At 58.5% G+C, this 57,671-nt stretch carries 46 protein-coding genes, 2 tRNA genes and 1 pseudogene (2 of these 49 cut by a window edge); 27 read left to right on the top strand and 22 right to left on the bottom strand.

What is annotated here, in order from left to right:
* The 4 genes from ACR3EN_RS17300 to ACR3EN_RS17285 all read right to left on the bottom strand — a co-directional run.
* Positions 1–1,635, bottom strand: partial view of a type I secretion system permease/ATPase gene (locus ACR3EN_RS17300; protein WP_480820848.1) — the 5' portion only. 498 nt of this gene lie to the left of the window's left edge; the window shows 1,635 of its 2,133 coding nt (coding positions 1–1,635); the start codon lies at positions 1,633–1,635; its stop codon lies beyond the left edge, outside the window.
* Positions 1,632–2,819 (bottom strand): TolC family protein, encoded by a 1,188-nt coding sequence (locus ACR3EN_RS17295; protein WP_480820850.1) that lies wholly within the window; start codon positions 2,817–2,819, stop codon positions 1,632–1,634. Before ACR3EN_RS17295 ends, ACR3EN_RS17300 begins: the two co-directional genes overlap by 4 nt.
* A gap of 142 nt (positions 2,820–2,961) precedes the next feature.
* Positions 2,962–3,762, bottom strand: coding sequence for a SapC family protein (locus ACR3EN_RS17290; protein ID WP_480820852.1), 801 nt, complete (start codon positions 3,760–3,762; stop codon positions 2,962–2,964).
* A gap of 31 nt (positions 3,763–3,793) precedes the next feature.
* Positions 3,794–7,849 carry an adhesin gene (locus ACR3EN_RS17285; protein ID WP_480820854.1) on the bottom strand — a complete coding sequence of 1,352 codons (4,056 nt, stop codon included), beginning with the start codon at positions 7,847–7,849 and terminating at the stop codon, positions 3,794–3,796.
* Here ACR3EN_RS17285 and ACR3EN_RS17280 point away from each other — a divergent pair.
* A complete protein-coding gene (locus tag ACR3EN_RS17280) occupies positions 7,819–9,864 on the top strand; it encodes a dockerin type I domain-containing protein (protein WP_480820856.1) in 2,046 nt (681 codons plus the stop codon). The genes ACR3EN_RS17285 and ACR3EN_RS17280 overlap by 31 nt on opposite strands.
* 4 nt (positions 9,865–9,868) lie before the next feature.
* Here the strand turns inward: ACR3EN_RS17280 and ACR3EN_RS17275 are convergent, their stop codons facing one another.
* From ACR3EN_RS17275 to ACR3EN_RS17260, 4 genes are all read right to left on the bottom strand, one after another.
* On the bottom strand, positions 9,869–11,176 hold the full coding sequence (locus ACR3EN_RS17275) for an HlyD family type I secretion periplasmic adaptor subunit (RefSeq protein ID WP_480820858.1): 1,308 nt from the start codon (positions 11,174–11,176) through the stop codon (positions 9,869–9,871).
* Positions 11,176–12,915 carry a type I secretion system permease/ATPase gene (locus ACR3EN_RS17270; protein ID WP_480820860.1) on the bottom strand — a complete coding sequence of 580 codons (1,740 nt, stop codon included), beginning with the start codon at positions 12,913–12,915 and terminating at the stop codon, positions 11,176–11,178. Before ACR3EN_RS17270 ends, ACR3EN_RS17275 begins: the two co-directional genes overlap by 1 nt.
* Before the next feature lie 251 nt (positions 12,916–13,166).
* Positions 13,167–13,243: transfer RNA gene (locus ACR3EN_RS17265), tRNA-Pro, on the bottom strand.
* A gap of 113 nt (positions 13,244–13,356) precedes the next feature.
* Positions 13,357–14,472 (bottom strand): THUMP domain-containing class I SAM-dependent RNA methyltransferase, encoded by a 1,116-nt coding sequence (locus tag ACR3EN_RS17260; RefSeq protein WP_480820862.1) that lies wholly within the window; start codon positions 14,470–14,472, stop codon positions 13,357–13,359.
* A gap of 285 nt (positions 14,473–14,757) precedes the next feature.
* On the opposite strand from ACR3EN_RS17260, the gene ACR3EN_RS17255 reads away from it, so the two are divergent.
* The 6 genes from ACR3EN_RS17255 to nqrF are packed head-to-tail and all read left to right on the top strand — an operon-like array spanning position 14,758 to position 20,630.
* Positions 14,758–16,101 (top strand): Na(+)-translocating NADH-quinone reductase subunit A, encoded by a 1,344-nt coding sequence (locus ACR3EN_RS17255; RefSeq protein WP_480820866.1) that lies wholly within the window; start codon positions 14,758–14,760, stop codon positions 16,099–16,101.
* Between the two features lie 5 nt (positions 16,102–16,106).
* On the top strand, positions 16,107–17,315 hold the full coding sequence (locus ACR3EN_RS17250) for an NADH:ubiquinone reductase (Na(+)-transporting) subunit B (protein ID WP_480820868.1): 1,209 nt from the start codon (positions 16,107–16,109) through the stop codon (positions 17,313–17,315).
* Positions 17,308–18,135, top strand: a complete 828-nt coding sequence (locus tag ACR3EN_RS17245) for a Na(+)-translocating NADH-quinone reductase subunit C (RefSeq protein ID WP_480820870.1) — start codon at positions 17,308–17,310, stop codon at positions 18,133–18,135. Before ACR3EN_RS17250 ends, ACR3EN_RS17245 begins: the two co-directional genes overlap by 8 nt.
* A complete protein-coding gene (locus tag ACR3EN_RS17240; protein ID WP_170710614.1) occupies positions 18,135–18,788 on the top strand; it encodes an NADH:ubiquinone reductase (Na(+)-transporting) subunit D in 654 nt (217 codons plus the stop codon). Before ACR3EN_RS17245 ends, ACR3EN_RS17240 begins: the two co-directional genes overlap by 1 nt.
* Positions 18,788–19,396 carry an NADH:ubiquinone reductase (Na(+)-transporting) subunit E gene (gene nqrE, locus ACR3EN_RS17235; RefSeq protein ID WP_480520774.1) on the top strand — a complete coding sequence of 203 codons (609 nt, stop codon included), beginning with the start codon at positions 18,788–18,790 and terminating at the stop codon, positions 19,394–19,396. The genes ACR3EN_RS17240 and nqrE overlap by 1 nt, the downstream gene beginning before the upstream one ends.
* A gap of 10 nt (positions 19,397–19,406) precedes the next feature.
* Positions 19,407–20,630 carry an NADH:ubiquinone reductase (Na(+)-transporting) subunit F gene (nqrF, locus tag ACR3EN_RS17230; RefSeq protein WP_480820873.1) on the top strand — a complete coding sequence of 408 codons (1,224 nt, stop codon included), beginning with the start codon at positions 19,407–19,409 and terminating at the stop codon, positions 20,628–20,630.
* Positions 20,631–20,665: 35 nt separating this feature from the next.
* Here nqrF and tviB read toward each other — a convergent pair whose 3' ends face one another.
* Positions 20,666–21,949 (bottom strand): Vi polysaccharide biosynthesis UDP-N-acetylglucosamine C-6 dehydrogenase TviB, encoded by a 1,284-nt coding sequence (gene tviB / locus ACR3EN_RS17225; RefSeq protein WP_480820875.1) that lies wholly within the window; start codon positions 21,947–21,949, stop codon positions 20,666–20,668.
* A gap of 15 nt (positions 21,950–21,964) precedes the next feature.
* Complete coding sequence (locus ACR3EN_RS17220) at positions 21,965–22,978, bottom strand: GDP-mannose 4,6-dehydratase (RefSeq protein WP_480820877.1); 1,014 nt, start codon at positions 22,976–22,978, stop codon at positions 21,965–21,967.
* A gap of 151 nt (positions 22,979–23,129) precedes the next feature.
* Here ACR3EN_RS17220 and ACR3EN_RS17215 point away from each other — a divergent pair, with 151 nt between their 5' ends.
* On the top strand, positions 23,130–23,915 hold the full coding sequence (locus ACR3EN_RS17215; protein ID WP_480820879.1) for a metallophosphoesterase family protein: 786 nt from the start codon (positions 23,130–23,132) through the stop codon (positions 23,913–23,915).
* Here the strand turns inward: ACR3EN_RS17215 and ACR3EN_RS17210 are convergent.
* Positions 23,912–24,436, bottom strand: a complete 525-nt coding sequence (locus ACR3EN_RS17210; protein ID WP_480820881.1) for a CBS domain-containing protein — start codon at positions 24,434–24,436, stop codon at positions 23,912–23,914. The genes ACR3EN_RS17215 and ACR3EN_RS17210 overlap by 4 nt on opposite strands.
* Before the next feature lie 123 nt (positions 24,437–24,559).
* Between ACR3EN_RS17210 and ACR3EN_RS17205 the strand changes: the two genes are divergently transcribed.
* The 7 genes from ACR3EN_RS17205 to ACR3EN_RS17175 all read left to right on the top strand — a co-directional run bounded on the left by ACR3EN_RS17205 (position 24,560) and on the right by ACR3EN_RS17175 (position 31,844).
* The gene (locus ACR3EN_RS17205) at positions 24,560–24,745 is read left to right on the top strand and encodes a hypothetical protein (RefSeq protein WP_480820883.1); all 186 of its coding nucleotides are present in this window, start codon (positions 24,560–24,562) and stop codon (positions 24,743–24,745) included.
* Between the two features lie 65 nt (positions 24,746–24,810).
* A complete protein-coding gene (locus tag ACR3EN_RS17200; protein WP_480820885.1) occupies positions 24,811–25,836 on the top strand; it encodes an FAD:protein FMN transferase in 1,026 nt (341 codons plus the stop codon).
* A 15-nt stretch (positions 25,837–25,851) separates the two neighbouring features.
* Positions 25,852–26,082: a (Na+)-NQR maturation NqrM gene (gene nqrM, locus ACR3EN_RS17195; protein WP_480531099.1), complete on the top strand. Its 231-nt coding sequence runs from the start codon at positions 25,852–25,854 to the stop codon at positions 26,080–26,082.
* Positions 26,083–26,097: 15 nt separating this feature from the next.
* On the top strand, positions 26,098–27,768 hold the full coding sequence (locus tag ACR3EN_RS17190) for a sulfatase-like hydrolase/transferase (protein ID WP_480820887.1): 1,671 nt from the start codon (positions 26,098–26,100) through the stop codon (positions 27,766–27,768).
* An 84-nt stretch (positions 27,769–27,852) separates the two neighbouring features.
* Positions 27,853–29,370: a 2,3-bisphosphoglycerate-independent phosphoglycerate mutase gene (gene gpmI / locus ACR3EN_RS17185; RefSeq protein WP_480820889.1), complete on the top strand. Its 1,518-nt coding sequence runs from the start codon at positions 27,853–27,855 to the stop codon at positions 29,368–29,370.
* Positions 29,367–30,497: a murein hydrolase activator EnvC family protein gene (locus tag ACR3EN_RS17180; RefSeq protein WP_480820891.1), complete on the top strand. Its 1,131-nt coding sequence runs from the start codon at positions 29,367–29,369 to the stop codon at positions 30,495–30,497. The genes gpmI and ACR3EN_RS17180 overlap by 4 nt, the downstream gene beginning before the upstream one ends.
* Positions 30,498–30,503: 6 nt before the next feature.
* Positions 30,504–31,844, top strand: a complete 1,341-nt coding sequence (locus ACR3EN_RS17175; RefSeq protein WP_480820893.1) for a S41 family peptidase — start codon at positions 30,504–30,506, stop codon at positions 31,842–31,844.
* 32 nt (positions 31,845–31,876) lie between these two features.
* Here ACR3EN_RS17175 and ACR3EN_RS17170 read toward each other — a convergent pair.
* The 3 genes and pseudogenes from ACR3EN_RS17170 to ACR3EN_RS17160 all read right to left on the bottom strand — a co-directional run bounded on the left by ACR3EN_RS17170 (position 31,877) and on the right by ACR3EN_RS17160 (position 34,618).
* Positions 31,877–33,320: pseudogene (locus ACR3EN_RS17170) on the bottom strand (MFS transporter).
* Positions 33,321–33,481: 161 nt separating this feature from the next.
* Positions 33,482–33,847 (bottom strand): hypothetical protein, encoded by a 366-nt coding sequence (locus tag ACR3EN_RS17165; RefSeq protein WP_480820897.1) that lies wholly within the window; start codon positions 33,845–33,847, stop codon positions 33,482–33,484.
* 9 nt (positions 33,848–33,856) lie between these two features.
* Positions 33,857–34,618 (bottom strand): DUF6478 family protein, encoded by a 762-nt coding sequence (locus ACR3EN_RS17160; RefSeq protein ID WP_480820899.1) that lies wholly within the window; start codon positions 34,616–34,618, stop codon positions 33,857–33,859.
* A 238-nt stretch (positions 34,619–34,856) separates the two neighbouring features.
* On the opposite strand from ACR3EN_RS17160, the gene ACR3EN_RS17155 reads away from it, so the two are divergent.
* Genes ACR3EN_RS17155 through ACR3EN_RS17140 form a run of 4 tightly spaced genes read left to right on the top strand, consistent with a single transcriptional unit; the run spans position 34,857 to position 41,095 of the window.
* Complete coding sequence (locus tag ACR3EN_RS17155) at positions 34,857–37,949, top strand: ABC transporter transmembrane domain-containing protein (protein ID WP_480820901.1); 3,093 nt, start codon at positions 34,857–34,859, stop codon at positions 37,947–37,949.
* The gene (locus ACR3EN_RS17150; RefSeq protein WP_480843206.1) at positions 37,939–38,838 is read left to right on the top strand and encodes a CPBP family intramembrane glutamic endopeptidase; all 900 of its coding nucleotides are present in this window, start codon (positions 37,939–37,941) and stop codon (positions 38,836–38,838) included. The genes ACR3EN_RS17155 and ACR3EN_RS17150 overlap by 11 nt, the downstream gene beginning before the upstream one ends.
* A 59-nt stretch (positions 38,839–38,897) precedes the next feature.
* Complete coding sequence (gene accD, locus ACR3EN_RS17145) at positions 38,898–39,824, top strand: acetyl-CoA carboxylase, carboxyltransferase subunit beta (RefSeq protein ID WP_480820905.1); 927 nt, start codon at positions 38,898–38,900, stop codon at positions 39,822–39,824.
* A complete protein-coding gene (locus ACR3EN_RS17140; protein WP_480820907.1) occupies positions 39,821–41,095 on the top strand; it encodes a bifunctional folylpolyglutamate synthase/dihydrofolate synthase in 1,275 nt (424 codons plus the stop codon). Before accD ends, ACR3EN_RS17140 begins: the two co-directional genes overlap by 4 nt.
* 59 nt (positions 41,096–41,154) lie before the next feature.
* On the opposite strand, the gene zapE is transcribed toward ACR3EN_RS17140, so the two are convergent.
* Positions 41,155–42,213: a cell division protein ZapE gene (gene zapE / locus ACR3EN_RS17135; RefSeq protein WP_480870384.1), complete on the bottom strand. Its 1,059-nt coding sequence runs from the start codon at positions 42,211–42,213 to the stop codon at positions 41,155–41,157.
* Between the two features lie 146 nt (positions 42,214–42,359).
* Between zapE and ACR3EN_RS17130 the strand changes: the two genes are divergently transcribed.
* Positions 42,360–43,601, top strand: a complete 1,242-nt coding sequence (locus ACR3EN_RS17130) for an MFS transporter (protein ID WP_480820911.1) — start codon at positions 42,360–42,362, stop codon at positions 43,599–43,601.
* Here ACR3EN_RS17130 and ACR3EN_RS17125 read toward each other — a convergent pair whose 3' ends face one another.
* From ACR3EN_RS17125 to ACR3EN_RS17100, 6 genes are all read right to left on the bottom strand, one after another.
* The gene (locus tag ACR3EN_RS17125) at positions 43,602–44,510 is read right to left on the bottom strand and encodes an ornithine cyclodeaminase family protein (protein WP_480820913.1); all 909 of its coding nucleotides are present in this window, start codon (positions 44,508–44,510) and stop codon (positions 43,602–43,604) included.
* A complete protein-coding gene (locus ACR3EN_RS17120) occupies positions 44,507–45,127 on the bottom strand; it encodes an HAD family hydrolase (RefSeq protein WP_480820915.1) in 621 nt (206 codons plus the stop codon). The genes ACR3EN_RS17125 and ACR3EN_RS17120 overlap by 4 nt, the downstream gene beginning before the upstream one ends.
* A gap of 146 nt (positions 45,128–45,273) precedes the next feature.
* Positions 45,274–45,729 carry a YaiI/YqxD family protein gene (locus tag ACR3EN_RS17115; RefSeq protein WP_480820917.1) on the bottom strand — a complete coding sequence of 152 codons (456 nt, stop codon included), beginning with the start codon at positions 45,727–45,729 and terminating at the stop codon, positions 45,274–45,276.
* Positions 45,726–47,186 (bottom strand): Si-specific NAD(P)(+) transhydrogenase, encoded by a 1,461-nt coding sequence (gene sthA, locus ACR3EN_RS17110; protein WP_480820919.1) that lies wholly within the window; start codon positions 47,184–47,186, stop codon positions 45,726–45,728. The genes ACR3EN_RS17115 and sthA overlap by 4 nt, the downstream gene beginning before the upstream one ends.
* Positions 47,187–47,189: 3 nt before the next feature.
* Positions 47,190–48,023, bottom strand: a complete 834-nt coding sequence (gene fghA, locus ACR3EN_RS17105; protein WP_480820921.1) for an S-formylglutathione hydrolase — start codon at positions 48,021–48,023, stop codon at positions 47,190–47,192.
* Positions 48,024–48,126: 103 nt separating this feature from the next.
* Positions 48,127–49,056, bottom strand: coding sequence for an AEC family transporter (locus ACR3EN_RS17100; protein ID WP_480820923.1), 930 nt, complete (start codon positions 49,054–49,056; stop codon positions 48,127–48,129).
* Positions 49,057–49,205: 149 nt separating this feature from the next.
* Between ACR3EN_RS17100 and ACR3EN_RS17095 the strand changes: the two genes are divergently transcribed.
* On the top strand, positions 49,206–49,823 hold the full coding sequence (locus ACR3EN_RS17095; RefSeq protein WP_480820925.1) for a TetR/AcrR family transcriptional regulator: 618 nt from the start codon (positions 49,206–49,208) through the stop codon (positions 49,821–49,823).
* Positions 49,824–49,836: 13 nt separating this feature from the next.
* Here the strand turns inward: ACR3EN_RS17095 and ACR3EN_RS17090 are convergent.
* Positions 49,837–49,921, bottom strand: a tRNA-Leu gene (locus ACR3EN_RS17090).
* 538 nt (positions 49,922–50,459) lie between these two features.
* On the opposite strand from ACR3EN_RS17090, the gene ACR3EN_RS17085 reads away from it, so the two are divergent.
* From ACR3EN_RS17085 to ACR3EN_RS17060, 6 genes are all read left to right on the top strand, one after another.
* The gene (locus ACR3EN_RS17085; RefSeq protein ID WP_480820927.1) at positions 50,460–51,095 is read left to right on the top strand and encodes a hypothetical protein; all 636 of its coding nucleotides are present in this window, start codon (positions 50,460–50,462) and stop codon (positions 51,093–51,095) included.
* A gap of 2 nt (positions 51,096–51,097) precedes the next feature.
* Positions 51,098–53,098, top strand: coding sequence for a dynamin family protein (locus ACR3EN_RS17080; RefSeq protein ID WP_480870381.1), 2,001 nt, complete (start codon positions 51,098–51,100; stop codon positions 53,096–53,098).
* Positions 53,099–53,106: 8 nt separating this feature from the next.
* Positions 53,107–54,714, top strand: a complete 1,608-nt coding sequence (locus tag ACR3EN_RS17075) for a dynamin family protein (RefSeq protein WP_480820931.1) — start codon at positions 53,107–53,109, stop codon at positions 54,712–54,714.
* Positions 54,715–54,752: 38 nt separating this feature from the next.
* Positions 54,753–55,154: a hypothetical protein gene (locus ACR3EN_RS17070; protein ID WP_480820933.1), complete on the top strand. Its 402-nt coding sequence runs from the start codon at positions 54,753–54,755 to the stop codon at positions 55,152–55,154.
* Positions 55,155–55,177: 23 nt separating this feature from the next.
* A complete protein-coding gene (locus ACR3EN_RS17065; protein ID WP_480870377.1) occupies positions 55,178–56,026 on the top strand; it encodes a hypothetical protein in 849 nt (282 codons plus the stop codon).
* 70 nt (positions 56,027–56,096) lie between these two features.
* A protein-coding gene (locus ACR3EN_RS17060; protein WP_480820937.1) for a dynamin family protein crosses the window boundary here: on the top strand, positions 56,097–57,671 show its 5' portion. Its footprint extends 465 nt past the window's final position; 1,575 of the gene's 2,040 nt are visible here — the first part of the coding sequence; its start codon is at positions 56,097–56,099; its stop codon lies beyond the right edge, outside the window.

The raw sequence follows: 57,671 nt of genomic DNA, 5'->3' as shown, positions 1-57,671 counted from the left end.
CAGATCGCCGGGATCAATTTGACGGATATCCAACCCATCCAGCATCACTGAGCCTACCCGCGGCTGATAAAGGCCTAGCATCAATCGCGTAATCGTGCTTTTGCCCGAGCCGACCTGCCCGAGAATGGCGACCTTTTCACCCGCCTCGATCGTGAAAGATACGCCCTTCAACGCGTCTTCCGTTTGGTCGGGATATGCAAAATAGACATTATTGAAACGGATGTGGCCTTTGAACTTGGTCCGGCTGATCCAATTCCTGCCATCTGGCCGTTCGCTTTCAGACCGCATCAACGCATCAAGATTCCGGTATGCAGTACGGGCCTGATTTACCCGTGTCAGCGTTTGCGCGAGTTGTCCCAGCGGCGCGAGAGCACGCCCCGTCAACATGACGGATGCGACAAGTGCGCCCATACTTGTCTGACCATCAGCGATCAGGAACACACCAAAAAATACCACCAAAACTTGCGCCGCCTGTTGCGTGAACCCGGTCAGGTTCAGCGCGAATTGAGTGATCGCGCGACTCCGCGATCCATGGTTTGATTGTCGCTTCAGCGCATCTTGCCAGCGGGATTTCATCTGTCGCGATGCCGCAGTGGTTTTGATGGTTTCAAGACCGGTCAGAGCCTCGACAAGAACAGCTTGTTTCGATTGGCCATCAGAGAAACTCTGCCGCGTGAGCCTCGACAAAAAAGGCTGTATCGCCAACCCTGTCAGCAACACGATCGGGATAGCCAAAGCCGGGATCGCGGCTAACGGACCGCCGACTAAGTATATGGTGAAAATGAAAACCGCAATAAACGGCAGGTCGACGAGCGCCACCAAGGTTGCTGACGTAAAAAACTCCCGCAGCGTTTCGAACTCACGTACCGTGCTGCTGGTGGCGCCAGTTGATCCCGAGCGATCGGCCAACCGCATATTCATCAACTGGTCAAAAATCCTGCACCCCATAAGCAAGTCGGCCCGTTCCCCGGCGCGATCGATGAAGCCTGCGCGTAAGAGCTTCAACGCAAAGTCGAAAAACAATGCCAGCCCCACCCCGCAGGTCAACGCCACCAGCGAAGCCGTTGCCTCGCTTGGCAAGACCCGGTCATAGACGACCATGATGAACACAGATGTAGACAGCCCCAGAATGTTCGCAAGTGCCGCCGCCATCCCGACTTGTGCGTAAGTCCAGCGACTTGCAGAAAGGGCCGACCAGAACCAGTGTTTGCCTTCGATTGCATCGTCGGACGTCTGGCTGCCTGTGTGCTCACGACGCAAAAGAATTGCATAGCCCGAGTAGGTCTCGGCAACGGCGTGCTGGGCAACTTCGCCGACGCCATCGCCCAAGTCCGGGTCAAAAATCAGGATGCCTCCGCTATCCGAACGCCCATGATAGACCACCGTACGATTATCTTCGAGCAACAGTATGGCGGGGCAGAGGGTCGCGTCGAAACGGCGAAGCTGCATTTTTCCAAAACCGACCTGCAATCCCGCCTGGCGCGCGGCTAAGATGGCATCGGGAATTGTCAGGTAACCCTCAGTGCCGGATCGGATTGCGTCCAGATTTGCAGTCGTCATCGTGCATTCAAGCGTCGCGGCGACGTTCAGAAGGCAGGCTTCCAACCCTCGAAAAGGTCTTGTCTGATCGCTCATGGTAGCGCGCTCCGTCCTGCGAGGCCAAGATCGAGAAGATCCAGAATGTCTCCCGTAAGACTCAGCACTGCGTAGTTGGTCAGGAAAAAACTCTGCTCTGCGAAGATCAGCCGTTCCTGCGCATTCACATAATCGCGCTGTGCATCCAGAATTTCGATCAGGCTCCGACGCCCAATGGTGTACTGAGCGCGCGCAGCAGCGACGCTCTCAGCGCTGATTTGCGCGGCGAGCCGTGCCTCGCGTAACCGATCGGCACCGGCCTTTTGATCGGACCGAATGAAGGCCAACTCGCGCCCAACTTCGCGGATCAGGGTTTCTCGCTCCGCCTCGATCTGTGTGACTCTTCCCTGTGCCGCAGTGATGGCAGCGCGGCGTTGACCCGTACTGTCGAGCTCATAGTTGACCGAAACATCGAGGCCGAAATCGGTATCATCAAAATCATCATGATTGGCAAAGGCTGCAAGCCTGACATCCGGCTTGCGTCTTGCTTGAGCGGCCGCCCAGTCAGCGCGTGCAGCAACCAAAGCTGCGTCCACGCGCCGTACCGACGGGCTGTCCATTACAATCTGCGCATCGCTGAGGCCAAGCTGTGGGGCGGGTACGGCAGGCTCAAGCGTCCCGGCGGGCGCCCCAAAAACCTCGCGGAACCGAGCCTCTGCGCGGTCCGTTCTGGATTTGGCTTCGGCAAGCCGTGTGCGGGCGTCGGCCGCACGTGACCTCGCCATCAAGACATCCGCCTGCGATCCGACACCGGTTTGCAGGCGATCGAAAATCTGCTGCTCTACTTCTTCATGTACCTCCACGTTTTGCCGCGCGATCTCCTGGATTTTGCGTTGATCGGCCAGCGCAACATAGACTTCGATCGCGGCCATGGCGGTGGCAGACGTGGTTTGCAGTTGATCTCCCAAGCTTTCCAACACACGTGCCTGCGCGGCTGCCAAGGAATTGGTAGCAACACCTCCGTCGTAGATAAGTTGCGATACGCGAAGATAGGGAGTGAAGTCGTCGGTTCCACTACGATTGTGCTCGGTTCGCGCGTTCAATCCCAGGGACACCTGCGGCAGAAATTCCCCACGGGCGGCGTCCCTATCAGCTTCTGCGATACTTCGGAGCGATGCGCTTTGCGACTGTATGGGGTTGTTTTGTACAGCGCGGCGAACGCGTTTTCCGAAATCACTTTGCATCAGAACAGTCGACGGCGTCCGTGCGCCAGCGCCGACCGATCCGTCGCTGAATGATCTGGAAACCGGCGCCAAGTCAGGCGGCTGGGTGCAAGCCGCAGCGACGAATAGGAAAGCCATTAGGCTGATGTACCTGAAGCCGAACTTATCCCAACGCATATGTCACCTGATCGACCTGTTGCGAACACCTGAGTTGCTGTCCAATTGCAGAAATGAAGCCCCTCAATTCTCCAGAGGCTTCAAGGGTACGTACCTGTTGTTGGCGCTGGAGGCCTGACAACCAGTCACAGTGCGAAAGCGAAATCTGATGGGCATGGATCAGCTTCAGCGCACGATTGGGGATGGCTGCTTTGTGCGGCCCGTCAAAACAATCGCCGAGCTTATCCGGGTCGATCATCAGAAGGTTTGGTGGTGAAATGGAGTTATCTTCAATCGAAAACTCCGCAAACAGGCCGAGAGATTGCATCTGAGCGCATATCTCTCTGGTTTCATCCGCGGCGGCTTCACGTGCGCGGAGAAAAGCTAGCAAGTCATGCAATTCAGGCGACAGATCGGTGTGATTTATGAAGAAAGGTATGTCGTTGGGGTCACTTGTGACCGATCCAGAACCCTCATGCACCAAGAGACGATACTGTTTGTCGTTCACACGCTCAGCCTTGAAGGGAAAACCCCTAAGAGCCGAGGGAATGTAGCGCGCCAACCATCGCCCATCCGCGGCGACAAGGGGTGAACAAAGTTGTGTAGACATAGAAAGCAAAGCCACAGGTTCGACACCGCGCTCCGTTTGCTGAAACAGAATGGGGAATACGGCAGCCACTTCGGTTATCTCGCTGCATACGACTGCGCAGGCGGTCCATTTGGCTGCAAATTCATACGATGCGAAGCGTCGCCAATACCGATTGTGATGCCGTTTCGACGTGACGGGGACGAAGCCATTAGGTGTCATGATTTGCTCATCCGTATGGGTTGGGTAGCGATCAAGCGCTTGCGCCGGTTGGGTCGGTCAGCAGGATATTGTCTGCATCAAACCCGCTCAGGTCGGAGAGGCCCTCAAATTGTGCCAATGATTCAACGGTCGCATCGTTGGAAGCGGTGTAGTCGATTTTGACCAGAAGACTGTCAGCACCATCCGTTGCGAGCATATAGACTTCGTCGCCAGCCTGTGCTCCGAGCAGGGCTTCCGCCGCAGTCGCAATCGTGCCGGTGTCGAGATCCGAAAGCGTGGTCTGCAATCCGATAAATCCTGTGTTTTGCCCGATAACGTCGCCTTGGTTCAGGGCTTCGACACCCGTACCAGCCCCACGCAGATTTGCGGGGTTGAGCCCTGAGAACATGAATGCATCAGCGATTGCGGATGCGGACCCCAGGTTAAAACCGGTGATCGTATCAGTTCCATTGGCTGTTGGATCTGACTCAAAGATCACGACATCACGGCCCGCGCCTGACAGATCGATAGCGTCGTCCCCTGCGCCACCTCTTATGCTGTCATCAAGACTGCTATCGGTGAGCGTGTCTGCGCCATCAGTTCCAAGATGCAATTGGGACGGGCCGCCATCCGGCGTGACCAATGACAAGATGATCGGTTGCGACGGGTCCTGCACGGTCATCGTGAAAGTGATGATGGGCTGCGTCAGGTCACCAAAGCTGGTTGCTGCGCCGGCGAAACTGATTGCGGATGCGCTCTGAGGATTCGATAAGAAAAAGCTAAAATCATCATTCTCGACTTCCGAGTTGACGTCGTATGTGGCGACGGAAGGGTCAAAACCCAGTTCGGCGGTAAATCCCAGTCCGCCTGAAACGTCGCGATCGGGGTCAGCATACACCTCGAAAGTCAACGTCGATCCGCTGCGCCCCGCCGCGGATATCGTGTATGCGGCCGGCACATGTACGATGGCTTGTTCCGTCGCCGGCATTGGATTCTGCCCAGAACCCACCGAAGCCTGCGCTTCAAAATCCAGGCTTTCACCAGCCTCAGCTGCCAAAAACTCCGAGGCTGGGACGTTCAGCGACCAGCTGCCATCGGCAGTTACGGTTGCATTTCCGACCAATGCACCGTTCAGCGTGATATCTACAGCTTGGCCTGCGCTCAAACCAACGGAATGGCCGCTGACGGTGACCCCGCCACTCTGTAAATCAGTTAACGCGACAGCATCGTTGTTTCCAACACTTGAAATAGTCAGTATCGGGCGAAAATCAGTTGTTAGTGTTGTTGAATCTGCTGCAGCGTTACCGGCGGCATCCGCGACTGACGCGGTCACCGGGAAGTCCGTCACATCCGCCAAGGCTGCCAAGTCGGCAGTTGGTATAGTAGCCACCCAAGTACCATTGGCGACAGTGGCAGAATAGTTTTGACCATTCAGGCCGACGGTGACCATTAGACCGTCTTCTGCGTTGGTCGTGCCCGAGACCCGTAGGTCCGCGCCTTGCTCCACTATATCAAGAACGCTTCCAACGGGTAGCGCATCAATCGAGAGCGACGGCGCGCTCAGATCTGTATCAAAACTGGTGTTTGCATCAGCACTGTTGCCAGCCGCATCTGTGACAGTGGCATGAACCTGATAAGTCTCACCGTCCTCCAGACCGCTCAGGTCGTTCGCTGGGACAACAAAGCTCCAGGTGTTGCTATTCACGGTTGCGGTACCGCTGAACTCGACCGAACCATCCGGACGACGGATTTCGAGCGAAACCTGAGAGCCATCAACGGTATCCGAAGTGCCCGAAACCGTTAAGCCAGTCGCCTGTTCTGCAGTGTTCAGCACAGAGCCCGAGGAAAGCGCCGAGATAGAAAGTGAAGGTGCCGAAAAATCCGTGTCAAAACCATCAACCGCGGGAAGCGCGGTGTTGCCCGCCACGTCCGCGACTGTTGCCGTAACATTTATCGTCGCGCCATCCGACAGCGTGACCAGGTCTGCGGCTGGGATCGTAACGTTCCAAGCTCCACCCGATACCGTCGCCGAGTAGGGTTGCCCCTCAAATGTTAGTGTCACGACTTGGCCATCCTCGGCTGAGGTCGTGCCTGTGATTACAAGATCCGAGCCTCGCTCACTGGCATTCATCACGGCACCCGCGGAAAACGTATCGATGCTGATCGTGGGTGACACCGTATCCTTACTCAGCGCGACTTCGGCCTGTGGTGCGTTCAAGCCATCAGCGTCGCTGACATCGGCAGCGACTGCGAAGGTTCCGCCCTCTGACAAATCACCAAGATCGGCGCTGGGGATAGTTACGGACCACGTGCCGCCAGACACGGTTCCGGTATAAGTCTGCCCGTCCAACGTGACGGTGACTGTTTGACCATCCGGGACATTTCCGACAGTACCATTGACCACGAGATCACCACCCATCTCCGACGCGTTCAATACGCCTCCGACGGTTAGTGGATCGATGGCAATGGACGGCCCCGTGAGGTCAACCGGCACTGACGCCAAGACCTGAGATGCCGGATTTCCAGCGCTGTCGCTGACATCGGCCGAGATCGATACCGGTGTACCTGTCGTTAGGTCGCCCAGATCCGCGTTTGGAATTGTCACGCTCCAGAGGCCACCAGATACAGCGCCATAATAGCTTTCGCCATTGAAACTTACCGTCACAAGTTGACCGTCTTCAGCGTTTGACGCACCCGTTAGGATCAAATCGCTACTGACATCAATCAGATCAATCGAACCTCCTGCAACAGGATCCAGCGTCAGTGTAGGTGCATCGAAATCGGTGACAAAACTGCCGTTTGCCTCAGAAGCCGGATTTCCCGCGCGGTCAGAGACATTGGCCGTCACCGATATGGTCGATGCATCTGAAAGGCCGGCCAGATCAGCGGCCGGCACCGAAACGCTCCAACCGCCATTCGCGACCGTACCCAAATAGTCCTGACCATTCACCGAGACTGTTACAAGTTGCCCGTCTTCGGCGGTGGTGGCACCAGAGATGGCCAGGTCCGTCTCTTGTTCTGCCGCATTCAGAACCGCGCCATGTGAAAATGCATCAATCGACAGCGTTGGTGGCACGGTGTCCACGTCGAACCGTGCGGTGCCGCTCGACAACTCGGTTCCAGCAACGTCCAGGTGACGGACGGTTACATCCGTGACCCCTTGCGCCAAACCCTGTGCCTCTGCCTGGGTCAGCGACACGCTCCAACTGCCGTCTGCCGCGGGGATGGCTGTTTTGGTTAGCGAACCGATTATCACCTCTACGGACGCGGTGTCATCCGGAGTGGCGATCTTTGTACTGTTGTTGTTCAGTGCATTTGACTGCAATTCAGCGAGATTGAGGCTTGGGGGACGCGGGCTCGAAGGTGTGTCAGAATCATCATCCTCATCGTCGCCTCCGCCGCCGCCACCCCCTCCGGCAGCGGCAGCCGCACCGGCAAGACCGAGACCGCCCAACGCGAGGCCGGCCCCGCTGATCCCGCCGCCTGCTGCACCAACAGCTGCTATTTCGGCGGCAGCAAACTGCGCAATCTCCATAGCAGCTTGATCGTCGATCATGATCGAACCGTTCTCGAGCACCTGAACGTTCTGGGCATCTACGATAACGGTTCGCCCGTCCGTCATCTTCAGTTGCACATCGCCATTTGGCAGCAGTGCGACCGATCTGACACCTGCAATGGCCTCTGCGAACTGAAACGACGCGAGCATGTCATCTGTTGCTTCGGCGAGTGCGGGCAACGCCATCAGCGCCGTACCAAGCCCCCCTAGCACTCCGCGCCCGGCACTCCGCTTGAGCTTCTTCTCAATCCACGCCAGCGCCTTACTGCGACGCACCCGAGAGGTTTGGAAGTCGGTCGAATCGGTCTCTTTGGTCATCTTACCCTCACAATCGATGGTCCGGTTCTGTCGGGCGACAGATGGCAACCCGCCATGGTTCTTTGAATTCCGGATGACCCGGAAAACTTGCATAAAACTGAAACTGAAGTCCTTGTTTTCACCACATTCCTGTTCTGGTTTTGAACCGGTGCTTCGGGTCATTTTGATCGCAGTGCCAATGCTGGCATTGAGGGCAAATAACGATGATGCTTCAGTTCGACAGAGTGGTTGCAACGGGGACCGCAGCGCTCGATTCAGGTATCGGTGATCTGGCTTTAAAAACGTTTAACGGGGAAACGTATCTCTACAGCACGACCGGATTGCAGGGCGGTGTCGTCTCGTGGCGACTGACAGAAGGTGGTGCCCCGGTTCTACAGGATCAGCACTATTTTGAGCCCTCGATCGCGCAGCAGGTCGGACGCAGCGGCGTTATTGCGACCCTTGGTGCCGAGATACGGTTAGTGCTGGATGTGGACACCGCCGACGGCTTGGTTGGCTATGATCTGAACACTGACGGCACCATCGGGACATTGCAGGAAACAAACGGGCTTTCAGGTGGCGGCGGCATCTCTTCCATTGCGCAATCTGCAATCGGGGATAACCATTTTCTGACCGTTGCTCATACGGACACGGACATGCTGGGCACTTACCTGGTCGCCGCGGACGGTTCTTTAAGCTTAACGAACCTGACCGCAGGGCGCGCCGACGCGATGCAGGCAATCAATTCGGGCGGCAACCGATACGTACTTACAGCTGATACCGCAAGCAGCACGATCAGCAGCTTTGCGCTGGATAAGGACACCGGCGCTTTGACCCTGACCGATGGGGCGACCAACCTGCAAACGCTGGGGATCGGAGCACCGACCGATATCGAAACCGTAGCAGCGTATGGAAAATCTTGGGCGGTCGTCGCGGGCGCAGACAGCAATTCCCTGAGCGTCATGACGGTCACGAGCGATGGAGCGTTGCGCGCAACCGATCATGTTCTGGACACGCTGCACACGCGGTTCCAATCGGTGCAGGATATTTCGCTCATAGAGGTTGGCGGGCGGGTTTTTGTCATCGCCGGGGGTGCTGATGACGGTGTCACCCTGTTCACGATGACACCGGATGGACAGCTCATTCATATGGATAGCTTCGAAGATACAACGGCAAGCGGGCTGCAAAATGTCGAGAAGCTGAGCGTGGCACATATCGGCGATAAGTTGCAGATATTTGCCGCCTCACAACAGGATGCGGGTCTGACGCAACTTGGCGTTTCGGTTGCCGACCTCGGGGTCGTGGCAAAGGGCTTTGGTGTGGTCAGCGGCACGTCAGGCGACGACATGCTGAAAGGGGGTATTCTGGACAGCCAGCTGTTCGGCGGGGCAGGGGACGACATCCTGATTACGGGCACAAGCGCGACAACCATGACTGGCGGAGCGGGTGCTGACGTCTTTGTGCTGCGCGAAAGCAGTGGTGCCACCACAATTACGGACTTCGAGGCGGGAATTGATCGGCTTGACCTGTCCGACTTTCCATTTCTACGCACCCCCGCGCAGCTCGACTTTTCGACAACGGCACAGGGTGCACACATTGCTTACCGGGACGAAACCATCGAGGTCACCTCGGCGCAGGGCACACCGTTGAGCAGTGCAGATATCTTTGGGGTCGGGTTCGGCGGCGCAGATCACATCCCAACCGATCTTGGCGCGGGCCCTGACAATAACGCATCTGACGGCGTCACGGGACCGATCACGATTGGCACTGGCACCGCGAATACCGCTTTGAGTGATGCCGAAATCCGCTTTACACCAGATGGAGGGGCCACGATCGCAGCGCAGGCGGATGGTCTGGGATTGTTTGACCTAGACGTGCCAGATGGATCGTTTTCGGGTCATCTGGATATTGTAAAAACCTACTCAAACGCGAGCACCGAGGTCACCGCGCTGGATGCGCTTCAGGTCCTGCGCATCGCCGTCGGCCTGGATCCGACCTGGGGGGGCGCCACACCAGAAAACCTGATCGCGGCAGATATTACGCAAGACGGGGCTGTCACAGCGCTGGATGCGTTGGCGATCCTTCAAAACGCTGTGGGGCTGCCCACACCGCATGAGGCAAAATGGGTGTTTTTAGACGCAAATGCGGATATGTCCGGGATCACCCGAAATGCTGTCAGCTATGAAACTGGCGCAGACATCACGATTATTGACGGAGACTTCTCTGTCGACATGACATCCATTCTACTGGGCAACATCGAGCCTGCCTGACCCACTATTCTCTGAACGCACGATAGAAGTAATCCGCCAACGGTTTGACCAGATAGGATAGCGGTGTGCGCTCATCAGTTTTGATCATCGCCTCGACCGGCATGCCCGGAAGCAACTCCTGACCGTTCAGACGCTCAAGTTGTCCTTCATCGGGCTCGACCTCGGCACGATAGAACGTAAAGCCTGTGGTCTCGTCCGTGAACGTATCGGCCGAAACGTTGATGACATGCCCATCAAGCTCCGGCGTTTCGCGCTGGTTGAATGCAGGGAAGCGCAGCGCGACCTCCTGTCCTCTGTGCAATTGGTCAACATGCAGAGCATCAACACGTGCCGCCACCAGCAATGGTGTATCTTTCGGAACCACGTACATCATGGGCTCGGCAGGCTGTATGACAGATTGGATGGCAAAGACCTGACTATCGTAGACGCTGCCAGCTACGGGCGCTCGGATATCGAGACGTGAGAGCCGCTCTTTCAGCGACAAACGCCGTTCGGCCAACTCAACGACCCGCGACTGGACATCGCGCAGTTCGGCAATGGCCTCTTCGCGGCGGGTCGCATTCAGCTGAACAATCTGGATTTCGGTCGTGGATATCTGGCCATTCAGGCGCGCGATTGTGGATTCCAGCCGACCGATCTGGCCATTCAGATCAGCCTCCTCCCGCTGGAGGGCCGAGACCCGGCTGGCTTGCGTCAGCCCGCGTTGCAACAGCCCTTCCTGATCCTTCAGTTCCTGCGTTATCAGATCAACCTGAGTCCGCAGCGCCGTCAGCTGTGCTTCGATACCCTTAATCTCATCTTCGATCTGACTTTTTTGTTTGCCAAGTTGCTCGACCTGCTGCGTCAGCGTGTCCAGACGCGCGTCAAACAGGCGCTGCTGACCAGCCAACAGATCATCGGCGATCTGCTCTTCCAAGCGCAGGTCCTGAAGACGCTTCTCTAACTCAGCAGCATCTGCGCCATCCCGCTCTGCTTCCAGCCGCGTTTTGCGGGCCAGAAGCTCAAATAGTTGCGATTCCACAATCGTCTTTTCAGACGCAAGGAACGTATCATCCAGCCGCAACAGCAACTGTCCGCGTGTTACGTCGTCGCCATCGCGAACGAAAATCTCACCCACAACACCACCATCTGGATGCTCGATCACTTGCCGGTTGTTCTGTACTTCAATCACCCCCTGAGAAATGATCGCACCCGCCAGCTCTGTCCGGATGCTCCAAACTCCCAGTCCCAGAACAAGAATTGCCAATGCCGACAAGCCCACCAGCGCCGGTACTGTAATGCTCCATGCGGCGCGTTTACCCTTCTTGAACATCACTCACCCACCTTGTTGAGATGCCGTTTGATGACATTGGCATTTTGCACCATGGTGCTGAGAACCTCGTCTCGCTTGCCCGCTTTCACAATCTGGCCCCGTTCAACCACGACCAGATCATCACATTCCGAAATAGCCTGCGGCCTGTGCGTCATGATGATGACGGACTTTCCAGCGGCTTTGAACTCGCGAACCGCCGTGTTGAGCGCCAGCGTTCCATCTGCATCGAGGGCCGAATTGGGTTCATCCAGAATCAGCAACACCGGGCTGCCATAGAGTGCACGCGCAAGTGCGATCCGTTGTTTCTGGCCACCTGAAAGCTGACTGTCATTGCCCTCCAAAAAGGTATCATAACCTTTCTCGAGACTCAGAATAAGCTCGTGTGCGTTCGCGGTTTTGGCCGCGGCGACGACCGCTTCGGGGTCAGGCGTTTGCGACATCCGCGCAATATTCTCGGCAACCGTGCCATTAAACAGCGTGACTTCCTGGGGCAAATACCCGATGTGACGCCCCAGATCGTCAGGATCATATTGGTCGAGAGTGGCCGATGCCAAGCGGATCTCGCCCGCCGCAGGCGACCACAAGCCCAACAAGGCCTTCGCAAGCGTCGTCTTCCCTGAGCCGCTTTTGCCGATCACACCCAATGCCTTGCCAGGCTCCAGATTCAGCGCCGCGTTGCGCAAAGTGGGGGTCTTGGACCCCGGCGGTATGACCGTCAGGCTCTTCGCCACCAAATGAGCCTTGGGCACCGGCAATTTGGTGCGTGCTGTTTCGGGTGGTGTAGCGTCCAGAAACTTGTTGAGATTGATCCATGCGGTACGCGCGCGCTCGACCATCGACCACTGTCCAACCGCCATCTCAACCGGGGCAAGCGCGCGACCCAGAAGGATCGTGCCCGCAATCATCGCGCCAGGTGTCATCTCATTGCGCAAAACAAGCAATGCCCCAAGCGCCAGCATCGCAGATTGCAGGAACAACCGCAGAGACTTGGTCAAGGACGTGAAGCTGCCCGTCCAGTCGCTTGCCGAGATCGACTGCGACAAAGCCTCGGTGCGCTGTTTCATCCAACGTTGGGCGACGTCCTCCTGCATACCCTGCGAGCGCACGACCTCGGCCGCCTGCCTCGCGTGCTCGGAAAACGCGTTTGCCTTGGCCGAGGCGCTCTGCGCTTCGGCAACTTTTCGATGCGTCAACGCCTGGTTCAGCAGTGCAATCACGACCAAAAGCGTGCCTCCGCCTACGGCCAGCCAACCCAAAAGCGGGTGGAACAGAAAAATTGCTGCGATAAACAGCGGCGTCCAGGGCATGTCCATGACCGCAAGCAGGACGGGTGACGCACACAAGGACCGGATCGCTTCAAGATCGCGCAGGGCGGTTGCCGGGGCCGAACGGAACTGTGGGAACAACGCGCGCCGCATTGTGCCTTCGAAAACGCGCTCATCCAGAGACGACTGAAACCGCGCCCCGAACCGGGCAACGATACGTCCACGTGCATAGTCGAGCATTGCCATCAGGGCGTAAAGCAGCGCAACCAGCAAAAACAACGCAAAAAGAGTTTCGACCGAGCGAGACCCCAAAACCCGATCATAAACCTGCAGCATAAACAGCGGCCCGGTCAGCATCAGGAGGTTGACGAAGATACTAAACAAAAAGGCAAGCGCCAGAAAACTACGGCCTTGCCCCAGAACGTCGCGCAGTTCATGGCGCTGCGCTGCACTGGTCGGATTTCTCAAACTCACGAAAGTCAGTCCCCAATTGCGGATAGTCGGACCATGTGATTCTGCGGTTAAATCAGGTCCGATGTCTTGCTTTAGTGTATAACTATCCCCAAAACCCTGAACAACGCGCGTTTCACTGAAACCGGTGCATTTCGGCGGCGATTGAACGATGCGGCCCGGTTTGACGGCAGATTTACGCCGAGCTTGCGTTAGCACCAGACATTCTGGGTCCGGGAAAAGGCAGCTTCTCGATTACTCTGGAAATCGTTTTTTGGTCGGAGTGAGAGGATTCGAACCTCCGACCCCTGCCTCCCGAAGACAGTGCTCTACCAGGCTGAGCTACACTCCGACCGTGGCGGGTGATCTATACCCGAGGGGTGGATGTGCAAGAGGGTTTTTGCAACGCCCAAAGACGCCGTTCGCTCTGCCTAAATCCAGCGAATTTGTCGGTTCTAACTTGTGCTACGGCAATGGATCAGTGCGGAATAACCGGATCTTGGTACCGCCATGATCAACGACTGGCCCAGGCGGCAACAACGGGAGGCGGGTGGCCCGAGCAAGGCCCGGAGTGGTGGTGATGATACCAATTCGCCAACCTGAAAAGCGGTTCATGAGCACTTTGCCGAGCGTTCCATAGAGTGACCGCAAACGCTTTTCGTCGCCAATCCTCGCGCCGTACGGTGGGTTTACGATCACCAGACCGACAGGCCCCTCGGGCGGAGTGACGTCGCTCATGGCGCGTTGGCGAAAGCGCGCGATGTCGGCAACTTCGGCACGTGCGGCATTTGCGTTTGCAGCCTCGACCGCCCCGGCATTTCGGTCGGACCCGAAACAACAAGGCTGCAGTGTCGGTACCGGTGCCGCCCGCTTCAGCTCTGCCCACACGTCACGGTCGAATGATGCCAGTTCTTCGAACGCGAATGCTCGGGTTCGGCCCGGATGCAGACCCAGTGCGATTTCGGACGCCTCGATCGGGAAGGTGCCCGAGCCGCACATCGGATCCAAGACGGGCTCTGATCCGTCGTATCCACATTCGCGCAGGAACATTGCCGCCATGGTCTCGCGCATCGGAGCCTTCGCGACGGCAGCTTTGTGCCCGCGTTTGTGCAGCGGCTCGCCCGAGCTATCGAGTGAGAACGTGCAGATATCCTTTTCGATTCGCAGCAGCACCCGGACCGGCGCATCTGCAGAAATTGAAGCACCAAGGGTTTCCGCAATCGCTCGCTCGACCCGCTGGCGCGCGGCACCCGCATGATAAATACGCGATTTTCGACTGCTGGCTTCAACTTTGATCGCCACATCTGGCCGCAGATGCTGGGCCCATGGGAACTTTCGGGCGCGTTTGTCCAACTGCGCCAGATGCACCGCAGGAAAGCTGCCCAAGCGGACAAGAACCTTGTTGGCTCCGCGCAGCTGCAGGTTTGCACGCCAAACTTCGCGCCAATCACCGCTGCAGGTGACACCGCCTGGCGTGATCCGCGCTTGCGCAAAGCCCCGTTCGCGCGCTTCCGCGTGCAAAGGTGCCTCAAGACCGGGTGTGGCGACGAGAAAAATCTCGAGTTGGTCATCGGTGTTCATGCCGGTTGATTACACTGGATGTCAGGTTGGTGCGACAGGCAAATTCGCTGGCATTTTGACGCAATTCCAACGAAAGTGTTGCGTGTAAGCTTTTTTGAGCGGTAACAGGTTTGCGTTTATAGCGCTGCTTGCTTAAAGGAGCGGGAATTGAAGTTGCGCCTGCGCGCGCGACGGGTGTCTTGAATGCGTCGCGGCGCATTGCGTCTCTGGATAGGGCGCCGACAGAGCAAAGCAATAGCCCGGATCTCGGGGCGCAGGAAAGAAGGCTTGGAAGACCATAGCAACATGCAAACTTTCAAACTGAAAAAAGGGCTGAATCTGCCGGTCGAAGGCGCGCCCGAACAAAAGATCCAGCCGGGGCCCGAGTTCTCAACGGTCGCTGTTCTGGGGGCGGACTACATTGGCCTGAAACCCAAGATGCTGGTGCAGGAGGGCGACGAGGTTCAGCGCGGCGCTCCTTTGTTCTGTCATAAGGATGCGCCTGACGCGATGATGGTTGCCCCGTTGACGGGTAAGGTCGTCGCGATCAACCGCGGTGCGCGCCGGGTTCTGCAGAGCGTCGTGATTGAGATCACCGACGCCAATGATCGCGGCATTGATTTCTCGGGTGTCGGAGACACTGAAACCGCCGAGGGCGTGACTGCCAAGCTTTGTGCTGCCGGGCTTTGGACCTCTTTCCGCACGCGTCCCTACTCGAAAATGCCTGAACCTGGCACCAAACCCGCGGCGATATTCGTGACGGCGATGGATAGCGATCCATTGGCAGGCGATGCCGCGTTGATCATTTCCGACGCGAGCGAGGCCTTTGTGGCGGGTCTTGCCGCCATTGCGCACCTGACCGACGGCAAAACTTATGTGTGTCAACAAGAAGGGGCATCGATCCCCGGCGCGGATTTGCCCGGTATAGAAGCAGCGGCCTTTTCCGGGCCGCACCCTTCCGGTCTGGCAGGAACGCACATCCACTTCCTCGAGCCGCTGGCCGGCGACAAAAAGGTATGGACCATAGGCTATCAGGATGTGATCGCCGTTGGTCATCTGATGCAAACGGGTCATCTGGATCCAAACATCGTGATCGCGCTGGCCGGGCCCGGCGCACGTCAGCCGCGATTGATCCGCACGGTCATGGGCGCGTCAACAGATGACCTGACCCGCGATGAAATTGTCGTCGACGGCACTGCCCGTATCATTTCGGGCTCAATCCTGTCCGGGCAGCATGCGGCTGGCCCGACTGCCTATCTTGGGCGCTTTGCCCGCCAGATATCCATTATTCGCGAAGATCATGACCAGATTCCAATGGGTTGGATTCGTCCGATGCCGTCCAAATACGCGGCCCAGCCGGTGTTGGGGTCAGCCTTTGCGAAGAAACTCTACGCGTTCACGTCCAACCTGAACGGAGGTCGCCGCGCGATGGTGCCGACCGGCGTGTTCGAGGAACTGATGCCGCAGGACTATCTACCCACGCAATTGTTGCGCGCGCTGCTAGTGATGGACACTGACACGGCACAAGCGCTGGGGGCGCTAGAGCTGGACGAGGAAGATCTGGGCCTTGTGGGCTTTGCCTGCCCGGCGAAATACGAATACGGGCTGGCGCTGCGCGACTGCCTGACCAAGATTGAGAAGGAGGGCTAAGCCGAATGGGTCTGCGCAGCTTCTTTGACCGGATTGAGCCGAACTTTACCAAGGGCGGCAAGTACGAGAAGTATTTCCCCATCTACGAGATGGTCGAAAGCTTCATCTACACTCCGAAAACCGTAACCACCGTAGCGCCGCATGCACGGTCTTACGTGGATATGAAACGGATCATGACCTATGTCGTGATCGCGACGATCCCCTGTATCCTGTGGGGGATGTGGAACACCGGCTATCAAGCCAACTCCGCAATCGCGACACTGGGGCCGGATGCGGCAACAGGCTGGCGGATTGCTCTGATGCAGATGTTTGGCATTTCGCTGAGCCCGGAAAGCCTGTTTGCCAATGTGATGCATGGGTTGCTGTATTTCCTGCCGATCTACATCACGACACTGGTCGCGGGTGGTATTTTCGAGGTCATCTTTGCCACAGTACGCGGGCATGAGGTGAACGAAGGTTTCCTTGTGACCTCAATGCTTTATACACTGATTCTGCCGGCAACCACGCCTCTGTGGCAGGTGGCGCTGGGGATCATCTTTGGTGTTGTGATCGGCAAAGAGGTGTTCGGCGGTACTGGCAAGAATTTTCTCAACCCTGCTCTGGTAGGGCGGGCGTTCCTGTACTTCGCGTATCCGGCCAGTATGTCAGGCGATTCGGTCTGGACACCGGTGGACGGATTTTCCGGCGCGACGGCGCTGGGTGTGACGGCAGCGCAGGGCGTTCAGGCGCTGGCGAGCGAAGGCATCACCTGGGCAAGCGCGTTTTTCGGAACGATTCAGGGCAGCTTTGGGGAAACCTCGACGCTGGCCTGTATGATCGGTCTGGCCTTCCTGTTGACGACCAAGATTGCCAACTTCCGGCTGATTGTGGGTTGTCTGGCGGGAACCATTGGCTTTTCGCTTCTGCTGAATCTGATCGGGTCCGATACCAATCCGATGTTCGCAATGCCCTGGTACTGGCACATCGTGCTGGGTGGCTACGCATTTGGTCTGGCCTTCATGGTGACCGAGCCCGTTTCGGCCAGCCACACCAATATGGGCCGCTATATCTATGGCGCGCTGATCGGTGTGATGGTTGTGATGATCCGCGTCATTAACCCCGCTTTCCCCGAAGGCATGATGCTGGCAATCTTGTTCGGCAACGTCTTTGCACCGCTGATCGACTATTTCGTCGTACAGGCCAACATCAAACGGAGGGCGCGTCGCCATGTCTGATACGCAATCCCCGGATCAAAACGAGGCCCCCAAGGGCGCGTTTGCCAAGTTTCTGGCGGCCTCGCCGGATTCGGTCAGCAAGACCATCATCATCGCTGTTGCTGTTTGCCTGGTGGCCTCGATGGTCGTTTCGGCAGCCGCAGTCAGCCTGCGTCCGGTGCAGGAAGCCAACGCGCTGAAGGACAAGCAGGTTAACGTTCTGCAGGTCGCAGGTGTCTATGAGCCCGGCATCGACGTCACCGAAGCTTTTGCCGCGTTCGAGCCGCATGTGCTTGAGTTGGAAACCGGCAAATTCGTCGATGATCAATTCGATCCGGCCACATTTGACGATCTCGCAGCCGCCAGCGACCCGGACCTCAGCGTCGCGCTCAATGATGACCCGGCCGGGATCGGACGCAAGTCCAGATATCGCGTGATCTATCTGCTGCGTGACGATGCGGGGGAGTTGGACAAGGTGATCCTGCCGCTGCACGGGTACGGCCTTTGGTCCACGCTCTATGGTTTCATTGCGTTGGAAAACAACGGCAACGACATCTACGGCCTGCAATTCTATCAGCACGGCGAAACGCCCGGTCTTGGGGCCGAGGTGGACAACCCGCGCTGGAAGGCGCTGTGGAACGGCAAGCGGCTGCGCGATGACGCGGGTGATCTGCAGATCACCGTTGCCAAGTCGCAGCCTGCGGCAGGTCCTGACTTCTACGTTGATGCGTTGGCCGGTGCGACTTTGACCTCGGTCGGAGTTGATAACCTTGTACGGTTCTGGATGGGCGATGCGGGTTACGCTCCGTTCCTGGCCAATCTGCAAGCAGGAGAGATCTGATGTCCCAGACCAAGAAAGAGATGCTGGTCGACCCGCTTGTCGACAACAACCCGATCACCTTGCAGGTGCTGGGTATCTGTTCTGCGCTGGCGGTGACATCCTCGCTGCAGGTGTCCATGGTGATGGCGCTGGCGGTGATCTTCGTGACTTCGTTCTCGTCCTTCTTTATCTCATGCCTGCGCAACCAGATCCCCGGCTCGATCCGGATCATTGTGCAGATGGTCATCATCGCCTCGCTGGTGATCCTGGTGGACCAGATCCTTAAGGCATACGCGTTTGAGATATCGAAAACCCTGTCGGTCTTTGTCGGCCTTATCATCACCAACTGCATCGTGATGGGCCGGGCCGAGGCATTTGCGATGAAAAACCCACCCGTTGCGTCCTTCATCGACGGGATGGGCAACGGCATGGGCTATGGCCTGATCCTGCTGCTGGTTGGCTTTATTCGCGAGCTGTTCGGTGCCGGCTCGCTGTTTGGCGTGACCATCTTGCAAACGGTCAACAACGGCGGCTGGTATGTCCCGAACGGCATGTTACTGCTGCCGCCCTCGGCGTTCTTCATCATCGGTCTGATCATCTGGGCCTTCCGCACATGGAAGCCGAACCAGGTCGAGGAACGTGAATACAAAATCCAGCAGGTAGAGGCGCACTGATGGAAGCCCTGATTTCACTGGCCGTAAAGGCCATCTTTGTCGAAAACCTCGCGCTCAGCTTCTTTCTGGGGATGTGTACCTTCATCGCCGTGTCCAAGAAGATTTCGACTGCGCTGGGGCTTGGGATTTCGGTCATGGTTGTGCAGGCCATTACCGTACCTGCGAACAATCTGCTGTTGAACTACCTGCTGAAACCGGGCGCGCTGGCCTGGGCGGGTTTTCCGGATGTGGACCTGACTTTCCTCGGCCTGATCTCATATATCGGCGTGATCGCGGCGATGGTGCAGATCCTCGAGATGGTTTTGGATAAGTATTTCCCACCGCTCTACAACGCGCTGGGGATTTTCCTGCCGCTGATTACCGTGAACTGCGCCATCCTCGGAGGTTCTCTGTTCATGGTTGAGCGTGACTACAACTTTGCCGAGGCAACCACCTATGGCCTGTCCTCGGGCTTCGGCTGGGCGCTGGCGATCACCGCAATGGCGGGCGTGCGCGAAAAGCTGAAGTATTCGGACATCCCTGATGGCCTGCAAGGGCTAGGGATCACCTTCATCACCGCAGGACTGATGGCAATGGCCTTCATGTCCTTCTCCGGCGTGAAACTGTAAGGAGGCGTCGATGGAAACTTTCACTCTAGGCGTCGCACTCTTCACCCTGATCGTGATCGGGTTGGTAGCCATCATTATGGCTGCGCGCTCCCGACTGGTCTCAACCGGGAATGTCAACATCACCATCAACGGTGAAAAAACGGTATCTGTGCCCGCAGGCGGCAAACTGTTGCAAACGCTCGCGGCTGAGAAACTGTTCGTGCCTTCGGCTTGTGGCGGTGGCGGCACCTGCGCGCAATGTCGCGTCAAGGTGCATTCTGGCGGCGGTTCGATCCTGCCAACCGAAGAAAGCCATATCACCAAGCGTGAGGCGGCTTGTGGCGACCGCCTTTCCTGTCAGGTGGCGGTCAAGCAGGACATGGACATCGAAGTGCCCGAAGAGGTCTTTGGCGTCAAGAAATGGGAATGCACGGTCCGGTCGAACGAGAACGTCGCAACCTTCATCAAAGCCCTGACACTGGACCTGCCCGAAGGCGAAGACGTAAACTTCCGCGCCGGTGGTTACATCCAGATCGAAGCGCCTGCGCACCAGTTGGCATATACCGATTTCGATGTGGAAGAAGAGTACCGCGAAGACTGGGATCGCTTCAATCTGTGGCAGTACAAATCCGTCGTCAGCGAGCCAATCGAACGGGCCTATTCCATGGCCAACTACCCGGACGAGAAGGGCATGATCATGCTGAACGTCCGCGTGGCCTCGCCGCCTCCGGGGTCCGAAGGCATCCCGCCGGGTCAGATGTCATCGTATATCTTCAACCTGAAACCGGGTGACAAAGTCACGATCTCGGGTCCGTTCGGTGAGTTTTTCGCCCGCGAGACCCAAAAAGAGATGGTCTTCATCGGCGGTGGTGCGGGCATGGCCCCCATGCGTAGCCACATCTTTGACCAGCTCAAGCGACTGGAAAACCGTGATCGGAAGATCAGCTTCTGGTACGGTGCGCGGTCGAAAAAAGAGATGTTCTTTGTCGAGGATTTCGACCAACTGGCCGAAGAATTCGACAATTTCGATTGGCACGTGGCCCTTTCGGACGCGCAGCCCGAGGATGATTGGAAAGGCTATACCGGCTTCATCCACAATGTGCTGTTCGAGGAATACCTCAAGAACCACCCCGCGCCGGAAGATTGCGAATACTATATGTGTGGCCCGCCAATTATGAACCAGTCGGTCATCAACATGCTGCTGGATCTGGGTGTGGATCGCGAAGACATCATGCTGGACGATTTCGGTGGATAACTTAGGTAAAACCGGCGCATCACGCGCCGGTTTTTTTAAAGCCGAAGGTCGCTGTGGTCTCTCGGCAAACAGGATTTGACATCAAAGACGACGCTTTGCGGTTTGCCATAACCACGGATCATGTTCGGGTCGAGCGCCAGATACTCCTGATGCGCGACGGCCAGAACCACGGCGTCATAAGCCCCTTGTTCCGGTGCCGCGGTCAACGAAATACCATATTCGCCAAGCGCCGCCTGCGGGTCCGCATGTGGGTCATGCACATCTACCGCGACGCCGTAGTCCTGCAATTCGGTGATGATATCGACGACTCGCGTGTTGCGAAGATCGGGGCAATTTTCCTTGAAGGTCAGACCCATGATCAGCACCCGTGCCGCGCTGACATCTATGCCACCGCGCGTCATGCGCTTGACCAACTGAGACACGACATAGCTGCCCATACTATCATTTAGCCGCCGCCCGGCGAGAATGATCTGTGGATGGTGCCCGACTGCCTCGGCCTTGTGGGTCAGATAGTATGGGTCAACGCCGATACAGTGCCCGCCAACCAGACCCGGACGGAACGGCAGAAAGTTCCATTTGGTTCCGGCAGCGCGCAGCACGGCGTCGGTATCGATACCAAGCCGCCCAAAGATCATCGCCAGCTCATTCACCAGCGCGATATTCAGGTCCCGCTGTGTGTTCTCGATCACCTTCGCGGCCTCGGCCACGCGAATGCTCTCGGCCTTGTGGGTTCCGGCAGCGATGATCCGAGCATAGAGCGCATCGACAAGATCAGCGATTTCAGGGGTTGAGCCCGAGGTGACCTTGCAGATATCGGCAATCCGATGGGTCTTGTCGCCGGGATTGATCCGTTCGGGGCTGTAGCCCGCAAAGAAATCCCGGTTGAAGGACAGGCCCGAGGCGCGTTCGAGCACCGGAACGCAATCCTCCTCGGTCGCGCCGGGATAGACAGTGGACTCGTAGATCACCAGATCACCCGGTTTCAAAACCGAACCAACCGTTTCTGACGCGCTAAGCAGCGGCCCAAGGTCAGGTTGTTTGCCCGGTGTGATCGGTGTGGGGACCGTCACGATATAGGTGTCGCAGGCGGCGAGATCGGCGGGGTCTGTTGTGAAGCTCAAACCAGTCGCGGCGCTCAACTCAGCTGGTTCGACCTCTAAAGTCGTGTCCTGACCGGCCCGCAAGGCCGCGATCCGGTCGACATTGATGTCGAAACCAAGAACCGGTCCGATCCGACCAAAAGCCACAGCGAGCGGCAGGCCAACATAGCCAAGTCCTATGACAGCGATCTTGCGGGCGTTCGGGTCGGTTTCAAACATGGCGGTCACTTCTGCTTATTTGCCGTGATACTCGCGGAACCATTTGACGAATTGGGCGACACCATCCTTGAAATCGGTCTTCGGGCGGTACCCTGTCAGGCGCTGCAGCAAATCGTTGTCTGCCCATGTGGCCGGGACGTCCCCCATCTGCATGGGCATATAGTTGCGGATTGCTTTCTGGCCGATGGCGTCTTCGATGGCCTCGATGAAATCCATCAACCGCACCTTGTCGCCGTTGCCGATATTGACCACCCGATAGGGCGCGGCGGGGGACAGGCTGTCGCCCTCCTCGATCTCATCCGGACTGGCGGGCCGAACCGGGGGCACATCGATCAACAGTCGGATGCCGCGCACAAGGTCTTCGACATTGGTAAAGTCGCGATACATATCGCCATGATTATAGATATCAATCGGACGGCCATCGAGGATTGCATCGACGAATTTATACAGCGCCAGATCTGGCCGTCCCCACGGCCCATAGACCGTGAAGAACCGGAACATCGTCGTCGGCAGATCCCAGAGGTGCGCATAGGAATGACCCATCGCCTCATTGGCCTTTTTGGTCGCGGCGTAGATCGTCAGTTGGTGATCGGCCTTTTCGACCTCGGTAAACGGCATATCCTCATTTGCGCCGTAAACCGATGAGGTCGAGGCCATCAGCAGGTGATCGACCTTGTGCACCCGCGCGACCTCCATCACGTTAAAGGTCCCCACCACGTTCGAGTCGATATAACTGCGCGGGTTTTCAAGGCTGTAACGCACCCCGGCCTGCGCGGCGAGGTGGACGATGACCTCGGGCTGGAATTCTTCCGCCACCTGCATCAGCTTTTCATGATCTTCCAGCAAGGCCTCGGTCGCGGTGAAGCCCGGGTTCTGCAGCAGCATCTGGTGCCGCCGTTGCTTGAGGGCGACGTCATAGTAATCCGTCATTCCATCATAGCCGTGCACCCGAAACCCCTCGGACAACAGCAGCTTTGCAAGATAATAGCCGATGAACCCAGCCGTGCCCGTAATCAATACCCGCTTCATGCGTTCTGCACCATTGTCCGAAACCTGTCCCTCAGGGATACTTTCCCCGTCCGGTCGTCAAGTGGATTTTTCATGTTTCCCACGGCAAGGCCCGGCTACGCACAGATTTGATCATTGCCGCCCGCAGCGCGCCGGGTTAGGCATCTGGCCAATGCTACCGCAATGGATCAAACGCCTTCTGTCCCCCGAAACAGCGCAGCCGCCCGGTGTCGGATTGTCGACGCTGGCCCCTGCGGGTCGCTTCTATGCGATCGGCGATGTTCACGGCAGGTTTGACCTGTTGCAGGTCCTGCTGGATGCGTTGGACGATACGGTGCCCCTGGTCTTTCTGGGCGATTATGTCGACCGGGGCGACTCCAGCGCTGAGGTCTTGCGCCACCTGCATCGTCTCAGCACCGATGCCCGCAGCCGCGCCATCTGCCTGAGAGGCAATCACGAAGAGATGCTGTTGGGCTTTCTCGACGATCCCGCCGGGATGGAACGTATCTGGATGCACAATGGCGGCATACAGACGCTCGCCTCTTTCGGTGTGACCAACATCCAGAACCTCGATGCCACCGCGCTGGCCGAGCAATTGCGACATGCGATGGATGAACCGCTGCTGGACTGGCTGCGCGACCGGCCCGTGACTTGGACACAAGGCAACATCACCGCCGTTCACGGCGCGCTGGACCCGGCGCAGCCCTTAGACGGGCAACAGGACCGGATCTGCCTGTGGGGGCATCCGAATTTCCCCGGCAAGCCACGCAAAGACGGGCAATGGGTGGTTCACGGGCACTCCATCGTCGATGAGCCTCGCGTGCAAGGCCGCGTCATCTCAATCGACACAGGCGCATTTGCCACCAATCAACTGACTGCCGCCGAGATTACGGACGGGGCCGTGCAGTTCATCTCGACCAGCCGCGACGGGATCATCCGCAGCACGGTCAGCCGCTAGCCGACGATCATCTGCTTCATCTTGAGCGCTTCGTATTCCAGTTCCTTCAGCCGAAAATGCACCACGTCACCAATGGTTATGACGCCGCGCAAATTGCCGTCGCTCAGCACCGGCATGTGGCGGAATCGCCCCTCGGTCATGGTTTTCAGCACGTCGTTCAAAAGGTCATTCGGTGCGCAGGTCTTGACCTCTGTCGTCATCAACTCGGACACCGATTGCGGCAGGGTCTGTCCCGGTGTTTCAGCCATGCGGCGCACAATGTCGCGTTCTGAAAGGATGCCCTGCAGCGCCCCGTTCTGATCGGTCACGACCACGGCCCCGATGCGTTTATCGCGCAGGATATCCACGACCGAGTGAATCGTGTCATTCGGACGCACCGCAAACACCGCGTCGCCCTTACCCTCCATCAGCTTTGCAACCGTGGTATGGGTCTGTGAAAGGTTGGTTTCAACGGACTGGCTACGGGTTGTCGACCCGGCCTTGTCGCCGCGTGTCGGGGGCTGGTAAGAGCTTGGGGCCATGGGCGGTCTCCTCCTTCACCGGAAATGGCTGTTTCCTCTACCTTATCGCAGGCACCGAGACTGTATAGGGTGCAAATTCGAAATCCGGTGCAACCCGGCCCGTTTACAAGGAAATCGAGGCATTTGAGCGATCTCTATCTGACCCCGCCCGTGGCTGCGCTGATCTTTTTTGCAGTTGTCGTCTGTGGCCATAATTTCCGCATGGCGTGGAAACAGCAACCGAAGGGGTGGCAGAAACGCGCCTGGCTGTTTGGCGTGCCCGCCGCGATCGGGCTGTTTGTGCTGGCCTTTCTACCGCTTGAGGTCTGAGGCCGGTTTGACTCTGAACGGGGCCGCTGGCATATGCCGGGCACGTGTTTTCCCGGGGGACCCCAATGCGCCAACTGATTGCACTGGCTTCGCTGCTATTCGTCACCGCCTGCCTGTTCGACAAGGAACCGGATGTGGTGCGCCTGTCGGGTGAAACGATGGGGACGACTTTCAACATCACCGCAATCGGCGAGGATCTGGACGAGGCCGCGCTTGGCAAGGCGGTTCAGGACACCTTGGCCGAGGTCAATGCAAAGATGTCCAACTGGGACCCGAACTCCGAGGTCTCGACCTTCTCGGCCTTGGCCAGCACCGCGCCGGTGCAGGTGTCCGACGAATTCGCACTGGTGGTTGAGGCCGCCAATGACGTGCATGCCAAATCCGGCGGTACCTTTGATGTCACCCTGGGCCCGCTGATCGAGCTTTGGGGGTTTGGTCCCCGCAAACCCGAAGACCCGGTGCCTGCGGATGCCGAGATCGCGGCAGCGCTTCAGCAGGTCGGGCAGGCCCGTTTGCTGACGCTGGACCGTGACGCGGGCACTCTGGCCAAGTCCGAGCCGGGTGTGGGGATCAACCTGTCCGCCATCGCCAAGGGCTATGGGATCGACGCGCTGGCGGCGCAACTGCGCGCGGCAGGCATCGAGAACTACATGGTCGAGATCGGCGGAGACCTCGTGGTCAGGGGCGAGAACGACAGGGGTGAAAGCTGGCGCATCGGGGTCGAGAAACCTGAGGCGGGCGCACAGGCCATTCAACTGATCGTGCCGCTGGACAATCTGGGCATGGCGACCTCGGGCGATTACAAGAATTTCTTTGAACAGGACGGGGTGCGCTATTCGCATATCATTGATCCGACCACGGGGCGTCCGATCACCCACCGGACCACTTCGGTCACGGTTCTGGCCGACAGCGCGATGATGGCCGATGCCTGGGCCACGGCGATGCTGGCGCTGGGGCAGGAGAAGGGGCTGGAGCTGGCCGAAGAGCATAAACTTGCCGTGTTCTTCATCTCGCGGGATGTGACAAGCGGGGAAGAAGCCTATATCACTGTACAAAGCAGCGCCTTCAAGGATGCGCTGGGGACCAACTGACCGGTAGGAACCGCAATGAGCACCTTTATTCTGGCCTTCATCCTGTTGCTGATCATCATGGTCGGCATGTCCTTGGGTGTGATGCTGATGGGCAAGACCATCAAGGGCAGCTGCGGTGGTCTGAATGCGATTTCAGGCGCTGACAAATGCGTGGTCTGCCAGAAGGATATCGACCCCGACAGCCCCCTGCGGGACCAGTTGCAGTGCAAGCGTGCGAAAAAGATGCTGCAACAGATGGAAGGCTAGGATACCCCTCTTGGCATGAGCAAAGCCAAGAACGTCCTTTTCATCATGTTCGACCAACTGCGCTGGGATTACCTCAGCTGTTACGGACATCCGCATCTGCATACACCGAATATCGACCGTCTGGCCTCGATGGGCGTGCGTTTTGACCGCGCCTACATTCAGTCGCCGATCTGCGGCAGTTCCCGTATGTCGACCTATACCGGGCGTTACGTGCATTCGCACGGCGCGTCATGGAACGGCATTCCGCTGAAAGTCGGAGAGATGACGATGGGCGATCACCTGCGCAAGGCGGGGATGGATTGCTGGCTGGTTGGTAAAACCCACATGCGCGCCGATGCCGAAGGGATGGCCCGGCTGGGGCTGGAACCCGACAGCCTGATCGGCGCGCGGGTGGCGGAATGCGGCTTTGACGTCTTTGAGCGCGATGACGGGATGCGTCCTGAAGGGCCAGACGGCTTCTATGACCCGGACGGAGCCAAGAAATACAATGAATACCTCAAAGACAAAGGGTATGAGAGCGACAACCCGTGGCATGACTTTGCCAATTCCGGGCTGGATGCCGATGGCAATGTGCTGTCGGGCTGGTTCCTGAAAAACTCATCTGAGGCGGCGAATATCGCCGAGGAAGATAGTGAGACGCCCTATCTGACCACCCGTGGGATCGAGTTCATGGAAACCCATGAGGGCCCATGGTGCTGCCACCTCAGCTATATCAAGCCGCATTGGCCCTATATCGTGCCCGAGCCTTACGCTTCGATGTACGGTCCCGAGCACGTCTTGCCCGTGGTTCGGTCCGAGGCTGAGAGACAGAACGCGCATCCGGTGCTCAAGGCATTCATGGATACGAAGATCGGCCAGACCTTCTCGCGTCAGGATGTGCGCGAGGCTGTGATCCCCGCCTATATGGGCCTGATCAAACAGGCCGATGACCAGATGGGGCGGCTGTTTGACTGGATGGAACAGACCGGCCGGATGCAGGACACGATGATCGTGCTGACCTCGGACCATGGGGATTTTCTGGGCGATCACTGGATGGGAGAGAAGACCTTCTTCCACGATGCCTCGACCAAAATGCCGCTGATCATCTACGATCCTTCGCCCGAGGCAGACGCCACACGCGGCACCACCTGTGATGCGCTGGTCGAATCCATTGATCTGGCCCCCACCTTTCTGGAGATCGCGGGCGGAGAACCCGCCGGGCACATCCTTGAAGGGCATTCGTTGCTGCCGATCCTGCGGGGTCAGACCAACAGCACCCCGCGCGATGTGGTGATCTGTGAATATGACTATTCCGCCTCGCCCATTGCGCAGGTGCTGAATGTCTCGGTGCGCGATGCGGTCATGTTCATGGTCGCAAACGAGAAATGGAAGCTGGTCCATTGTGAAGGTGAATATCGCCCGCTGTTGTTCGATCTTGAGAATGATCCACATGAACTGACGGATCTGGGCGAAAGCACCCAGCACGCTGGGGTCATCACCCAGATGTATGACCACCTGTTCGCCTGGGCGCGGCGTCCTTCGCAGCGCACAACGCGGTCCGAAGAGCAGTTGTTGAACATGCGCGGATCAAGCCGGGGAACCGGCGTGGTGATCGGCATCTATGACGAAAACGATATGCCGCTGGAATTGACGGTGAAGTACCGCAACCGCAAGGCCCGGCCCTTTGGCGACTACAAGCCGGATTAAATCTGTGCCAGCGGCCCGAAAAGACGGTTCAACCTTGCGCGGGCAGGGGGTAGAAGATGGCAACACCGCACTCGGAGAGTTTTCATGACCGCCCCCAAACCCGTTGTTCTGTGCATCCTCGATGGCTGGGGCCTGTCCGATGACACAACCGCCAACGCGCCGCATCTGGCCAACACGCCGACCTTCGATGCGATCATGGCGGAAGGTCCCCATGCGCAGTTGATCACGCACGGGCCGGATGTGGGTCTACCCAGCGGCCAGATGGGCAATTCCGAGGTCGGCCACACCAATATCGGGGCAGGGCGCGTTGTGGCGATGGATCTGGGGCAGATCGATCTGGCCATCGAAGACGGTTCATTCTTTGACAACAACGCGCTGCAGGACTTCATCGCCAAGGTCAAAGCCACGGGCGGCACGGCGCATCTGATGGGGCTGGTCTCGGATGGCGGGGTGCACGGGCATCTGGATCATATCGTGGCCGCCGCCAAAGCCATCACCGATGCGGGCGTTCCGGTGGTGCTGCACGCGATCACCGACGGGCGCGATGTGGCCCCGAAATCGGCGTTCACCTATATCGCAGAGCTGGAAGACCAGCTGCCCGAAGGTGCAAAGATCGCCACCGTCTGCGGGCGTTACTTTGCCATGGACCGCGACAACCGCTGGGACCGCGTGGCCGAAGCCTATAACGCCATGGTCAAAGCGCGGGGCAGGGTGGAAAACACCGCCCATTTTGCGGTGGATCATGCCTATAACCAATCGGAAACCGATGAATTCATCGCGCCTACGGTGCTTGAGGGATACGCAGGTCTGAAAGACGGCGACGGGTTTTTTTGCCTGAACTTCCGCGCCGACCGCGCCCGCGAGCTTCTGCGCGCCATCGGTGAGCCCGGTTTTGCTGATTTCGACACCGGCCCACGCCCGCAATTATCCGGGCTGCTGGGCATGGTCGAGTACTCAGATGGTCACAATGACTATATGACCACAGTCTTCCCCAAGCGGGATATCGTGAACACGCTGGGCGAATGGGTGGCAAAGCAAGGCCTGCGCCAGTTCCGACTGGCCGAGACCGAGAAATACCCTCATGTCACCTTCTTCCTGAACGGCGGTAAAGAGCAGCCAGAGGGAGGCGAGCACCGCCATATGCCGAAATCGCCCAAGGTGGCGACTTATGATCTGCAACCCGAAATGTCCTCGGCCGAGGTGACAGAGGCATTCGTTCGGGCGATCCATGAGGGCTATGATCTGATCGTCACCAACTATGCCAACCCCGATATGGTGGGCCATTCCGGCGATCTGCAGGCCGCGATAAAGGCCTGCGAAGCGGTGGATCAGGGTCTGGCGCAGGTGGTTGAGGCGCTGCGGCACGTCGGTGGCGCGATGATCGTCACCGCCGATCACGGCAATTGCGAGATGATGGTCGATCCCGAAACCGGCGGCCCGCACACGGCACACACCCTGAACCCCGTCCCGGTGGCTCTGGTCGGTGGCCCCAAGGGGGCAGGGCTGCGCGACGGGCGGCTGGCCGATCTGGCACCGACGCTGTTGCAGCTTATGAACCTGCCCGTGCCACCGGAAATGACCGGAGAAAGCCTGCTGACATGAAGGCATTCTGGCTCTGCCTGACCGTACTCTGGCCGTGGTCCGCCATGGCGCAGCAAAGCCCGTCCGAGGCCGCGTTGCAGGCAGCGCAAATGCTGGAGCAAGCCTCGGTCGCCCTGACCGAGGCTGACAGCGCCCGCGATCGGGTGCGCGCCCTGACCGAAACCATACAGGCCTATGAGGCCGGGCTTGCCGCGATGCGCGACGGTCTGCGCCGCGCCACCCTACGCGAGGCACAACTAAGCGCCGAGTTGCAGGCCCGCGAACAGGATGTGGCGCAGCTGCTGGGTGTGTTGCAGACCATCGAAACGACCGCGCCTCCCGTGCTGATGCTGCATCCTTCAGGGCCGCTGGGGGCCGCGCGGACGGGCATGATGCTGTCCGAGGTCACCCCGGGCCTGAATGCACAGGCCCGCGCCCTGGCCGCTGATCTGCAAGAGGTGCAGACGCTGCGGCAACTGCAACAAAGTGCCGCTGACACGCTGACCGAGGGTCTGACTGGCGTGCAGGACGCCCGCACACAACTCAGCGAGGCCATTGCCGACCGCACCGACCTGCCGCGCCGTTTTGTCGAGGACCCGGTGCGCACCGCGATCCTAATTTCCTCGACCGAAACGCTGGACGGGTTCGCCAGCGGTCTGTCTGAAATCTCAGACGGCGAGATTGCCGAGACCAACGCCAGCGTCAGCGACCTCAAGGGCCAGATCGCGCTGCCAACGCAGGGCATCGTGCTGCACCGGGCCGGTGAGACAGATGCGGCGGGGGTCACACGCCCCGGTCTGGTCTTGGGCACCCGCCCACGCGCCCTTGTGGTGTCACCCACCGCCGCGACGATCCGCTATCGCGGGCCGCTGTTGGATTTGGGGAATCTGGTGATCCTTGAACCTCAGCCCGGGCTGCTTTTTGTGTTTTCTGGCCTGCAAGAGGTCTATGGACAGGCCGGGCAGGTGATCCCAGAGGGCACTCCGGTCGGTCTGATGCCGGGCGAAACCCCCGGAATCGGCGCTATTATGTCAACAAGCGGTGATGGCACTGGAACTGATCGGTCAGAAACGCTCTATATAGAGGTAAGACAAGACAACAGCCCCGTGGACCCGGACGACTGGTTCCGCACGGATAAGGATGGATAAACGAGTATGAAGAAATTTGTGATGGCCGGTCTGGCCGGCACCGTGGCAGGGATTATCGCAACCACTCAGATCGCGGGCCCGTTGCTGGCGCAGGAAGCGGAAAGCAAGGCAAGCGTCTACGAGCAGCTGGACCTGTTCGGCGACATCTTCGAACGCATCCGCGCGCAATATGTCGAGGAAGTCGAAACCGAGGAGCTGATCGAGGCGGCGATCGATGGGATGCTGACCTCGCTCGACCCGCATTCCAGCTATCTGTCGCCCGACGATGCCGAACAGATGCGCGTGCAGACGCGTGGTGAGTTCGGCGGGCTGGGAATCGAAGTCACGCAGGAAGACGGGTTTGTAAAAGTTGTCTCGCCCATCGATGACACCCCGGCAGATGATGCGGGGATCGAAGCGGGCGATTTCATTACGCATGTGGATGGCGAGAGTATTCTGGGCCTGACACTGGATAAAGCGGTTGATCTGATGCGCGGTCCGGTCGGTTCGGAAATCGTGATCACTGTGGTGCGCGAGGGCGAGACCGACCCGTTCGATGTCACCATCGTTCGCGATACCATCAAGCTGACGGCCGTGCGCGCCCGGACCGAGGGCACCAGCGTCGTGCTGCGTGTCACCACTTTCAACGACCAGACGTACCCCAATCTCAAGGAAGGGCTGGAAGAGCAGATAGAAGAGGCCGGCGGCATCGAAAACGTCAACGGCATCGTGCTGGACCTGCGTAACAACCCGGGCGGGCTGCTGACCCAAGCCATCAAGGTTTCGGACGCGTTTCTGGACGAAGGTGAGATCGTTTCGACCCGTGGACGAGATCCGCAGGACGGCGAGCGCTTTAACGCGACCCCCGGTGATCTGACGGGCGGCAAGCCGATTGTCGTTCTGATCAACGGAGGCTCCGCTTCGGCATCAGAGATTGTCGCCGGTGCCCTGCAGGATCACCACCGCGCTATTGTTGTGGGCACCAAGAGCTTTGGTAAAGGCTCGGTTCAGACAGTCATGCCGCTACGGGGGGATGGTGCGATGCGTTTGACCACCTCGCGGTACTATACGCCGTCTGGCCGTTCGATTCAGGCACTTGGGGTCAGCCCGGATATCATCGTGGAACAGCCACGCCCAGCCCCCGCGACGGATGAGGAAGAAGACAACGCCCGTACCCGGTCCGAGGCCGATCTGCGCGGCAGCCTGAACAACGATAGCCTCAGCGAGGATGAGGTCCGCCAGATCGAAGAAGATCGCGCCAAGGCCGAAGCGACGGCAGAACTGCGTGAACAGGACTATCAGTTGGCTTACGCCATCGATATTCTCAAAGGCCTGTCGGCGTTCAACCCTTCGGGTCCGTCTCAGTAACAAACATGGGGCCGCATGTCTTGCGGCCCCCCTTAGCTTTCGACCTTATGCAGTTTTTTCTCGTCCAGTATCAGGGCGAGAACTATTCCCATAGAAACCGAAATCGCTGCAAAGACGAAGGCCATGTTCATCCCACTGTCAAAAGCTGCGGCAATCGCGGCTCTTACGGTTTCCGCTTCACCTGACCCCAGTTTTTGCATGACGGCTTTGGCGGAATCGGTCGCCAACGTACCGCCATTGATCGTCTTTTGATCCGCCAATGACATCTTGATGCCCGCTGTGGCAAGCTGATCCCGAAGACTGGACAGACTGACGACGTACATGATCGCCGTGGCGCAAGCGACAGAAATTGCACCATAGACGAGGTGGGTCATGAAGCTTAGCCCGCCCACCAGTCCGGCACGTTCGGGTTTTACAGCACACACCGCAGCCGTACCGGACGGCCCAACCGTCAATGTCGCGCCCAATCCCATGAGAACCATTCCCGGCAGAATCTGAAAATACCCCCAACTGGCAGGCAAAAGCACCACACTTGTCGCGCCCACGCTGGCACATACATACCCCCAGAACAAAAGCCGCTTGGGCCCAAAGTCGTTATAAAGCGTACCCGAAATGATTGAGCCGACCGCCAGCAGAACGGTCAATGGCGCCAATCCCAAAGCCGATTGAAACACCGACCACCCGAGGACTTTCTGCATGTATTGGGGAAAGTAAAGCAGCGCTACGAAGGCCGCCGAAACGTTGAACATATTTAGTCCAAGGGTGATCAGAAACTCTCGGTTCTGCATCAGCTGAGGTAACAGCAACGGTTCCTTGACGCGTTTTTCGACCCTTGGGAACAGAAAGAACAGGGTCGCGCTGACAAAGAAAAGCAGCAGAAGCGGTACCGAAGTCCAGCCCCAATCTGCCCCGACATCCAGCCCATAAAGCAGAAGCAGCACTGCAAAAGACAGGATCCCCATCCCCGCAAAGTCGATATGTTCGCCTTTCTTGTGGTCGGTCTCGCGCTCCATCAACACAATCGCAGTGGTCATCGAAATGCACGAAAACACCACATTGGCGAGGAAGAACAAGCGCCAGTCACCCAGACTTACGACCGCTCCGCTGATCAGCGGGCCAAACACATTGCCCGTTGTCACACCGGCAAGAATAAGGCCCATCACCAATGCCCGGTGTTCTTCCTTTGAGACCTTCGTGGCCCCAAACGCAAGCGTACATGGCCAGACGCAGCCCGCGCCAATCCCCTGTAACGCGCGCGCCAATCAGATAGTCCAGACCGGGCGACACAAAGCACAGCACCGAGGCAAACAGAAAAATTGACAGCCCGATGATCATGACCTTTCGGTGCCCGTACATATCCCCCAGTCGTCCACCCGCGACCATGGTCATCGCAAAGAACAATGCGTAGATGTTCAGAACCCACTGGGTGCTTGTGATATCCGCATCAAAGTTGTTCTCGATCGCCGGGACCAGCATCAGGGCTCCGGTAAAATCGATACCGATACCAAAAGCCGTCACCATCAAAGCCACGACCTTTATGATACTGCTGCGGTCCATGACGTTATCCTATCCATTCGGAACGCTTCCATGATGCACGGATGGCGCTGAAAAGATAGGGAAGTGGCCTGACCGCGCAATCAGGGTGCGTCTTGTGCGGTCCGAGATCGCCGGAATGCCCGTTTCAGCATATCCAGCTCAGCGCGCAGCAAAGCGATTTCTGCGCGCAGGTCATCGGCTGCGGGTGTCCCAGCAATAATCGTAAAATCCCCAAGCTTGCGATCAGTCTCTGCGTCAAAAATAGTCACGCAGTGCACGCCCTCGGACAGGGCCGCCATAGGAACGGGTACGCACAGCCTCCAGCCATCCGCATCGCGGGCCACGGCCACATCCGGCAGAGCTTCGCCAAGATAAACGGCCTTGATCTGAGGCTGCGTCTCGGCGACCAGATGCGCTTCCCAAAGGGCGTTCTCAAAACGGATCGGGGTCAGGGTTGGGTAAGTCATCACGTATCCTTACAGATCGGCCCTATGATGCCGACAGAATGTGAGGTCGCGCAGCACAACCCGGTTCATCGCAGGCTGTTCAAAGATCAGATCGAGCCAGAGCTTTTCAATTCTGCGTTCGTTCAGATGCAGATGCGCCAGATCGAAATCCACGGCCGCCTCGGGCCGCGAAAGATCAAGCGCGCGCAGCACCTGTTCGGTGTTGGGCCCATGCTGAATGTTAAGCCGCGCGAACACAACAATCGGGCGTTCACTTTCGACGACAGTATCGACCCGCATCAGATGCTGGCCGGTCAGATCCGTCGCTGCACCCGTCGGCAGCTCAATCGCCACGGACAGGAAAGTACCCATGAAATCGAAAACTTCAATTGCAAAGCTAAACGGCGCAAGATCCTTGTCGCGACGGTTGCGCACCTGCTGCATCGCGATCTCGGATTGTTCGCAATCATGAAACAGCGTTACCTGCGCATCCATCATTGCCTTGCGCGGAGCGGGGGCAAGGCCTTTGCGACTTGCAGGCTGTTTCCATAAATCGGGCCTCCAGGACCAATCCGTACCCAGTGGGCGCACAAACTGGTTCGAACCGACCAAAGGGCGCGCCAACCGACCATCGGCGGTATGCGAAAGCTGATCAAGATACTTGCGCAATTGACGCGCCTCATCGCGCTGGCGCTTGAGCTCGGGCAAACCGGTCTGATCGGCCCGCTGAGCGGCCTCACGCCAACGGGTCAGCGTCTTGCGCAGTAAATATCGGTCCAGCAGTCTGCCCATCGCCTCATCATCCGAAACTCATCCCTGTTTAGTCAAAGACCCCACGGGGGCAAGCCCGTCTTGCTCGGTTTCGGCATGAAACCCGCATTTTCAGCATGCACCAAACTGCGCGGAAAACTGACTGCTGGCGCGCCGTCATTCTTGCAATAGACCAAGCCGAGGCGTACCGTCATCGCTCTGGTCCCGCAGGTGGTGCGCATGCCCCCCGGTCCATCTAGATTTAAGACGAGGCAGGTGTATGGAACCGACCTTATTTTCATTCATCTGGAAGTATTCGAAAAAGCAGCAAATGGTGCTGCTGGTGCTGACCGTTCTTTCGTTTCCGTTCCTCTATGCGTCGTTGGAATTGCCCAAGCAGATCATCAACGATGCGATCGGCGCGCCCGCAGACACTGTCACGGTGTTCGGAGTGACGGTGACCCAGATACACTACCTGCTGATCCTTTGTTTCGCGTTTTTGGCAACCGTGATCGTCAGCGGGCTGATGAAGATGCGCATCAACACGATGAAAGGCATTCTGGCCGAGCGCATGCTACGCCGGTTGCGATTTACCCTGATCAGCCGGTCCATGCGGTTCCCGAAATCCTACTTTGCGACCACCAGCCAAGGTGAGCTTGTCTCGATGATCACATCCGAGGCCGAACCGATGGGCGGTCTGATGGGTGATGCAATCGCGCAGCCGGTGTTTCAGTTCGGGCAGATGATGACTATCGTCACGTTTCTCTTTATGCAAAGTGTCTGGTTCGGGCTGGCCAGCATTGCACTGATCCCCTTGCAAGCGTGGCTCATCCCCAAGCTGCAGCGGCAGATCAATCTGCTGAACAAGGACCGCATCCAAGAGGTCCGCCGCCTGAGCTCTGAAATCGGAGAAAGCGCCGCCGGTATCAGCGACCTGCGCACGAATGGTGGCTGGCGCTATCGACTGGCGCAGTTCAGCCATCGTCTGGGCACCTTGTTCGAGATCAGGTTCAAGATTTACAACAAGAAATTCTTCATGAAGTTTCTCAACAACCTGATCACTCAGATGACACCGTTCCTGTTCTATTCGGTGGGTGGATATCTGGCGATCACCGGAGAGGTCACGGTCGGGGCGCTGGTCGCGGCGTTGGGGGCGTACAAGGACCTCAGCGGTCCGTGGAAGGATCTGTTGACCTACTACAATCAGGTGCAGGATATGTCCCTGCGATGGGAAATCGTGACCGAGCGTTTTGCCCCCTCGAACATGATCCCCGAACATCTGTTTGAAGGGGTTCCCGAAACCCTTCCGCGCCTGACCGGCGATATCGAGCTGCGAAATGTCACTGTGCGGGACGATGATGGCAAGACAGTTCTTGAAGATATCGACCTGATCATCCCCCGCGGTGCGCGTGTTGCAATCCAGTCGACGCACGCATCCGAGCGTAGCGCACTGGCCCAATTGCTGACCCGCGAGTTACTGCCCGCGCAAGGTGAGGTCGTCGTAGCGGGCCACAATCTCAACGATCTGCATCAGTCTGTGATCGCTGCCCGGATCGGGTATGCTTATTCACGACCCTATCTGTTTGACGGAACACTGGGTGACAACCTTTTGATGCCGTTGCGCACCCATCCGCAAAATGAGGAAAAGACGCTGAAGGCCCCCAGCCGCCGTCAGATAGAAGCTGTCCGCGCGGGCAATCCGCCGGATTCGCTGAGCGATGAATGGATCGATCCGGGCCTTGCGGGGCTCGACGACATCGAAGACATCCGCGACTGGTGGTTCCAGCTGGTTGAGGCGATGGGCATAGATGAATTCATGTTCCGTCGCACGCTGCGCTCGCGCTTTGATCCCGATATGCACCCGGTGCTGGCGCAGGCGATTGTCGGTTTGCGCGACACTGTCGCGACCCGGCTGGCTGAGCGCGGTTTGGACAAATATGTTTATCGCTTTGACCCGGAACGCTTCAACCCTGCGGTACCGCTGGGCGGGAACCTCTTATACGCCTCCCCGTCTCACGACATCTCACCGGAAATTCTGGCTGGCGATGGGCGTTTCATGTCGATGTTGGCAGCGCATGAATTGGATGGGGATGCTCTGAGCATCGCGAATGCGGTGTTGGATACACTGAACCAGACATTCGGTCGGGACGGAGCGGATCACCCGTTGTTCCTGCGGCTTGGCCTATCGAAAGAGATGTATCATCGCCTGCTCGATATTGAGGAGCGGCGCAAAACCAAAGGGGATGAAACCCTTAGCGTGCAGGATCGCGCATTGCTGTTGACCGTGCCCTTCATGCTGACTGCGGAACAGATAGGTCCCAGTTTCCCCGAAGAATACAAGGACAAGATACTCTCGATTCGTCACAGTCAGGCCGAGCGGCTGCGCAGCGCGATGGAAGGGATGTTTGTACCGGTCTCTCCCGATCTCTATGTGCCGCGCCTGACCGCAATGGAAAATGCCCTTTATGGCCGAGTGTCGATCATGGCGGGGGCCCATGCCGAAGAGATCGAGGATCTGGTCGCCGAAGTTCTCAACGAAGCCGGGCTGCGCCGTCGCGCAGCAGCAATCATCTACGACCTGCCCTCGGGGCTGGGAGGAAACAACCTGCCGACGGTGTTTCAGGAACGCGCGGCATTCTCGCGCGCCGGGATCAAGCGCCCTGATATCCTGATCCTCGACAAAGCGCTGGCCAGCCACGATTCGGAAAGCCGCCTGCGCACTCGTCTGAAACTGCGCGAATTGCTGCCCGACTCGATCATGATCTTCATGGAAGATCACTTTGCCCACCCAGAGGCCTATGACCTTTTTGTCGAGGTCAAGGACGGGCGCATCGACGGTGTCTCTCGCGTGCGGCCCGAAACCGAAGACAGTTCCTCTGATGATCTGAGCCGTAAGCTCAAGATCATTTCCTCGACCGAGCTGTTCGCGCGTTTGGACGGTCGCAACCAGCGCCTGTTGGCCTTCTCGGCGCAATGGTATGAGGCAGCGGCGGGCCAGACGATCTTTGCACGCGGTCAGGCCCCGGACGCGGCTTACCTGTGCCTATCCGGCGAGGCCAGCCTGAACTGGCTGGCGCAGAACGGCGAAGTCGAATCGCTCTCGACCGTTGAGCCGGGCCGCCTGATCGGCGACCTTGCCATCATCACCAACGAGCCCCGACAGCTGGACCTGGTAGCAACCACCGACTGTGCCTTTCTGCGGATCGGGGCAGAAGAGTTGCGCGCTGTGATCGAAAGTGATGCCGGAGTCGCGGTCAGGCTTTTGGAAACCGTTGCCGGTTATCTGACATCCGCCGCCGAACGTCTGCGCGCGCCGAACGCATCGGCGCAGGGCGCAGATGGGTCAACGATCGGCACATCTGATGACCCTTGAGCGCCAATATCGGGCCTATGCCCCGCATGAGGCGCTGCTCACCGAAGCGCGCAAGCGCCCTCAAATCTGGCGTCTCATCGTTGGACTTGGCGTCGTTGCTGCGGTTGTTCTTGCGCTGAACACAGCCTTGTTTGCGTTGGTCGCCAGCCTTGGATCCTCGGACAGTGCAACCACGTTTCTGACCGGAACATCCCCCGAGGCGCTGCTGATCGTCCTGGGAAGTTTTGCCTTTGCAACTTTCGGAGTGGCGGTCGCGGCCAGAGTAATCCAGCGCCGGTCGCTTGCGACGGTGATTGGGCCTCAGATGGTCGCCTTATGGCAGTTCTGGCGTGTTCTGCGGGCGCTGGTGTTGCTAGGCGTCGTGGTTTTGATCCTGCCACCTTATGATCTGGGCGCCCCCCTGATCGCAAACCTGCCACTTTCGCAATGGGTCGCACTGTTGCCGTTGTCCATTGCTGCTGTTTTGATTCAGACCAGCGCCGAAGAGATCCTGTTTCGCGGCTATCTGCAGCAAGGGCTGGCGGCTCGGTTCCGCTCTCCAGTAGTGTGGATGGTCCTGCCTTCCCTGCTATTCGCCATGGGACATTACAGCCCGGCCACCGCTGGAGAAAACGCCTTTCTGATCGCTGTCTGGGCGATGTTCTTTGGTCTGCTGACAGCGGATTTGACTGCCCGGTCCGGAACACTGGGGCCGGCCATCGCCCTGCATTTCTTCAATAATTTTGCCGCGCTACTCGTGATTTCTCTGCCTGACAGCCTAAGCGGCCTCGCGCTTTATCACCTACCTTACGAAACGTCTGATTCACAGGCGATCAGGCCCTGGCTGTTGGTGGACTTTGGGCTCATGATCGTAGGATGGCTCGCAGCGCGTCTGGCTCTCAGGCGCTGATTGCAATTCCTTCCGTAGCGTCTTATTTGACGTCAACGCAGTCTCAGCAAGGTTCCGACATGAACTGGATCACAAACTACGTCCGCCCCCGGATCAACTCGATCTTCTCGCGCCGTGAAGTGCCTGAAAACCTTTGGCACAAATGCGACGAGTGCGGAACGATGTTGTTCCATCGCGAGCTGGCGGAAAACCAGAATGTCTGCACCCAATGCGATCACCACATGGCGATCACCCCGCGTGATCGATTCAGCCACCTGTTCGACGGCGGCATTTTCACCGAGGTTGAGGTACCTGCGCCCAAAGATGATCCGCTGCAGTTCCGCGATCAGAAAAAATATCCCGACCGGATGAAAGCCGCGCAGAAAAAGACTGGCGAGAAAGAGGCGATGCTGGTCGCCTCGGGCGAGATCGGGCGCACACCCATCGTGGCCGCTGCGCAGGATTTCTCGTTCATGGGTGGCTCGATGGGCATGTATGTCGGCAATGCGATCATCGCCGCCGCGCAAGAGGCGGTAAAGCTGAAGCGCCCGCTGATCCTGTTCTCGGCGGCGGGCGGTGCGCGGATGCAGGAGGGCATCCTCAGCCTGATGCAGATGCCCCGCACCACGGTAGCAGTTGAGATGCTGAAAGAGGCAAACCTGCCCTATATCGTCGTTCTGACCCACCCGACGACGGGCGGCGTCACGGCGTCTTATGCAATGCTGGGCGATGTGCATATTTCAGAACCAAACGCGTTGATCTGTTTCGCGGGCCCCCGCGTAATCGAGCAGACCATTCGCGAAAAACTGCCCGAAGGGTTCCAGCGCGCCGAATACCTTCTGGATCACGGGATGCTGGACCGTGTGACCAAGCGCACCGAAATGCGCGATGAACTCATCACCATCACCCGCATGCTTATGAATCAACCCCCAGCAGTCAAAGGCGATCTGCCCGCGCCGGAACCTGTGGCCCAAGACGCCCCGACCGAGGACACAGGCGAGAAATGACCAGCCAGAGCTCGGACCTCATCCTTGAACGGATGATGGCGCTGCACCCCAAGATCATCGACCTGACCTTGGACCGCGTCTGGCGTTTGCTGGCAGCGCTCGACAATCCGCAACTGAGACTACCACCCGTAATCCACATTGCCGGGACCAACGGCAAAGGCTCGACCCAGGCAATGATCCGCGCCGGGTTGGAGGGGGCAGGGCGCTCGGCTCACGCCTATACCTCGCCCCATCTGGCCCGGTTCCACGAACGTATCCGACTGGCCGGTCAGCTGATCTCGGAACCCGCGCTGAGCGCTGTTCTGGACGAATGCTACGCCGCCAACGGTGGCGAGAACATTACCTATTTCGAAATCACCACCTGCGCCGCATTGCTGGCTTTTTCCCGCACCAAGGCCGATTACACACTTCTTGAAGTGGGCTTGGGCGGTCGTCTGGACGCAACCAACGTGATCGAACAGCCCGCAGTGACCGTGATCACACCGGTTTCGATCGACCATGAACAATTCCTCGGCAACACTCTGGGCAAGATCGCCGCCGAAAAGGCGGGTATCATCAAACCGGGCGTGCCCTGCATCGTCGGCCCCCAGGAAGATGAGGCGCTGGAGGTGATCGAATACACCGCCGCCCGTCTTGGCGCACCGCTGATGGTCCATGGCCAGCACTGGCACGTGCACGAAGAAAACGGCCGCCTTGTTTATCAGGATGAAACCGGACTGCGCGACCTTCCGCTGCCCAATCTTCTGGGCGCACACCAAATCCAGAACGCGGGCGCTGCCCTTGCTGTCCTGCGCCACCTGCAGATGGGCGAGGCAGCCTACGAGGCAGCCGTCACTCATGCTGAATGGCCCGCGCGGATGCAGCGCCTGAAAGCAGGCCCCCTGATCGATCAGGCACCACAGGCAGAGCTCTGGCTGGACGGCGGCCACAACGCCGCCGCCGGTATTGCATTGGCGGACGTGCTGGCAAAGCTGCCGAAAAAGCCGACCCATATGATCTGCGGCATGCTGAATACTAAAGACGTCACCGGCTATCTCGCGCCTTTGGCGACGCAAGCCTCCACACTGACTGCGGTCTCCATCCCGGGCGAGGCCAACACGCTCAGCGCCGAAGACACCGCCGCTGCCGCGGCTCAGGTCAACCTGCCCGCGACAACCGCAAAGAGCGTCGCCGAGGCGCTCAGCGCAATCACTGCCGAAGACCCGCAAGCCCGCGTCCTGATCTGCGGGTCGCTCTACCTGGCGGGCAACATCCTGCGCGAAAACCGCTAAAACTTCATCTGGCTAAAAATATCCCGGGGGAGTCGCCAAGGGCGACGGGGGCAGAGCCCCTACCGCCCCCAATCCTGATCCTGCATCTCACGCAGGCGCGACGCAGTACGCTCAAACTCGAACGTCCCTTCACCCTCAACATACAACATCTCGGGCTCCGCCGCCGCGGAACAGATCAATCGCACCTTCGCCTCATAGAGCGCGTCGATCAGGGTCACAAACCGCTTGGCCTCGTTGAAATTGTTTCGCGACAGCCGTGGCACATCTTCCAGCACCAGAACCTTGACGGCCTCGGCAATGGCAAGATAGTCCCCTGGCCCTAACATCCGACCGCACAAATCATAAAACGAGGCCCGTGCCACGCCGTTGCGAAACGCGGGCAGCAGCACCTCGCGGCCCTTGACCTGCAATGCCAGCGGCTCCGCCGGGCCACCCGACAGGTCCTGCCAGACCCTGCGAATTTTCTCGCGCGCCTCCGGGCCGATGGGTGAGAAGTAAACCGGCGAGCCCTTGAGCCGGTTCTGACGATAGTCAGTGGGCGAGATCAACTCCCACACCTCAAGCTGTTCTTTGATATGCGCGATGAACGGCAGGAACAGCTGCCGGTTCAGGCCATCCTTGTACAGATCATCGGGATGCCGGTTGGAGGTCGTGACAACCACAACTCCGCCCGCATGCAGCATGTCGAACAGCCGACCCACAATCATCGCATCAGTGATATCGGTGATCTGCATCTCATCAAACGCCAGCACCTTGGCAGAGGCCAACACCGCGTCAGCCACTGGTGCAAGTGCATCCTCTACCCCATCTTCGCGAGCCTTGTGCAGCCCGGCGTGGATTTCCTGCATAAAGGCATGAAAATGCACCCGCCGGGCCGGAATATCCTCCAGCGTCTCGACGAACATATCCATCAGCATGGATTTCCCGCGCCCAACACCCCCCCACAGATAAAGTCCTTTCGGCGGGGGCGGGGTTTTGCGAAAAAAGCCACGCTTGACTGGTTCGGCCACAGCCGCGCGGATGCGTTCAAACCGGGGCAGAACCGCCTCTTGCGCGTCATCCCGCGTCAGCGCGCCGTCGGCGATGCGCGCCTCGTAGAGCGAAATCAAATTCGTCATAGACCGAGGCATAACCTCCGGCCCGCCCATTGAAAAGAAACCTTTTTCCGGGCACATCAATTTTGCTGAACCGAAGCCGCAAAACTCCTGAATTGACGCAACCTGCGTTGCCGCTAACGTGGGCGTCCCAAGATACCGGAGCCCCCATGTCGCAATCCGCCCGCCTGCTGAACCCGATCCTGATCGTCGGGTGCATCATCATCACCGTCAGCTTCGCGGTGCGTGCGTCCTTTGGCGTATTCCAGATCCCCATCGCAGATGAGTTCGGCTGGCTGCGCACTGATTTCTCGATGGCGATTGCCATTCAGAACCTCGCCTGGGGCATCGGGCAACCTATCTTCGGGGCGATCGCCGAAAAGGTCGGAGACCGGCGTGCCATCGTCTTGGGCGCGCTGACCTATGCTGCGGGAATGGTGCTCAGCGCTTGGTCTGTCACGCCGTTCGGGCACCAGATCTACGCTTGGCTCGTGGGCTTTGGCATCGCCGGAACGGGCTTTGGCGTAGTGCTGGCCGTTGTCGGGCGGGCCTCGTCCGATCAAAACCGTTCGATGTCGCTGGCGATTGTCACTGCGGCGGGCAGCTTTGGTCAGGTGATCGGTGCACCTTTGGCCGAGTGGCTTCTGAGTTTCTTGTCCTGGCAGCAAGTCTTTCTGATCTTTGCCGCAGCAATTCTGGCGCTGGTGCTGACCTTGCCTTACATGCGCGCACCGCAACCGGCTGCCAAGGCCGAGTTGGAAGAACGCATGGGGCAAATCCTCGGTAAGGCGCTACGCGATCCGTCCTATGCACTGATCGCCATCGGATTTTTCAGCTGCGGTTATCAGCTGGGCTTTATCACGGCACATTTCCCAGCCTTCGTAACCGAAATGTGCGGCCCAATCGAACCCGGAGGGGTTCTGCATTCCATCGGCATCACCACCACCTCAGCCTTGGGGGCGATCGCTATTTCTTTGATTGGCCTCGCCAATATCGGGGGCACCCTGTTGGCGGGTTGGGCCGGAAACCATTTTCCCAAGAAATACCTACTGGCGGCGGTCTATACGGGCCGCACCATCGCGGCTGCCGCCTTCATCCTGTTCCCGATCACACCGATGACGGTGATCGCGTTTTCGCTGGCGATGGGATCTTTGTGGTTGGCGACGATTCCGCTGACCTCGGGCCTTGTCGCGCATCTGTTTGGGCTGCGATACATGGGTACGCTTTATGGCATTGTATTCCTCAGCCACCAGATCGGCAGCTTTCTGGGTATCTGGCTGGGGGGTCGCATGTATGACCTGTATGGTGATTACACGTTGGTCTGGTGGATCGGCGTCGGGATCGGCGCGTTCAGCGCGATCGTCCACCTGCCAATCCGCGAAAACCGTGTGGGCACTGTCGCCCCGGCCTGATCAGTCCTGATATTTGTCGATGATATAGCGGCTGGTCATCAGATCCAGATGCGCCCCGCCGCCGTTCTTGAAGATCGTAATCGCCGATGGGTCGGGCGAGAACGCCTCAAGCGCGTAATAATCCGCGACCAGATCATCGCGCGAAACAGCCCCCTCCAGGATCGGGGTTCTGATTTCACCGATGTGGTCCACCGTCGAGTCAAAGCTGTCCACATAGATCATTCCGCGTTGCAGAGCCACGTTATCAGCCTCGCGCATGTCCGGGCGGTAAGCCCCGACCAGATTGAGGTGCTGACCAGGGCGCAGCCATTCCCCTTTGATGATGGGCTGCGTGCTCATCGTAGCGGTGGCGACGATATCCGCACGTTTCACCGCATCTGGCAGATCATAGACGACATCGGCATTGCCTAGCTTGCTGGCAAGGGCCTCGGCCTTGGCGCTTGTCCGGTTCCACAACGAAATCCGGGCGTGCGGAAACCCCGCCGCGAAAGCCTCACACAACGATTCCGCCACGGGACCGGCGCCGACGATCAGAATGCTGCGACTATCGGGGTTGGCCAATCGCAGCGCCGCCAGCAGGCTGTCACCGGCAGTCTTCCATTTTGTCACCAGAAAGAAATCAACCAGCGCAGCCAGCCGCCCATCCGCGTCGTCATAGATACTGACCGAACCATCAATCACCGGCCGCCCGATCTGCGCATTACCCGGGAAAATCGTCGTCGATTTAACCGCAATCCCCAGACCATCCACCCAGGCCGAACGCGACAACAGGGTGTCATCGCCACGGTACAAAAACGTATCCTCGATCTGCGCCTTTGGGCGCTCATGACCTGCGGCAAGGGCCTCGGTCAGTTCAATCCAGTCCAGATTGGCCTCACCTGCGGCGAACGGTATCTGCAACACGCTCAACGCGCGTCATCCTCGGACAGCAGCCCTTCGGCCACCAGACGATCCGCCCAGCCCTTTGGCGACTGAAAGTGATGGGTCCGCCAACCGCGTGCCCGCGCCGTTTCGATATTGTCGATCCGGTCATCCGCAAACAGCAGGGTATCGGGCGGCAAACCACAATCCGCCTCAACCATCTCATAGATCGGCTGGTGCGGCTTGACTGCTTTCATCCGGCCCGAGACATATTGCCGGTCGAACTCGTTCAGAAACGGATAGACCGTGGTGGCATAGTCGAAATTCTGTACCCCGAAATTGGTCAGCGCAAAGACCGGCACATTGCTAGCGCGCAGCGCCCGCAGCAGGCGGACCGAGTGCGTTATTTCAGGCGTTGCAAGCTCGATCCACTTGTCATGCCACATGCGAATCTCATCGCGCCATTCCGGGTATTTCTCGGCCCAATCATAGATTGTGTCGGTGAAATGATGCCCCTGATCGACCAGATCATTCATACCGTGCAGATCGACCTCGGCAAACATGGCGCGGCGGCGTTCTTCTCCAATCACTCGATCATAATAGCGTTCGGGTTGCCACTCGATCAGCACGTTTCCGATGTCAAAGATGACGGCTTTGATGGCCATAATGCGATCCCGTTCAACCTGTTGCGCCCACCCCGGACTGAACCAATCCCCGTCGGGATATGCAAGCACCAACCGCAGCGCGGAACGCGCTGCCCGGCCCAACGGGAGGTGGCGCATCTTCGATGCGTCTCCGACCGGCGGGAGCTTTACCCGCGCAGCGCTGCCCGGATTTCCCGTTCCAAAGCGTCCAGAAACCGGGACCGGTCGGCCTTGCCAAAGGGTTTGCCGCCACCCCCTGCGCCCAACGGGTTCGCAGCACGCAGATCAGCCATCAGATCGCGCATCGCCAGCTGCTGACCGATATTGGCTGCGGTAAACGCCTCGCCATTGGGGCGCAGCACACGCGCGTCAGCCTCGACACATTTGGCGGCCAGCGGGATGTCCGAGGTCACGATCACATCCCCCGGCCCGCAGCGCTCGGCGATCCACTTATCTGCTTCGTCAGCGCCCTCGGACACGATGACAACCTGTACCAGAGGGTTGGCCGACGGCCGCAACCCTCCGTTCGAGACCACGACCATCGGGACCCTATGGCGCGTCGCCACCCGTTCAGCCTCGGCCTTTACCGGGCAAGCGTCGCCATCGATATAGAGCGTTGTCACGCCTCTTTGGCCTGTTTCGCGGGTTTGGCCTTGGCCGCCGCTTTGCGCACCTTGAATTCGTCGGGGATGGGCATCCGGTTGAACGCATCCAGACCCGCAATTTTATAGGCCTCGGCCAGCGTCGGATAGTTGAACGTGTTCTGCACAAAATAGTCCACGGTGCCCTTCAGGTTTAGAACCGCCTGTGCAATGTGGATCAACTCGGTCGCGCCTTCGCCCACAATCTGTACACCCAGAACCCGCCGGGTCTTGAGCGAAAACAGCATCTTGAGCATCCCATGCTCCAACCCCATGATATGCCCGCGCGAAGTTTCGCGGAACCGCGCCACACCAACTTCGTAAGGAATACCACGTTCCTGCAGCTCTTCCTCGGACATACCGCAGGTCGAGATTTCGGGAACCGAATAGATGCCATAGGGATACCACGGGCTTTCCGGCAGCGTTGGTGTTTCCAGCGCATGACAGGCCGCGACCCGCCCCTGCTGCAAGGAGGTCGAAGCCAGCGAAGGATGCCCGATCACATCGCCCGTTGCATAGATATGCGGCACCGAGGTCTGATAGGTTTTCCGGTCCACGCTGATGCGGTTGCGGTGATCGGTCTCGATCCCCACCGCGTCCAGATTCAGGGCCGAGGTCGCACCCATGCGTCCGGCAGCGAACAGCAGCATCTCGGCGCGCACATGACGGCCGTTGTCCAATGTGACCTCGACATGGGCCCCGGCATCCTCGATTTTCTCAACCGCAGATCCCAGACGCAGATCAACGCCGTTTTCCCTGATCTGATGGGTGAAATCGTGGATCAGCGTCTTGTCGATGAAATCCAGAAACGTCTCACGCGGTTCGATCAGCGTCACCCGCACGTCCAGCGCCGAAAACATTGTAGCGTACTCAACCCCGATCACACCGGCGCCAATAACGCAGAGCGAGCGGGGGATTTCCTCCATCTCAAGGAAATCGTCACCATCCACCACGGTCTTCCCGTTAAAAGGCACATAATCGGGTCGATAAGTCTTGGTGCCTGTCGCAATCAGGAACTTGGCCGCCGTCAGCCGCGTTGTTTCGCCCGCGTCTGTGGCCACTTCGATCTCATGAGGACCGGTAAAGCGCGCCAGCCCGTTCAGGGTTTCAACGTGATTGCGGTTAAATTGATGCTCCAACACATCGACCTCGTGATCGAGCGTCATGTGCAGACGCGCTTTCAGGTCCTCCGCCCGGATCTGGTCCTTCACGCGGTAAGAGCGCCCATAAAAGCTGCGTTCACGCCAGCCCGACAGGTTCAACACCGTCTCGCGCAGGGTTTTTGAGGGAATCGTGCCCGTATGCACCGAGACGCCGCCCAAACGGTCCTTGCGGTCGATCACCAATACCCGGCGCTGCAGCTTGCCCGCCTGAATGGCCGCTGACCGGCCCGACGGCCCGGAGCCCACGATGATCAGGTCATAGTCAAATTTGCTCATGCCTCAGTCTCCGTACAGCGCCTCGGCGTGGAATGTGACGTGATCCTCCATGAAGGTGGATACGAAATAATATGAATGATCATAGCCGGGCTGAAGGCGATAGGTGGCCTGCTGACGACGTTCGGCAATCGCCTGCGCCAGAGCCTCTGGGCGTAGCAGGTCCATGAACTGATCATCCGCACCAGTGTCGATCAGGATCGGGCCGTCAAAACCGGTGCTGCGCATCATGATCGAGGCATCATGCTTGGCCCATGCCGCCTCATCATCACCCAGATAGGCGCTGAGCTGCTTGCGCCCCCAATCTGCACCCGTCGGGTTCGAGATCGGAGCAAAGGCCGATACCGACCGGAACCGTCCCGGCAGGTTCATCGCCAGCGTCAATGCACCGTGACCGCCCATCGAATGACCTGTGATGGCCTGACGGTCGGGGTCAATCGCGAAGGTCTCGGTCAGCAACGCGGGAAGCTCATCGGCGATATAGTCCCACATATTGAAATGGGGTGCCCAAGGGGTCTGGGTGGCATTGACGTAGAACCCTGCGCCCTGACCCAGATCGTAATCCTCGTGATCGGCAACGCCTTCACCCCGTGGAGAGGTATCAGGGAACACCAGCGCAATGCCCTGTTCCGCGGCCCAACCCTGCGCGCCTGCCTTGGTCATCGCGTTTTCATGCGTACAGGTCAGCCCCGAAAGATACCACAGCACAGGAACCGGCCCATCCTTGGCCTCGGCCGGAAGAAACAGACCAAATGTCATGTCGCATTTGCAGGCCGAGGAGGCATGGCGATACACGCCCTGCACACCACCGAAACAGGCGTTTTCCGAAAGGGTTTCCATCAGGTTGTTTCCTCGCGTTATGTCTGCGCCATGGCTAACGGTCCAAGGCGCTGGCGTAAAGTCCGGGTGCCTCCGGCGGGAGTATTTTTCGAAAAGGTGAAGATCAGAAGGTGCTGATCCAGCCGATCACGAACGGCACGGTCACAATGCTGGCAAGTGTGGACAAAAGGATCGCTGCCGAGGCCCGCTGCGGCGCTACACCGTAATGCGCGGCCAGCATATAGACATTTCCGGCAACCGGCAGCGACGCCGCCGCGATCGCCACCATCGCCGGAAACGGTGCGATGGGAATCAACCAGATGAGCATGATCGCTACAAAGAGGGGATGAAGACCCAGTTTGCAAAAACTCAACCACCCTGCAATGTGTATCCGCTCGGCGGATTTGTCGGCCAGCGAGGCGCCAATCGCAAACAAGGCGCCCGGCGTGGCCGCACCGCCCAGAATGGTCAGAAAGTCGTTCAATGGCGCAGGCATAGGCACGCGGAGCGCCGACCAGATCAATCCGGCCGAGATCGAGAGGATCATAGGGTTTTTAAGAAGACCGCGACCGATCAGGCGGATGGTGCCAAGGCTTATCCGCCCCTCTCGGCCCCCGTTGATCAGGATCACGATCAGCGAGGAGAAGACCACGAGATCGACTGTCAGCACCAGCATTACCGGGCCAATTGCCGCCTCGGAGAATAGAAGCGCCAGCATCGGCAGGCCCAGAAACCCGACGTTTCCGATAGCCGCACATTGCGCTTCGACCGCCGCAGTGGGAATGTCCAATCCCCTCAGATAGGCTACCAACGTAGCCAGCGCATAGACCCCCATAGTACCCAAAAGATAACCGATGACGAGGCGTCCATCGAAGATCTCGGCAAAGGGCAGGGTGGCCGCAAAGCGAAACAGCATCGCCGACAGGGCAAAGAAGAAAACGAATTTCGTCAGATATGCGGTCGCTTCTGCGGGAAAGAACCGACTGCGACCCGCCCAAAAGCCCAGGCCGATAATCGCAAAGAAGGGAAGGGTACGCAGGAAAATCTCGACCATGCGGAAGTGGTAGCATGGTTTTCTTCTGTCGCAAGGGCGCTTGACCGGCGAGCCGAGTGATCCGTGATAAAACCGCTATCCCCGCGAAAAACATTGAAACTGAACCGACCGGTTTATACTGTTGCAGAATAACCAAATCAGGAGCCACCATGACCCAAGCCGCCACCATCCTGCGCACCGGCCGGAAATTCGACCAAGTTTTGCGCGGGGCCCGAGAGGTGTTCATGGCGGACGGGTTCGAAGGTGCAAGCGTTGATGACATCGCGCGCGCGGCAGGCGTGTCCAAGGCGACGCTATACAGCTATTTCCCTGACAAACGGCTTTTGTTCACCGAAGTGGTGCAGACCGAATGCCGTCTGATGTCCGAGCGGGTCATCGCAATGATCGACGAGACCAAACCGGCGCGTGAAGTGTTGCTCATCGCTGCGACGCAACTGACAGCGTTTCTCGTCTCGGAATTTGCGCAGCAGGTGTTCCGCATCTGCGTTGCGGAACGCGACAGGTTTCCCGATCTCGGCAATGCCTTTTACGAGGCTGGACCGCAGAATGGTCAACGCAAGATGGCCGAGTATCTGACCAAGGCCGTCACCAAAGGTGAGTTGGCGATCGAAGACGTCAATATCGCGGCCGAGCAATTCTCGGAGCTGTGTAAAGTGCGCCTTTGGGGCAAGGCCGCCTTTGGTATTCAAAACAGTTTTGCGCAGAGCGAAATCGATGAGGTCGCCCTGCAGGCAGTCGACATGTTTATGGCGCGCTACGGCGTCTGACAGTGGAAATTCGTGGTGCGGGTGGAGGGACTTGAACCCCCACGCCTTGCGGCGCCAGAACCTAAATCTGGTGCGTCTACCAATTTCGCCACACCCGCAATCCGGTGACACAGCACCGCAATGACGCGCTCAATAGCAAAGCTTTTGGGGGAGGGCGAGAGGTAAAATCCGTCCGGCTCAAAGATTGTGAGACCGCGCGAGGAATGCCGGCGGAGTCGACGGCCTTCGCACAAACCACATCATCATCGCGGCACTTGTGAACACAGGATATCTGTCAGCGTCGCGAAATCTCGCTTGGCAGCTTTGTAGCGCAACACCGTCTGCCTGAAAGGAGCACCATTAAATCCTCAGACGCCACATGACAGGATTTCGGTTTCCGAAACCGCAACAGAACGCCCTTTTGGCGCGATATTGATTACTATCTTAGGTAGAATACCATAATTCTGGCGAAACGAGTTGATCATCGAACCGTTTAACGCCCAGTCGCCATCTCCACATCGCCGCGCTCAAGTGCTTACCCAATTGCGCTGCAGACAGATAAAATTATTCTAGATATAACAATATGTTAAGATTATTTCCGATTACGCGTCAAAACCATACTTCGATCCGGATTTCCAGCTTGAATGACCCACCCGCGTGTTCGCATTTGTTGAAATGACCGCAAAATACCCGCATTGGTTGAGGCATTTCCGTGGGCTTGGATCATATTTACGCCACATTTCAAACGCCAAAAAATCTTATTCGCGTCAAAATAACACCGCGGTGATCATGATTGATGAGACGCAGGAGTTAATGAGTCTTTTTTGCCATCTGGCATCGTACGAGTTTCTGCTCAACTCCAGTACAAGGGTCTCTGTCGTGACCAACCAGATCAATACCGCTGCCTCCGAGCAAGACGTCGTCGGTCTTGCACGCGAAAGTTTCATTGGTGAGCTGAAAACCCTGAACCGCCAGCATCCTGGCACGGGATTCGGGATCGCTCTGCGCACTCACTCAGGCAATCGCTACCTGTTGGCCAATGCCCGCATGCCGTTGCCTGCCCACAAATCACAAGACTTCCCGACCGGACGCCGTGTTGCGTGCCTGGAAAACGGCGAAGGCTTTCGCTCGATCGAAATTCTGGCTGATTCTCTGGCTTATGAGTCCATCTCGCCTCGGACCGAGGCTGCAATCCTCGGCAATGCGCTGGATCTGATCGCGCGTATCGACACGCTGGCTAGCCTGCCTGACGGGGCAGGGGACCAGATCGCCGCAACTGGCACCGGAGGCTGATAATGGCGCGCAATGACCACCTTCTGTCTGTAGGAAACGAGGCCCTGTCAGAGATGACAGAGGCAATGACCTCGTTGACGACGCAGATCGACCAATTGACAGAGGTGGCGGATGCGCGCTCCTCAGCACGGCTGGCAACGCTGAAAACAAAGATGGAGAACTTCACCGCCAGTGTCACGCTGGTGGGGCAGGTGAAAGCCGGGAAATCCTCGATCGTGAATATACTGGCGGGGCGGCCCAATCTGCTTCCTTCGGATGTGAACCCGTGGACATCCGTGGTGACCACGCTGAACATCAATACCCGGACCGAGGGCGACACCCGGTCGAAATTCACCTTCTTCGAACAGGAAGAATGGGACAATCTGATGGTCGGTGGCGGCCGTCTGGGCGAGCTTGCCAATCGCGCCGGCGCCGATGACGAGATGGATGATATCCGCCGCCAGATCGGGGAAATGAAGGCCAAGTCCGAGGATCGCCTGGGCAAACATTTCGACCTGATTCTGGGGCAGAGCCACCAGTATGACTATTTCGACGACGAGCTGATCCAGCGTTATGTTTGCCTTGGCGATGAAGATGACCCGGATATCAATCCCAAGACGGGCCGTTTTGCCGACGTCACGAAATCAGCCGAGCTGTTCATGGATATTCCGCAGTATCCGATTTCGCTGAAACTCTGCGATACGCCCGGTGTGAACGATACCTTCATGGTGCGTGAGCAGATCACACTGCGCAGTCTGCGCGGGTCCGAGGTCTGTGTGGTGGTGTTGGCCGCAAGTCAGGCACTGACCACGATGGATATGGCGCTCATGCGGATCATTGCGCAGTTCGAGAACCGGCAGATCATCCTGTTCGTCAACCGCATTGACGAGCTGTCCGATCCGGTCACGCAGGTTCCCGAAATCCGTGACCGTATTCAGGACACGCTGAAACAGAACAACATCGACACTAACACCAGCATCGTTTTCGGCAGCGCACTATGGGCCGAGGCCGCGTTGACCGGCAATCCCGATATCCTGACCGAGGAATCGCGCGACGCGCTGAACACCTTCTATCTGGCCGCAGGTTTCGGCGATCAGGCGGCGTCGCTGGACAAGATCTGGGCGCTATCGGGGCTGCCGGATTTGTTGCTGGCGATGAACGAACGCATTGCCGAGGGGGCAGGGACCCGACTGCTGGACCGTGTGCGCCACAGGGCGCGCAACATCGCCAGCCAGATCAGGGCGACCGCCGTGGCCAAAACGCTGTCGAACACGGATGGTATTGTGCGCGATCTGGATGGTGTTTCGCCGGAAGAGGCGATCGCGACGGTGTCGGCTGAGTATGAAAAGAAGGTTTCGGACCTGACAACCAAGCTGCGCGACAAGGTGCTGGAACGGCTGGCTTCGGCCGAGACCAACTTTGTCAAACGCGCCACGGATTCGCTGATCGCGCATTTGGAACAGAATGGCGAGCAGGGCACATGGCAATACGACCCTGCAGGCCTGCGCACATTGCAGAAGGCGGCTTACTTCAGCTTTGCCCGTGCAATGCGCAAAGATGCCAGTGCGCTCTATTCCGCTGCGGCAGCAGATGTCGAGGCACTATATCAGAAGCTGCTAGGCAACCATCTGGGCGAGTTCAACATCGAAGCCCCGATTGTGCCGCGCGTCCCACCACCGCTGGGTATCGGCCGCACCATAGCGCTGGATCTGCAAAGCACTTGGTGGCGCCGGTGGTGGCAAAAACGCAAGGGGTTTGAAGCCTATGCCGCAGACTACACTCGTCTGATTGCGTCCGAGGCGAATTCAATCACCAAGGATATCGAGGAAAACCAGATCGCAGCCGTTCTGGAAAACGTCCGCGCCGTCCTGAGTGACTTCATGACTGAGCAGAAAGACACACTGCTCAGCATCTCGCAATCGCCGGAAAGGGCGGCAGCGCAAGTGGCCGAGCAGAAGCCGCAAAAGTCGCGTGACGATATATTGGGCGACATCCTGAAAGACCTTAGTAACGAAGCAGCATAAGAAGAGTTATGGTAAAAGATTCAACAACCCGCTTCGTCTCTCCCAAAGCCTGGAACCGCATCGAGCAGTGGTCCCGCCGCAAACCCGTGTTTGCGCTTATGGGAGAATTCAGTGCAGGTAAATCGACACTGATGAACTTTCTTCTGCGTAAGCAGGCCCTGCCGACGCAGGTCACTGCCACGCAATTGCCGCCGATCTGGTTTAGCTGGGGCAACCGGCCTGCTTACATAAAGCGCCACGATGGCAGCACGCAGACGATCGAGCTGGATCAGCTTGAACAGGTCGGCGTCAACGATGCGCAGTTCGTGCGGATTTTCCTTGAGGCTGACATTCTTGAGGCCGTCGATCTGATCGATACGCCCGGCATCTCGGACCCGAAGATCTCGACCGATGTGTGGCAACGCGCCGTTGGTCAGGCCAATGGCGTTCTGTGGTGCACACATTCGACGCAAGCCTGGCGCGAGACCGAGCGTGCCACCTGGGTATCGCTGCCTGAACGTCTGCAGCACAAATCGTTGCTGCTGGTCACCCGCGCAGATGCCCTGAATCAGAAAGACCGCCAGAAGGTGCTGCGCCGCGTCAACCGCGAGGCCGGGCATCTGTTTAACCGCACCATCCTGTTTTCCGCCCGCGATGCCATTCTGGCGCGGGACAAAACCGGCGATGCCGAGCTTTGGGCGCGCAGCGGTGGCGGCAAGATGGTCGACAGTTTTCTTGAGATCACCGAACAGATCATGGACAGCCGTGCCGACATGCTGGCGCGCTATCAGATCGACAAAACCCTGTCAGATGCGTCGAAAGTGGCACCGATGCGCCCCGCCCAAACTGACGAAGACACGCCGCTGAAACTGGTCGATCCGGTCGAGACATCCTCTGAGACTGGCGATGTGGTCACCAACTTCCCAGTGCGCCCGGCCCGCGTGGAACGCCGGACAGATGAGACCGAGCGGCCCCGGATCGATGCCGGTGAAGCCGAACGGTTGCGCGCCGAAATGGAAGCCGAGGCGGAACCCGCCGACGAAGACCTGCGCGCCCTTTTCGCCGATAAGGAAGAGGAATTGCTGGACCTCAACCTGCTGGCGAACCCGGTCACCGATGTGGACGAATTCGACTTTATGGACGATGACGAGGAGGATGAAGACGAGGCAGAGCTGATCGTTCTTGGCCCGGAATCCGAAGCATCCGACGCTGTGGCGCAGGAAGATGAGACTGCGCAAGCAACCCACGAAGACACGCGACCCTCGGGTATCGAATCCTCGGTCTCGTCGATCACCGCGCTGCTGTCTGAACAATCCAAAGCCGAAGCCGAGGATTATGAGCCGGAACCGGAATCGAACGCTCTGGCCCCCGTTCAGGTGGTTTCGATGAACGCGGATGAGGACATCGAGGATGCACCGGAGGCGTCCGAACCACTCAGTGCGTTCGCGATGTGGAATGAAATCGTTGCAACCGAGTCCTTGCCCGACGATGCAAAGGGTCTGCAAAGCGCATTTGCCGCCTTCCTGACCGAGTTTGACGAGATCGCACGCGAACACAGTGCCCGCATTGACAAAGAGATGCCGCGCGCGGTTCCCGAACCCGGCACCACTGGCGGAGCGGAATGGCATGCTGTTTGACCTGCAGATGAGGGCGATTTGCACAGGCAGGCGACGTCATGTCGATTGACGCTGCTCTGTCCTCGGCCATCGAGACCATACCCGACTGCGTAGCAGCCGGGTATCTTGATATGGAGACCGGGATGCTGTTGGGCACCCACGCATCGGACTCTGACATTGCGGATGCGCTGGATCATCTGGCGCTGGCCGTAGCGAACCTGTTTCAGGGGCGCGGCGTCAAAGGGTTCGAGGATCTTTTGCGCGCCGCGCAGATTGACGACACGGAACACCCTGGATTTGGGGAAATCGCGGTGTTTTCCAATGATCGTCTGCACATCTTCCTCAGGACCCGGGAATATCCTGATCACGTGGTGTGCTATATCTGCCGCGACAGCGCAAATGTCGGGCTTGCGTTAACGAAATCACATCTCAGCCTTGGGCCGGTGGCGGCGGCGGTTTAGACGGGACCAGAGGGGGTCACGGCATGATGGACAGTGAAATTCTTGAGATGCTCGAAGATATCGGGCGCTCATCGGTGGCCAGGCTGTCTCCAGCCACCTACCTTGCGGGCGACAGTGCTCAGTTGCGCCGGGGTCAGGTGCTGGACACGATCCGGGGCACCATTCTGCCGCGGCGGCTAGAATTCACCGCCGCAGATGGCGCGGTATTGGCGATTGAGGTCAACAGTTCCCGCATCACCGATGTGTTCCGCTGCGCCACGGGGCCGGTGCCGGATTTCGAGACCGAAGCCCGCGAAGACCTGACCGAGCAGCTGGCGCGGCTGGTAACGGAAATCGCAACCGCCGCGGGACCGCTTGAACTCGTCTCGCTGCGCCCCGATGCGGCGCTTGAGGCCGATGATGTCGGCATCACCTATTCCGAAATAAAAGCCGCTTGTGCCCGGATCGACCTACCGGATGAACCGCTTATGTCGATCGTGCCGGACGCTGAACCGGAGACCGAGGCCGAGCCAGCGAGCAATGCCAGCATTGCCACCCAGTTCTACGCGGGTTCTGATCGGTTCGCTCTGGGGCGTGTACTGATGGGCTCTGACCAAGACACCGTATTTGACGGCCTCTGCGCCCCGGATCAGCCCGCCCATCCCGGTCCCGAGCTGTTGGCCCGTTTCGCCCGCGATCTGGCAGGTTGGCAGACCGATGGGGCCGACGCCCTGTCGTCGCCTCAGCTGATCGTCATGCGACCTTCGGGGGGTCAGGGAGCGGGACTTGCCGTTGTTACCGATGGCCAACAAACCGCCGCCGCGCTCCATGACGCTCGCAAACTGGGGGCTGTCGTCAACCTGTGGAAGTCCTTGAAACCCGCCGTCGAATGACCGCGATCCCGCCCAATAGTGTCCATTTTGTAAAACTAAATCTAAAATACGAGTTACCAGGGTAAATCTTATGAGTGAACTGAACCGCCGCGAGCTTATTCGCATCGCAGAAGACATGAACGAGATGAGCAACGACGAAACCCGTCAGTTCATCTCGCGGATTGTCGACGACCTGTCGAACCTGAAGCCCTCGATCGCCTTTGTCGGGCAGATCAAGGCCGGGAAATCGCGCCTGATCAATGGCTTCACTGGTCAGGCAGAGTATCTGCCCTCGGACGTAAACCCCTGGACCACCGTCATCACCGACATGCATTTCGGGCACCCCTCGGGCCGCACCTCGGGCGCCGAGTTCCATTTCTTTGACAACCGCCAATGGCAGGCGCTGATCGCCGAGGGCGAAGAGTTGCGCAACATGTTCCCTGATGAAGAGGACAGCTATAAGCGCGAGATGATCGAGGAACAGGTCGAGGCGATGAAAACCCGCGCCAAACTGCGTTTGGGTGAAAGCTATAAGCACCTGCTGGGCCAGCATCACGATCTGGATGAGCTGACGACGGACGATCTGGCGCGCTATGTCTGCGCCGGGGATGATCCCACCGAAGAAGGTCAGCACGATCCCGGTTCAGACCGGGGTCTGTACAGCGATATCACCCGCAAGGCCGAGGTCTATTTTGACATCGGCCATTTTCCGTATCCGATCACCGTCACCGACACGCCCGGCGTCAATGACCCGCTGCTGATCCGCGAAGAGATCTCGCGCCAGTACCTCAAGGAATCCGATTTCTTCGTGGTTGTCCTGTCAGCGCATCAGGCCCTGTCGCGAGCGGACCTGAAGCTGTTCCGTCTGATGCAGGCGCTGGAGCTGGGGCAGATCGTGGTTTTCATCAACCGCGTGGACGAGTTGGGCGGCGGGGCCGAAGATGCCTCGAAGGTGCGTGCTGATGTGATGGACGGGCTGGAACAGGCCCTTGGCAATGCGGATATCGATGTGCTGATGGGCAGTGCCCAATGGGCGCATTACGCCCTGACCGGGGACGAAACCGGCATCGATCACGACGAGATTCTGGCCTGGCTGCGCGCCCATCCCGAACAGATGCAGCAATACCTGTCCGGCGTCGAAGAGATCAAGCAAGGCCCCGGCCCGATCAGCCGTGAAGGCGTGTTGCGCTTTGCTGCGATGATCGCCTCGGGTCTGCCCGATCTGCGCCGTCACGTCACCAAGGCGCTGACCGAGGGTCCAAGGCACGAGCAATTGCATATGGCATGGCAGCACCTCAACAGCTTTGCGCAGGGTGAGCTTGAGCGCAGCACCGCCCATTTGCGGGCGATCGAAGCGCAGGTTGAACCAGACGCCGCAGATGCCGATGAAAACAATCAAACACTGGCTGAGCTGCGCGCGCTGGTCGCCGACAAGACCGAGGCGATCACCAAAGATATGGACGACGTACTGGCCAACTTGCGCGGCGTGATGGACGACACGGTGTCCGAAGCGGTGTCGATCGTGGTACGCGGCCCGGACGGGCAATCGCCGCTGCTGGCCAAGAACGGCGATACCGAGCTGAATTTTACCCCCCTGCGCGAACGGATGCGCGAACTGGTGCAGGGCGCAACTCAAGTCGTGCGCCAGCGCATGCTGAGCGAGCTT

The sequence above is a fragment of the Ruegeria sp. G7 genome (assembly GCF_056535465.1).
Note: the sequence above shows the minus strand (reverse complement) of the source record. Positions and strands in the feature narration are given on the sequence as shown.

Bases quoted from the DNA above. Each gene is read 5' to 3' on its own strand.
- ACR3EN_RS17165 (WP_480820897.1), bottom strand. From the start codon at position 33,847: ATGACTTACCCAACCCTGACCCCGATCCGTTTTGAGAACGCCCTTTGG.
- ACR3EN_RS17245 (WP_480820870.1), top strand. From the start codon at position 17,308: ATGTCTGATACGCAATCCCCGGATCAAAACGAGGCCCCCAAGGGCGCG.
- gpmI (WP_480820889.1), top strand. From the start codon at position 27,853: ATGACCGCCCCCAAACCCGTTGTTCTGTGCATCCTCGATGGCTGGGGC.
- tviB (WP_480820875.1), bottom strand. From the start codon at position 21,949: ATGTTTGAAACCGACCCGAACGCCCGCAAGATCGCTGTCATAGGACTT.
- ACR3EN_RS17250 (WP_480820868.1), top strand. From the start codon at position 16,107: ATGGGTCTGCGCAGCTTCTTTGACCGGATTGAGCCGAACTTTACCAAG.
- ACR3EN_RS17275 (WP_480820858.1), bottom strand. From the start codon at position 11,176: ATGTTCAAGAAGGGTAAACGCGCCGCATGGAGCATTACAGTACCGGCG.
- nqrM (WP_480531099.1), top strand. From the start codon at position 25,852: ATGAGCACCTTTATTCTGGCCTTCATCCTGTTGCTGATCATCATGGTC.
- ACR3EN_RS17280 (WP_480820856.1), top strand. From the start codon at position 7,819: ATGATGCTTCAGTTCGACAGAGTGGTTGCAACGGGGACCGCAGCGCTC.
- ACR3EN_RS17080 (WP_480870381.1), top strand. From the start codon at position 51,098: ATGGCGCGCAATGACCACCTTCTGTCTGTAGGAAACGAGGCCCTGTCA.
- ACR3EN_RS17190 (WP_480820887.1), top strand. From the start codon at position 26,098: ATGAGCAAAGCCAAGAACGTCCTTTTCATCATGTTCGACCAACTGCGC.
- ACR3EN_RS17210 (WP_480820881.1), bottom strand. From the start codon at position 24,436: ATGGCCCCAAGCTCTTACCAGCCCCCGACACGCGGCGACAAGGCCGGG.
- ACR3EN_RS17070 (WP_480820933.1), top strand. From the start codon at position 54,753: ATGTCGATTGACGCTGCTCTGTCCTCGGCCATCGAGACCATACCCGAC.
- ACR3EN_RS17255 (WP_480820866.1), top strand. From the start codon at position 14,758: ATGCAAACTTTCAAACTGAAAAAAGGGCTGAATCTGCCGGTCGAAGGC.
- ACR3EN_RS17290 (WP_480820852.1), bottom strand. From the start codon at position 3,762: ATGACACCTAATGGCTTCGTCCCCGTCACGTCGAAACGGCATCACAAT.
- ACR3EN_RS17130 (WP_480820911.1), top strand. From the start codon at position 42,360: ATGTCGCAATCCGCCCGCCTGCTGAACCCGATCCTGATCGTCGGGTGC.
- fghA (WP_480820921.1), bottom strand. From the start codon at position 48,023: ATGGAAACCCTTTCGGAAAACGCCTGTTTCGGTGGTGTGCAGGGCGTG.
- zapE (WP_480870384.1), bottom strand. From the start codon at position 42,213: ATGACGAATTTGATTTCGCTCTACGAGGCGCGCATCGCCGACGGCGCG.
- ACR3EN_RS17095 (WP_480820925.1), top strand. From the start codon at position 49,206: ATGACCCAAGCCGCCACCATCCTGCGCACCGGCCGGAAATTCGACCAA.
- ACR3EN_RS17220 (WP_480820877.1), bottom strand. From the start codon at position 22,978: ATGAAGCGGGTATTGATTACGGGCACGGCTGGGTTCATCGGCTATTAT.
- ACR3EN_RS17160 (WP_480820899.1), bottom strand. From the start codon at position 34,618: ATGGGCAGACTGCTGGACCGATATTTACTGCGCAAGACGCTGACCCGT.
- ACR3EN_RS17175 (WP_480820893.1), top strand. From the start codon at position 30,504: ATGAAGAAATTTGTGATGGCCGGTCTGGCCGGCACCGTGGCAGGGATT.
- ACR3EN_RS17155 (WP_480820901.1), top strand. From the start codon at position 34,857: ATGGAACCGACCTTATTTTCATTCATCTGGAAGTATTCGAAAAAGCAG.
- nqrF (WP_480820873.1), top strand. From the start codon at position 19,407: ATGGAAACTTTCACTCTAGGCGTCGCACTCTTCACCCTGATCGTGATC.
- ACR3EN_RS17140 (WP_480820907.1), top strand. From the start codon at position 39,821: ATGACCAGCCAGAGCTCGGACCTCATCCTTGAACGGATGATGGCGCTG.
- ACR3EN_RS17260 (WP_480820862.1), bottom strand. From the start codon at position 14,472: ATGAACACCGATGACCAACTCGAGATTTTTCTCGTCGCCACACCCGGT.
- ACR3EN_RS17100 (WP_480820923.1), bottom strand. From the start codon at position 49,056: ATGGTCGAGATTTTCCTGCGTACCCTTCCCTTCTTTGCGATTATCGGC.
- sthA (WP_480820919.1), bottom strand. From the start codon at position 47,186: ATGAGCAAATTTGACTATGACCTGATCATCGTGGGCTCCGGGCCGTCG.
- nqrE (WP_480520774.1), top strand. From the start codon at position 18,788: ATGGAAGCCCTGATTTCACTGGCCGTAAAGGCCATCTTTGTCGAAAAC.
- ACR3EN_RS17180 (WP_480820891.1), top strand. From the start codon at position 29,367: ATGAAGGCATTCTGGCTCTGCCTGACCGTACTCTGGCCGTGGTCCGCC.
- ACR3EN_RS17150 (WP_480843206.1), top strand. From the start codon at position 37,939: ATGACCCTTGAGCGCCAATATCGGGCCTATGCCCCGCATGAGGCGCTG.
- ACR3EN_RS17215 (WP_480820879.1), top strand. From the start codon at position 23,130: ATGCTACCGCAATGGATCAAACGCCTTCTGTCCCCCGAAACAGCGCAG.
- ACR3EN_RS17065 (WP_480870377.1), top strand. From the start codon at position 55,178: ATGATGGACAGTGAAATTCTTGAGATGCTCGAAGATATCGGGCGCTCA.
- ACR3EN_RS17120 (WP_480820915.1), bottom strand. From the start codon at position 45,127: ATGGCCATCAAAGCCGTCATCTTTGACATCGGAAACGTGCTGATCGAG.
- ACR3EN_RS17295 (WP_480820850.1), bottom strand. From the start codon at position 2,819: ATGCAAAGTGATTTCGGAAAACGCGTTCGCCGCGCTGTACAAAACAAC.
- ACR3EN_RS17240 (WP_170710614.1), top strand. From the start codon at position 18,135: ATGTCCCAGACCAAGAAAGAGATGCTGGTCGACCCGCTTGTCGACAAC.
- accD (WP_480820905.1), top strand. From the start codon at position 38,898: ATGAACTGGATCACAAACTACGTCCGCCCCCGGATCAACTCGATCTTC.
- ACR3EN_RS17200 (WP_480820885.1), top strand. From the start codon at position 24,811: ATGCGCCAACTGATTGCACTGGCTTCGCTGCTATTCGTCACCGCCTGC.
- ACR3EN_RS17075 (WP_480820931.1), top strand. From the start codon at position 53,107: ATGGTAAAAGATTCAACAACCCGCTTCGTCTCTCCCAAAGCCTGGAAC.